The following is a 57,671-nucleotide window of genomic DNA, read 5'->3' on the forward strand; positions in this document are numbered from 1 at the left end:
CTTCCGGGTCAAAGCCCTCGCCCGCCAGGTCGGCGCCGCCCACATAGAGCTTGCCCACGACCGTCTTCACGTTTCCGTCGACCGTCAGGGTGTGGCCGCCGAAATCCATCCTTCCATTATTGCTGTAGACGGATATGCCGCCGCCCTCTTCCGCGGGTGTGTGGATCTGTACATCGCTCCCCAGCTTCTGGACGTTGAAATATCCCTCCCAGTCGATGGAAGCTCCGTCTCCGGCTTCCAGGATGCCCATCCAGGAATCCGGACTGTCGAAGGAGACAGAGGCCTGCTGACCGGCCCCGGCCCCGGTGATCAGGGTCCGGTGGGCGCCCTGGGCGCGGAAGGCTTCTCTCCGGCCGTTCTGGTGGAGGCCAGCCCCGATCTCCAGTGTGCCCGCTGTCAGGGTATTTTCCACATAGACATTATTTCTGTCGCGGAAGTCGTAGAAGCCGCTGACATAGAGCTCCCCTCCCACCTTCACATAGTCATTCTCGTTAGTCATGACAAGGACGCCGCCTCCATAGCTGTAGTCCCCGGCGTCATTGCGGTTCTGGATCCGGTAGTCGCCCGTCACTTCCAGATAGCCGCCGTTGATCTGCATTGCGCCGCCCGGCTGTACCAGACTGCCGTTGATCGTCAATGTATGACCGTTCAGATCAACAATACCGCTGCTGAGATAAGCATCGCCGTCGATGGTCATGTCATCCTGCAGAATCTGGTCTGCGAGGGCGGTCTCACCCTCCAGAATTCCTGCCATGGCTTCCTCTTCGGCGATCTCAGCCTGATCCTGGTCCTCGATCAGCCCGTCCTCAGGAAGGACCTCTGTCCCATCCTCCGCAGGCAGATCCTGGCCGGCATCTTCCCCTGCCTGCTGCGTGGAATCCCCTGGATCCTCCGCCGGTTCCGTCTCTTCTGAAGGAACATCGGCTGCGTCGTCTTCCGGCTGCCGCGCAGGTTCCTCTACAGCATCAGTCTCCTCTGAAGGAGCTTCGGCAGCATCCTCTGCCGTCTGCGCAGGATCCTCTGTATCCTCCGCCAGATCCGTTTCTTCCGAGGGCTCTTCCACGGCAAAGTCCTCCGGCTGCTGTGCGGGATCCTCAGAATCCTCCGGCAGGTCCGCCTCCTCCGAGGGCTCTTCCACGATACCATCCTCCGGCTGCTGTGCGGGATCCTCGGAATCCTCTGTCAGGTCCGTTTCCTCCGAGGGCTCTTCCACGACAACGTCCTCAGCCTGCTGCGCAGGATCCCCGGAATCCTCTGCCGGGTCCGTCTCCTCTGAAGGAGCTTCCAGGGCATTGTCCTCAGCCTGCTGCGCGGGATCTCCCGGTTCCTCCAGGAGGTCCGCCCCGTCCGAAAAAGCCTCTAAGCCATTTTCTTCTATCTGCTCCGAAGATTGGTCCATAGATTGATCCACAGATTGATCCATAGAAGCATCAGGAGCTTCCGGATCCGCTGTCCCGGCAGGCTCTTCTGAGGCCGTCTCCAGAGCAGTCGAATACTCTCCGGCAGCCTCTCCTTCTGCTGACGCGTCGGTCTTCTCCGTAAAGATCGTTTCGGGCGGAATCTCTTCCAGGGACTCCGCTCCTGCGGTCTGCCCGGCCCGGGCAGCAAAAACAGGCCCGCAAAGCGAGCCTGTCAGTAGTGTGGCCGCAAGCAATAATGCCAGCAACTTTTTACTATTCATCGCACCTGCCTCCCTTGTCCTGTTGTTTTTTGCTGCTCAACTTTGCTGCTCAATATTAAGGACCTGTAGATAATTAACCTGTAGATAATCAATAAATAATCAATCAGTACCGTTAATTGATCTGCATTTCCTGAGGCGCCGCCCTCAAAACACACGGACAGCTCCCGGTCAAATATTAAACTGCTTCATGTGACCTGGAATCTAATCATCCTGCTTCACCGACGCCCGGATCATAAAGCCGTATGCGGTGAAAACCTGATTATTTACCCTATTATTATATTAAATAAAGAATAGCCTCTTCATTCAAGTAGGGTTTAGGTCAGTTGGACAAAGAATGCAGGGTAGGGTTTAGGTAGGGTTGGTCCTAAATTTCTTCTTCCTTGCGACCAAGGGCGAGTGCCCGCAAACATGTAGGAATAAACTACGCGCTGCTCCGCGATCTGGTCCTCTCACAAGGCTCCCGTCATTCGGGATCACTGTTTTTTCACTGTTTTTTCTCTGCTATTCCGGCGGCGGCATGCTCATTGACATGGTCGCGGCCGACAAAAAAAACAGACAGCAGAACGCCCCTGTTGCGGCATTCTGTCTTTTGCAGGAGGTTATGGATGTGGTATTTGACGGTGCCCTCGGAGATAGAAAGGATCTCCGCGATCTCCTTGTTTGTCTTTTCCTCCAGCAGCTGCCGAAGGACTTCCCGTTCTCTGGCCGACAGAGCATACCGGGCGCAGAAACGATAGAACCTCTCCCGTTCCCCCTCCGGGCCCGGTCCCCCCGCTCCTGCAGACCTCTGATCATATACTTGATCAAACGGTGCTCCCGGCCCGGGATCATTTGGCATCTGCCTGCCTGTATCATCCGCAGTCTCCGGCACCTGGCAGCCTGCATTGCTTACAGTCTCCGGCGTCTGACTGTCAGTGTTGTCAGAAGTTCTTAAAGCATGGCTGCCTGCGGCATCAACAATCTCCGGCATCTGGATGCCTGCGGCATCAGAAACCCCTGAAGTCCGGCTTCCTGTTTCGTCAGCAGGTCGCGGCGCCTGACTGCCTGTTTCGTCAGCAATTCGCGTCGCCTGGCTGCCCGCATCGTCAGCAGTTCTCGGTGCCTGACCTCCCGGATACTCCGAACCGGGTCCATCCGGACTTTTCCCGCTTCCTTCGACTCCTGCTCCCGAAGTCTGTAAAAACGCCTGTGGAGCATCCTGAAAAAGGACCTTCGAAGGAGCCTGTCCCAGATACAGGACAGGATAGATCCGGAAAAACAAAAATACACAGACCACGAACAGGATTGCTGTGATGCCGATCAGAACAGGGATCCGTTCAGACAGAGCCAGGCAGAGAGCCTCCCCGGCAGCGTCCCCGATCCGTCCTGTCAAAAGACCAAAGCCGCACAGAAACATCAGATTTCTTCTGCGGGCAATATCTGAAAACAGGATCATACGGTAAATAGAATAGAAGCCGAATGTAAAATAGCTTAGTGCCCAGAAAATCCTGAGGGGGACAGATTCCCCCTTGAGAGCAAGCATGATAAAGGGAATAACAAGGGCAGCCAAGGCGCAGACAGCTCCATGTTTTCTGCTCTGGTCATTGACAAGACCGGCGATCAGAAGGCCCGCTGCGTAAAACAGGCGGGAGGACTCCAGGCTGACTCCCTGTCCCAGATCTGCGGAGGGAAAGCCGAACCCGCAGCTGTTGACAATACTGAAAAGCAGGATCAGCAGTCCGGACTGAAAAATGCAGTTTTTTTCTTCCTCTGTCATCCCTGCTTTCCCGGAGAGCCGGTCCGGACCAGCCTCAGCCCCGGCCTCAGCCTCTGACGCCTGCTCAGGCAGAAGGGTCGCCGCACAAAAAGCCAGGACTGTGAGGATCAGACATACTACAAGAATACCATGGGTATAATAGGCGGATCCCCCCACGGCAACAGACAGCAGCCATGTCAGGAAGATCGATATCCCGTACCCTGTCCCGAGGGTGATCGCGCTGTTCTCCTCTCCTGTCCAGGAAGTGAGTGTGTACAGATAGCAGCCCGCGATCATCCCGCACTGGATATTCAGCAGACCGCCGAAGACCATGGTCCAGAGCAGGGAAGCGGACAGGACCGCGGGAATCAGGCAGAGCATGTGCAGAATGAGAGAGAGATTAAACAGCCGTCCCCTTAAGTCACCCCACCTGCGCAAAAAGGCCATAAAAAGGCCCAGTCCTGCCGCCTGCAGGGCATAGCCTGCCACCATGGAAACGGCATCCGCTGTCCTGAACGGAACCATCTCCATGATATGATAGACCCAGGCCAGATAGCCGGTCGATGTAAGCAAAAAGCAGGCACAGATAAACAATGCGCTCCGCAAGTCCGGTTTCCCGGCAGTCTTTTCCATCCGTGTTCCTCCTGTGCCGGATCGTGGGATTCTCTCCGGCCGCTTCAAACAAGCGTTTGTTTGACGAAAACAGAATACCATATCTCGCCGGACAGGACAATGGCAAGGCTTTACACAGTCTTTCACGAGCTTTTGTTTTCAGTACGATAATTGAGTAAACATATTGTATTTACATGTACATTAAGCCCCGGGGCAATGATGTGCCGCGGCATAACTTCAGGCTTTTCTTTACCCCTGTTTTGGGGTATGATAAAGATTAAGCAGCGATATTAAACGCCATGGCAGGATACCTTCCGCCGCCAGGCACAAAAGCTCCGCGGAAACGCCCGATGCTGCCTGTGCCGCAGCCAGGAACAATAAAACAATACCTGAGGCCGGGCAATGCAGCGCCGGTACCGCGGCTGACCGCGGTCTCCGCCGCAAACGAACTCCTGGATCTGCAGAGCTTTTACCGTATTCCAAAGGAATGGAGATGACCAAATATGAAGATCACAGATTCTATCAAGTACGTCGGTGTCAACGATCATATCGTCGATCTGTTTGAGGGCCAGTATGTAGTCCCCAACGGCATGGCCTACAATTCCTACGTCATCATGGACGAGAAGATCGCCGTCATGGATACCGTGGATGTAAAATTTACAGATGAGTGGCTCGGAAAGCTCAGCGAAGTCCTGGGCGGCCGTAAGCCCGATTACCTGATCGTGCAGCATATGGAGCCTGACCACTCCGCAAATATCCTCAATTTCCTCAATGTCTATCCCGACACGACTGTAGTCGGAAACACCAAGACCTTTACCTTCATGGGACAGTTCTTTGACCTTGATCCCGCCATGAAGAAGCTGGTCGTCAAGAACGGCGACAAGCTCGAGCTGGGCTCTCATGTGCTGAATTTCGTCTTTGCTCCCATGGTCCACTGGCCGGAAGTCATGGTCACCTATGACAGCACGGACAAAGTCCTCTTCTCCGCGGACGGCTTCGGCAAATTCGGAGCCCTCGATGTCGAGGAGGAAGACTGGGCATGCGAAGCGCGCCGCTATTATTTCGGCATTGTCGGCAAATACGGCCTGCAGACCCAGAACCTGCTCAAGAAAGCCGCGACACTGGATATCCAGATCATCTGCCCTCTGCACGGCCCGATCCTCACCGAGAATCTGGGTTATTATATCGATCTCTATGACAAGTGGTCCTCCTACACCCCTGAGGATAAGGGCGTCCTGATCGCCTACACCTCCGTCTACGGCCACACAAAACAGGCTGTGGAAGAGCTCGCCGCCCTTCTGGAAAAGGAAGGCTGCCCCAAGGTAGTCGTCACTGACCTGGCCCGCGATGACATGGCTGAGGCTGTGGAAGACGCCTTCCGCTATGACCGCCTGGTGCTGGCGACCACGACCTACAACAACAATATCTACCCCTTCATGCGCACCTTCATCGACCACCTGACAGAGCGCGCCTATCAGAACCGCACTATCGGCTTCATCGAGAACGGCTCCTGGGCGCCCGTTGCCAAGAAGACCATGCAGGGCATGTTCGAGGGCTGCAAGAACCTGAAGTTCCTCGAGACCTCCGTCACCATCAAGTCCGCGCTCAAGGACGACAGCCGCGCCGCCCTGGCCCAGATGGCCAAGGAACTTTGCTCATAAAATTGAGCCGAAGTTTGCAGAAGCCGATCGATCTGCTTTGCAGTAAAATCATTCTGTGCTTTTACTGTAATCATTCTGCACTTTTGCTGTAAAACATTCTGTGCTTTGCTGTAATCATTTTGTATCAACACCGGGAGCAGCCGCTCGTCGTCTGCTCCCGTTTATCGTCCGCAAAAGGAGGATTTTCATGATTTATCACACCAAAGGGACCTGCTCCACCCAGATTGATCTGGATGTTGATGGTGACCATATCATCCGCTCCGTCGCCTTCAAGGGCGGCTGCAACGGCAATCTGAAAGGAATCAGTCAGCTGGTCACAGGCCGGAAAGCCGAGGAAGTGATCGGCCTCCTGGAGGGTACCACCTGCGGTTTCAAAAAGACCTCATGTCCCGACCAGCTGGCCAAAGCACTGAAACTGGCCATTACGAACGGGTGACAGGGTGATTCACCCGCAGACAAGGCATCCGCAGATAAGGCAGCTGAAGACAAGGCATCCACAGATAAAGAATCTGCAGACAAGGCATCCGCAGATAAGGTATCCGCAGATAAGATATCTGACGATAGGACACCCGTAGATATGGTATTAGAAGACAAAGTCTGGTGTGCCGCTTACACTGACACCAGCCGGATCTTCCCGCCGTTTCAGTAAACAGCTTGTGAGAGAGGGATCAAACCATGCCTTTTTTCCATAAAAAAAATTCCGCCCCGGAAGCGGATTCTTCCACGCCTGTTTCCCGCAAAAAGAAGTCCACTCCAAAAACGGATCCTTCCAGGCCATTATTCTACAAGAAAAGAGCCGCATCGAAGACAAATCCTTCCGCACCTGTCGTCCCTTTTTTCCGAAAGAAAAAATCCGGTTCGAAGGTCGCCCCTGCCAAATCCGTTGAACAGAATAATGCCTTACAGCAAAATGAGGCTTCACAGCAGTATGAAACCTTACCGAAGAGAAAGATCGTCCTGACCGGCGGCGGGACCGCCGGGCACGTGACACCGAACATCGCTCTGCTGCCCTCGCTTCGGGAAGCGGGCTATGAGATCGCCTATGTCGGTTCGGAGGACGGGATCGAGAAGGAATTGATGCTCGACTGCGGCGTTTCCTACATTGGAGTGCCGACAGGGAAGCTGCGGCGCTATTTTGATCTCAAAAACTTCACAGACCCCTTCAGGGTCATCAAGGGCTTCTCGGAAGCCCGCAAATTTCTGAAAAGCTACAGGCCGGACGTGGTTTTCTCCAAGGGCGGCTTCGTAAGCGTCCCCGTTGTACGGGCTGCCGCCAGCCTCAGGATCCCCTGCGTTATCCATGAATCAGACATGACGCCCGGGCTGGCCAACAAACTGTGCTATAGTGCTGCCGCGAAGATCTGCTGCAATTTCCCGGAGACAATGGAAAAGCTTCCCGGGAAAAAGGCTGTGCTCACCGGGACGCCCATCCGCGCCGAGCTTTTTTCCGGAGACCGGGAGGAGGGGCTCAGGATCTGCGGTTTTGCGAAAGACACAGGAATTTCCACTTCAGAGGCCTCCACTGCAAGCACCGACTCCGCTGAAAATGTTCCCGGGATTGTTCCTGAGATCATTCCTGACATTGTTCCTGAGATTGCTCCTGAGATTGCTCCCGACATTGTTCCTGATACCGGAAAGCCGGTCCTCATGATCATGGGAGGCAGCCAGGGGGCCCAGTCCGTCAATGAAGCTGTCCGGAAGCACCTGGATGAGCTGCTCAGGGATTTCAGAGTGATCCACCTGTGCGGAGCCGGAAAGTACGACGCCTCTCTGGACAATGTCGAGGGCTACAGGCAGTTTGAATATGTAAAGGATGATCTGAAGCATCTGTTTGCGGCGGCGGACGTGATCGTCTCCCGCGCAGGGGCCAATGCCATCTTTGAGATCCTGGCCCTGCAGAAGCCCAATCTCCTCATCCCCCTGTCTGTCGGGACCCGAGGCGATCAGATCCTCAATGCCCGGTCATTCGAAGCCCAGGGCTTCTCAAAAGTTCTTGTCGAAAGCGAAGAAGAGGGCGTTCTTGATAAAAAACTGGTCTCTACGGTCAGGGCTCTCTATTCAGAGCGGGAAAAATATATCGCAGTCATGGCCGGCGCCGGACAGCAGAATGCGATTCCAACGATCCTGGATCTGTTGAATGGGCTCGCCGGGCAATAACAGGCAGTTCATTCATAGAAGCACCACTGAAGACCACTGATGTATCCCTCGGGTTTTCCCGCAAAACAGTGCCTGAAGACACCATCTCCAGGCTGATCAGCTGTTGACCGGTAACCTGCTGACATTCTTTTAGGACATTTGCTTTCATGGAAAGGAGGAGCAGATCATGGATAACTGGTATTACCTGATGAACGGCGATGAAATTGTGATGCTGCTCCGCCAGGTACAGAATCTCGATGAGATGTCCTATGTCGAGGCAGAACGGCGCTCCTCCTATGTCCCTTATGGCTTCACCACACCAGACGCCTGGATCGAGAGCCGGCAGATTGCGAAGCACCGTAAGCAGATCTATGCCATGATGCAGGACTGGGGCCTCCACCGCCGCAAGGGCTTTATCGCCTTCACCCACTGCGCCTCTCTGACCGATTCGTTCTGGATCAAGGCCGCGGACAGTGATCTGACATGGAAAGATGTGAACCTGTTTGAAAATCCTTTCAATGAAGTAGTCGCGCACCTCGCGTTTGACGGGGCCGGTCTGTATGGAAAAAACCTGTATGCCACTTCTCCCGAGTTTGCCACGTCGGGTTCCTACGAAAAATGCTGGCGGCGGACAGAACAGGGCATTTTTCTGTATAAGCGGGGAAGCAGCGGTGCAGTGAATGCCGATGCCGGTATGGAGCCCTTTTCCGAAAAGCTGACGAGCGATCTTCTGGACGCAGCGGGCTTTGCGCATGTCCCCTATACACTGGAAAAATACCACCAGAAACTTGCTTCCGTATGTCCTCTTTTCACCAGTGAGCAGTCCGGTTTTGTGTCTTTCGCGGCTTTTTCTCAAATAGATGTCGTCAATCCCCGGGAGATTATGGAGACTATTGAGCGGGTCGCGGATGAAGACCGGTTCCGGGAAATGGTCATTGCAGATGCCATCTCATTGAATGTCGACAGACATCAGGAAAATTACGGGTTCCTGATCAACAACAGGACCGGTGCTGTAGAAGGTTTTGCTCCCCTGTTTGACCACAATCTGGCCCAGCTCCCTTTCCTGATGCAGACGGACGATGTGCACGAGTATTCGAAAGGACAGGGGCCCCGCATCGGTGCGGAATTCGTCTCTATCGCCAGGGCTGTCCTGACACCCAAATATCGGTCACTTCTAATCAACCTTAAGGATTTTGAATATGCGGATCCCGGCTTCGGATTTCCTTCCTGGAAGCTGGATCTTCTTAACCGGATCAAAAATGAGCAGATCGACAAGATCCTGGGTAAATAAAGAAACCGGAAAGCGGGTATTTCCTGAGAAAAAGATTCAAAAACCCCCTTCCGGGCTGTCTGACAGCAGACTGCCCGGAAGGGGGTTCTTTTTCAGTTTTCTATTTCAGGTTTTTATTCCAGCTTTTAAAATCCGGTCCTTTTCAGCTTTTACAAAGGTCCTTTTTAATTCAGTTCCTTTTTAATCCAGATCTCTTTTTCTCTGAAAACTATCCCTGTTCCCGCATCAGACTTCACTGGGGCTCCACTCGGGGACACCGGTGAGGTCGGTGCTGCGGATGATCTCACGCAGCGGGAGGACGCTCTTGGCATTGACGGACAGTTCGTCCACGCCCATGCGCAGGAAGGTCTTTGTGAGGGTCGGGTCCGCGCCGAGCTCGCCGCAGATGCCTACCCATGCGCCGTGTCTGTGGCCGGCATCGACAGTCATCTTGATCGCACGGAGGACTGCAGGATGGTGTGTATCGGCAAAGCGCTCCAGATGAGCGTTCTGGCGGTCGATTGCGCAGGTGTACTGGGTGAGGTCGTTGGTGCCCAGGGAGAAGAAGTCGACTTCTTCCGCGAGCTCATCCGCGACAAAGACGGAGGCGGGTGTCTCGACCATGATTCCGATCTGATAATCAGCGACCTTGACGCCTTCGTTGATCAGCTCCTGCTTGCACTCCTCGAGGATAGCCTTGGCTTCGACCAACTCCCACTTGCTGATGATCATGGGGAACATGATGCCCAGGTTGCCGTAAGCGGAGGCGCGGAGCAGAGCGCGCAGCTGGGTCTTGAAGAAGTCCTTTCTGGTCAGGCAGATACGGATCGCGCGGAAACCGAGGGCGGGGTTCTCTTCCTTGTCCAGGTTCATGTAGTCGATCGTCTTGTCCGCACCGATGTCGCAGGTACGGATGACGACGAGCCTGGGGGCGAGAGCTTCGAGGACGCGCTTATAGGCCATGAACTGCTGCTCCTCAGTGGGCTCTTCCTTACTGTTGAGATAGACAAATTCGGAGCGGAACAGGCCGACACCTTCCGCATCGTTCTCATTGACACTGGCAATGTCTTCAGGGCCGCCGATGTTGGCATAAATGTGGACATTGCGGCCGTCGATGGTGGTGCTGGGCTTGCCCTTGAGCTCCTGAAGCAGAGCGTCCTTCTTGAGGTCCGCTTCGTATTTGACCTTGAGCTCATCCAGCAGCTCAGGAGTAGGATCAATGTAGACGCTGTCGGTATAGCCGTCAAGGATGGCCATCTTGCCGTCCCAGCTGTCATCGATATCCTTGCACTGGATCAGGGAAGGCAGGTTCATGGAGCGGGCCAGGATCGCGGTGTGGCTGTTGGAGGAGCCCTCGCGGGTGATCATACCCAGAAGGAGGGACTTGTCGAGCTTGACGGTCTCCGAGGGAGCCAGATCTTCCGCGACAAGGATGGCAGGCTCTGTGCCCTGCAGGCTGCTGGTGTCATTGCCCAGAAGGAAATCAAGGACAGCGGTCTCTACGTCAATGATATCCGCGCTTCTGGCCTTCATGTAAGCGTCATCCATCTCCGCGAACATCTTTGCATACATATCAAAAGCGGTCTTGGTCGCGTACTCGGCAGTGCGGTTCTGCTCTGTGATGATCTCGCGGGTGGAATCCTGCAGGTCCTCATCCTCAAGCATGAGCTGATGAGCCTCGAAAATCGCCGCGGTCTCTTCGCCCGCGTCTGCGACAGCCTTCTCATACAGTTCACCCTGCTGGTCGATGGCCTTCTGGAGGGCATCTTCAAAGCGGGCCAGCTCAGCAGCGGAATCTTCCACGATCGCGTCGCTGATCTCATAGCTGGGGGTCTTGTAGATCTTGATCTTGCCGATACCGATACGTTTTAAGATACCTTTTCCTTTTGCAGTTATCATTGCTATCCTCCTCCTGCATATCTATGTGTACATCTGATATCTATTTGTATATCCGATATATATGTGTATATCTGATATGATCCAAGCCGTATAAAACGGAACAGCGCTCATCGAAATACAGCCGTTTTGCGCATGGAACGATCAATAAGCGCTTATCAAAAAGTGCCGGTCCTCAAAACATTAATGAAAAATATCAGGTAAAAACCATCAGGTAAAATCATCATTATGAAAGATTATAAAAGCCGGCAAAAAACCGGGTAAAGAATCCGTGAGAAAAGAAAAGGGTGCGCACTGTCCGGAACCCCGAACAGTCGCACCCTGGTCAATCTGATTAGAAGTTCTCTTTCAGGAATTTCTCAATTGCCTCTGCGCAGGCACCTTCATCATCGCCTTCGACCTGGACGGTGATTTCATCATTCTGCTTGACAGCCATGCCCATCAGAGCAAGGAGCTTTCTCATGTCGCAGCTCTTGTCGCCCTTCCAGACCGTGATCTTGGAATTGAACTTCTTCGCTTCTTTGACAAGAATTCCAGCGGGACGAGCGTGGATGCCCAACGGATCAGTAACTTTGAATTTGATTTCTTTCATGAATGTTGTTCTCCTTTTTCCTTCTCAGATAAGGGGTCATGAGGTACATTTTTCTGAGGTTGTCCATACGCCCTCAGACACTGGAAATATTATACTACGAAATAATTGAAGAAAAAACAGCAAATTCAACTTTTTTTACAAAGTATAGAAAATGATTCCTTCTCTTTTCAGCATATTCACCAGTATTATGTACTGTTTTGTGGAAATTTACGTTTCCAGTCACACGCCGGCCGGCGTGTGACCGGGAAACGCGAAAAACCCTGGAATAGTCAAAGAGCAGCCGGTACCGGATTTACTGGACACCGCACTTGACATCATCATAATCGTCAGCATTGGTGAGAAGGACGACTACGGTGTCGGGGTGGCCTGCAGCTTTGATCTTGTCAATGTCGAAGTTGAGGATGAGCTGGCCGGCCTTGACCTGGTCGCCTTCAGCAACCTGAGGATCGAAGCCGTCGCCGTTCATGGCAACTGTGTCGACGCCGACGTGGATCAGAAGTTCCATGCCGGAAGGAGTTGAAAGGCCGATCGCGTGCTTGGAATCCGCTACGGAAGTGATCTCGCCGTCAAACGGAGCTACGACATAGCCCGCGGAAGGACGAATGCCTACGCCGTCGCCGAGGACACCACTTGCAAAGGTCTCGTCTTCGATATCATCACGGGCAATGACTTCACCGTTCGAAGGAGCCTTGACCACGCCTGCGGAGCAGCTGATGACGGTCTGCTCGGGAACCTTGATCTGCTCTACAGGAGCTGCGGGAGCTTTCTTCTTCTCTTCCTCTTTCCAGAACATCCATGTGCCCGCGAAGGCGATGCCGCCTGCGATGGCAAGGACGATCGTGTACATCACGGGATTAGAAACGGTCAGGTAGCCGGGAATACCGGTAACGCCGTAAGCGGTTGCGCCGAAGCCCATGAATGCAGCGAGCAGCGCGCCGACGGCACCGCCGATCATACCGCAGATGAAGGGCTTGAAGAAGCGCATGTTGACACCGAAGATGGCGGGCTCGGTGATACCGAGAGCCGCGGACATGGAGGACGGGATCGCGACGGATTTGGTCTTCTGGTTCTTGACCTTGAGACCGACCGCAAGGCAGGCGCCGAACTGTGCGAAGTTGGCGGCGGAAGCGATGGGCATCCATGTGTTCAGACCGGTCTCAGCAAGCATGCCAGCCTCGATGACGTTGTACATATGGTGCAGGCCCATGACGACGGTCCAGGGATAGATCGCGCCCATGATACCGGAACCAATGGGGTTGCGGACAAGGATCTTGGCGCCGGCCAGAACGTAGGTCTCCAGAGTGGAGAAGATCGGTCCGACGATCCAGAGGGTCAGGAATGCGGTGGCCAGAACGGTGCAGAGAGGGGTGACAAACAGGTCGATCATCTCCGGCACATGCTTATGCAGCCATTTCTCGATAATACTCATGAGCCAGACTGCTATAATGACCGGGATGACATGGCCCTGATAGCCGGATCTCTGGATCGTGACGATGTTGCCGATCAGGTGCCATCTGGGGATGACGCCGTCCGTGACGCCGAAGAAGCTGTTGATGGCGTCTGTGTTCGCGACATTCCAGCCGTTCAGGAAAGCGGAGTGGATCATCAGAAGACCGATGACTGCGCCGAGGAACAGGTTGCCGCCAAAGACACGGGCCGCTGATACGGCGACGATGACAGGCAGGTAAGCGAAAGCGGTATTCGCGACTGTATCAAGGAATGCAAACCAGTCGCTGTTGCCGAAGCCCAGGCCGGGGATCTTCGCGAGAGCCTCGACGAGACCCATCATAAGACCGGAAGCGACGATGGCGGGAAGGATCGGGACGAAAACATCGCCGACGGTCTTCAGGGCCTGTCTCCAGACAGGTGCCTTTGCCGCTGCCGCCGCCTTGACGTCATCCTTCGTGCCGGCCGCAACACCGGTGATCGCGATGAATTCGTCAAAGACCTTGTTGACGGTGCCGGTGCCGATGATCAGCTGGAGCTGTCCGTTGGACTCGAACATGCCCTTGACGCCATCGACTTCCTCTAGAGCCGCCTTGTTGACTTTCCCGTTATCCGCGATAACGAGACGCAGCCTTGTCGCGCAGTGCGCGGCGGAGACCACGTTTGCGCCGCCTCCGATATTATCGGAGATCTCTTGCGCACATTTACGGTAATCCAATGCCATAACGGTTTCCTCCCTTTATGGAGACGGATCCGCTTATCCGCAGAACCGTCTGTGAAAAAGTTAAATGAATTGATACTATGGTTTCCTTTTGTAAACGTTTTCAGTCCGACTTTATTTTATTTTAATTTATGTTGTTTGTAAACTGCTATTTTTCCAAATAAACCGGAGAGGTTTTTGTGCATATTTACGGAATGTATGGAGTATTTCCGACAGATAGTACAAAAGCAGGTTGAAAACGATTGCAAACACGCTAAAAAAAATTCAGAAAAATTTCAGAACAGACCGGGCAGCCTCAGGCTGTATAACACAGCCATGTTCAGTATAAGGCAACAGTATAAGGGAGACTGTCGCGCGGAGGTCCGGCCGCTGACTCCCATTTCAGTCACTCAGACCCAGATCCTTAAAGGCTTTGGCAAGCCCGTCCTCTGGACTTTTGGGGACTTTTTTATTCACTCAGGCCCAGATCCTTAAAGGCTTTGGCAAGCCCGTCTTCTGTGACGGCAGGGCAGATGATGTCGCTCTCCTTCTGGAGAGCTTTGCTGCCGTTGGCCATACAGACACTGGTCCCGACAGTTCGGATCATTTCGATATCGTTCATACTGTCTCCAAAGCCGATAGTATCCTCAACCGGGACGCCCAGATATTCACACACGCGGAGGACGCCGCGTCCCTTGTCGAAGGCGCGGTTGATCAGTTCGCCGTTCAGGCAGGGGTGGGCCGGATCGCTGATCTCCTGGATCACAAAATCAAAGTCTTTTTCCAGAAGGTTCCTGGCCGGTGCCAGCTGTTCATCCCTCAGGCACATGATGACAACTTTATAGACAGGATCTGTGCCGTCAAATTCCGACATAGGCCGGATATTGAGGCTCTCCGCCAGGGCTTTTCTCCAGCGCTCGATCTCGCTGTTGCCCTTGGCTCCGGCGTTGTCGGCCAGAAAGCTTCCCAGGTCTTCATCGCCGTAGGTCGCCCCCTTTGTCTCGACGGTGCAGAAAACTCCTTCAGCGTGGAGAGAGTCCAGCGCGGTCTTTGCCTGGTCTGCAGTCATCGGATGATCATAGATCACTTCACTGCCGACTGTGACATACCCGCCTGCGCTCGCCACGACGCCGTCAAAGCCATACTTTAAAAGAGGAGAGAGCATGGCGTAATTCCTGCCCGAACACAGAAATACCTTGTGTCCCTTTGCCTGCGCGCTCCGGATCGCCCTGAGAGCGCTGTCCGGAGGTGTATTGGAACCCGCTTCTGTCAGAGTCCCGTCTATATCAAGAAAAATCAGTTTAGTGCTCATAGATATTTTGAATTCCTTTATTCTGTATCTCTCTATTTTGTATCTCTTTATTTCGTATCTCTTTATTTTATGTCAGGAGTGCGTCGAAATGTAGTTCCGGTGCCGTTTTAAGAAAGGGCAGGTCTTCTGTCAGCTCAGACGGAACCGCGCTCCACGATCATATACTGCAGCCTTGTCTGGCGCACGCGGCCGGCGTCTTTTCCCTCATCGATCAGCTCCAGGAGGAGCCTCGCGGCTTCTTCACCGCACTGGCGGAAAAAGAAGTGGGCTGTGGTCAGGCCGGGTATGGAGACATTGTCGACCCAGCTGTCACCTACACCGACGATACTCACGTCCCCGGGGACGTTCCTGCCGGCTTCGCGCAGGGCGCAGAGGGCGCCCATGGCCATGGTATCGGTGGCGCAGACCACGGCATCCAGGTCAGGATGCCTGGCAAGGAGGTTCTGCATGGCTGTCTTTCCCCCCTTCGCTTCAAAAGTACTGGTCTCTATGGGAAGGGGGATGTCCAGGCCTGCTTCCCGCAGAGCCGCCTCCGCGCCGCAGCGTCTGTTGCGGCCGGCGGCGATATCCTCCTCGGGGGCGCTGATCATCACGATCTTCTGCCTTCCCCGGGCTATGAGCAGTGTCGTCAGGTCCTTGACGGCATGAAAATCGTCATGGCAGATGCAGGGGAAGCCCTCAATATCCTGTCCGGTGATGACCACCGGTACGCGGCAGCGGCGGATCGCATCCTCGATCCTTCCGTCAAATACAGTGCCCATCAGGATGATCCCTGACACCTGGTTTTCCTGCATGCTCTCCAGATAGCGCAGTTCTGTTTCCGTATTGTGGTCAGTACATCCCAGGACAGTCATGAAATTGCGTTCAAACAGCTTCCGGGACGCGCCGGCAGTGATCTGACTGACGGAATCCGAGTAGATCCGGGGCACGATGATCCCCACCTGATTGATCCTGCCTGTGCGCATCGTCTGGGCCAGCGGATTGGGCCGGTAACCGGTCTCCTCGATCGCCTTTCTGACACGCTCTCTCTTTTCTTCGCTGATGGAGCCGCCGTTAATATACCGGCTTACAGCCGCGGGGGATACCCCCGCGAGCTGCGCAACTTCTTTAATTGTCATTTCCTGCTGTCGTCCCTTGCTCTTTTTTCCTGCCTGTCGTGGTCTTTCTTACAGATGTCTTTTTTTCCGCAGGAGCGCTTGTCTTTGCGGCACGTTTCTTTGCCGTCTCTGCAGGAGGGGTTTCTCCGGCGGCCAGCGCCGCCTCCGCTTCCTTCTGGGCTTTGGTCTTCCTGGTCCGCTTTTTAGGGGCTTCAGCGGGAGCTTCCTGACCGGCAGCCTGAGCCGCTTCTGCTTCCTTCTGAGCCTTGGTCTTCCTGGTGGTCCGCTTCTTCGGCGCTTTCGCAGGGGCGTCTTCCGCCGGCAGCTCCGCGGGAGCCTCCGCCGGGGTCTCTCCTGCCTTCTCAGCCGGAACCTCTGCGGGAGCCTCCGCAGGAATCTCTGCTGATTTCTCCGCCGGGTTCTCTGCCGCAGGGGCGTCAGCAGTCACCTTTTCCTCCTCAGATTCTGAGGATCCGGGCTTCTGCGGGGGTACATCTTTTTTCGTAAAAGGCTCGTTAAAGTTTGTCATCAGCCAGGCAAAATCATAGGCGGGAAGGCTGACAGCCTTTGCGGCGCGGGGCTCGCCTGTGATCAGGTCGTAATAGTCCTCTGCCTCGTCGATCCAGGCTGTCTCGTCGCTGTCACTGAAATTGAAGAGAGCGATGAGCTTCTGGCCTTTGAAATAGCGGCCGATTCCGAGGATGTGGTCGTTGTAGGGCTCGACGATCCATGTGTCGGCTTCGTTCTCAAAGACGTCATAGGCGGCGCGGATCTTTTCCATGACGCGGAGGGCGTTGAAGATCCTGCCGGGGCGGGTCGCCGGATCGTGGCGCTGGGCGACTTCGTCCCAGTCCAGATTTCCGCGGTGCAGGTAGCGGCTGTCCTCCCATTTGAGGGGATCCTCGTGGTAGGTGTAGTCGTTTTTCTGGCCGATCTCATCGCCGCTGTAGAGAACGGGGATGCCGCTCTGGGTGAGCAGGAAGGCGTGGAGCATGATATCCAGGCGGATCGAGCGGTCCAGCTTGGCTTCATCGCCCTCATATTCCGCCGCCTCAATGCCGCACAGGGATGCGGTGGTCCCGCACAAGCGGGCATCGCCGAGGCGGGGGTCATTATTGTAGAGCTCACCGCGGGCATCACTGTCATAGCCCTGACCGGTCAGGTAGTCATTGAGGAATTTCTTGTGGGGGACCTCTTCCATCCCGAACTGCTTGAGGAATTTATAATCCAGGCCCCAGCCGATATCATCGTGGCAGCGCAGGTAATTCAGGAAGGTATATTCGTGAGGCAGGGCAAAAACAGTCTCCATCTGGTGGCGGAGAAGCCTCACGTCATGGGTCGCAACGGTGTGCCATGTGCTGGCCATCGTAGTCACGTTGTAGATCATATGGCACTCGGGCTTCTCCAGGGTCCCGAAATAGGGAACGACCTTGGAGGGCTCCATGACGATCTCGCCCAGGAGCAGTGTTCCGGGGCAGACGACCTCTGTAGCCATGCGCATCAGACGGACCAGGGTATGGACCTGGGGGAGGTTGCGGCAGTCGGTGCCCAGTTCCTTCCAGATGTAAGGTGTCGCGTCCAGGCGGATGATGTCCACACCGTGGTTGCAGAGGTTGAGCATATCGGCAGTCATATCATTGAAGACCACTGGATTCGCATAATTCAGATCCCACTGATAGGGATAGAAAGTGGTCATGACCACCTTGCCGGCTTCCTCACACCAGGTAAAATTGCCCGGAGCAGTCGTCGGGAAGACCTGGGGGACAGTTTTTTCAAATTCATTCGGAATATCCCAGTCGTCATAGAAGAAATATCTGTCCTGATATTCCTTTTCGCCGGCGCGGGCGCGCTTCGCCCACTCATGGTCCTCGCTCGTGTGGTTCATGACGAAGTCAAGGCAGACGCACATGCCGTGGGAATGGCAGGCATCGCCCAGATCGGCGAGGTCTTCCATGGTCCCCAGCTCAGGCTGCACCTTGCGGAAATCAGCGACTGCATAACCGCCGTCGCTCCTGCCTGCAGGACTCTCCAGCAGGGGCATCAGGTGAATGTAGTTAAGGCCGCATTCCTCCAGATAGTCCAGGTGCTCGCGGACACCCTTGAGCGTGCCGGCAAAGCAGTTGGTGTACATAAGCATGCCGAGCATGTCATTTCCCTTGTACCAGCCTGTCTCTTCCTCCCTCATCTGATCCCACTGTTTGAGGGCATCCGATCTCTGCACATAGTAGTCGTGGAGCATGCCGCAGAAATACTCAAAGGCCTGCTGGTCGTTATGGTAGAGCTCCGCATAAAGCCATTTCAGCTCATCGTAGTGCCTGGCCAGCCGTTCCGAAAACTCCGGCTCCCAATTTTTTTCTTCAAACATTTCCGTATCCCTCCTGACTGTGATCACCCCTGCAGCTCCGCCGGAACTGTAACCGGCTGCCGAAACTGTCCACACTCTTTCGCGGCCGCAGACAGCAGCCGGCTGCAGGTATTTGCTTGTGCCCTCACATGGCCGCAGTACTCAAACAGAAGCAGACAGGCTGTCAGCCTTTGTAAGAAGCGCGGCATGTAATCGTTTTCATAACTTTTTATATTATAAAAAATATATAAACTCTCCGCAATTCGCAAACCTATGAAGATAAAGTATAAAATTTGTGTAAATTGCACAAAAGACATCCTGCAGAAGGTATTGTTTTCTTCATCTGTGACGAATAATCACTCGCAAATACTTGCTGGAAATATGTTTTCGGATAATTGTCCGCAGGTCATACAACGGGAAGTTTCTTACGGATAATTGTCCGCAGGTCTTTACCGCAGGTAGTTTCTTTCTGATAATTGTCTGCAGGCAATTATCCGGGTAATTATCTTGCGGATAATTGCCTGCAGGACTCCCTCGCAAGTCTTGTGCAGTGAAAAAGAAAACAGGCACTTTGCCGCTCTGCCGCGGCTCTGTGCCTGCTCTCATTTTTATTTATCTTTTTTCTGTCTGCCTCCAGCGGAGCAGTATCCCTGACTCCGGCGGAAGACAGAGACGGATCCAGCCCCCGTGGACGGAAACCTTCCCCGGGAGTTTCTCCTTCGGTTTTTCTGAAACAGATTCTTCCGGGGCGGTTTTCTCTTCCCCTATTCCGCCTGCCGCGGATTCACCCAGGGCGGTTTTTTCTTTTCCTGATACGCCTGCCGCGGATTCACCCGGGGCGGTTTTTCCTTCCCCTGTTCCGCCTGCCGCGGATTCACCCGGGGCGGTTTTTCCTTCCCCTGTTCCGCCTGCCGCGGATTCATCCGGGGCGGTTTTTTCTTTTCCTGTTCCGCCTGCCGCGGATTTTTCTGACATGGTTTTCCCTGAAGCCTTTTTTTCTGAGGCGGGTTCTTCCGATATAAATCCCCCGCGTCTGGTCAGAAAAGCATATTCCAGTTCCGCTTGCGGAGGAATCCCCGCGCAGAGAACGTCCGCTTCATAATCGATCTCAATATAGTTGATATTGATAAGGACGATCCAGGATTCCGCAGGGACGGGACGGATTCCTGCAGGGCTGTTCCTGTTCCCGCCGGAAGGCCTTCCGGCACAGCCGCGGAAAAACCGGGCATAGGCCAGGACGCCGTCTTCGTCCGCGAGCCGCACCAGAGACCCCCTGCGCAGGGCTTTACTGGCACGCCGGAGGGCGATCAGATCTTTGTGGCACCGGATAAGCTCTTTGTCCTCGTGTCCCCATGGATAAGTCCTGCGGTTGTCGGGATCCGTAAATCCTGTCAGCCCCGCTTCATCCCCGTAATAGATGGTCGGAGCCCCGGGCCATGTCATCTGAATGAGCACTGCCTGGCGCATGACCTCCATGTGAGTGCCCTGAAGGGCTGCCGCACAGCCCAGGCTCTGGACTCTCCCCACGACGCGGTTGGTGCGCGTCAGGAACCGGGAATGGTCATGGTTGGAGAGCTGGTTCATGCTGACCCTCAGCGCCGCTTCCGGCAGGGCATTCCGGTTCATTCCTCCCGCTTCTCTCCAGAACGCTGTGGGATCACCGTAGAGGTCCTCTCTCCTGGCATCGCTGTGTTTTTCCATCCCGGTGAGAAAACCTGTCAGTGGTTCCATGAAAAACTCGTAGTTCATGATGGTGTCCCACTCTTCTCCCTGCAGCCATTTCTGGGAATCCGTATAGTTTTCCGCCAGAATGACAGCCTCCGGATTGGCCTTCTTCACAGCTTTCCGGAAGCGTTTCCAGAACTGATGGTTAAAGGAGGGGGAATAGCCGAGGTCCGCGGCGACATCCAGCCGCCAGCCGTCCGCGCAATAGGGCGGAGAGACCCATTTTTTCCCGATCCTTATGATCTCCCGGCAGAGTTCCTCGGAACCATCATAGTTCAGTTTCGGAAGCGTCTCGAATTTCCACCATGCGTCATAGGTATCGTTGGAAGGCCATTCACTGTTGGCAAAGCGGAAATACTCCGCATAGGGCGACCTTCGCGACGCCTTGGCTCCCCTGATCCCGTCCGGGAGTTTCTCATAGATCTTCTCCGCGTCCATCCAGCGGTGGAAAGAGCCGCAGTGATTGAACACTCCGTCCAGGATGACGCGGATCCCTCTCGAGTGGGCTTCCCGGACCAGCTTTGCAAAGAGCCTGTCGCTCGCTTCGAGATTGGCCGGATCCGTTACCCGGACCAGGTAGCGCTCCGCATTCTGATTGGTCAGTTTTTTTCTTGAGGAGGATTTCCTGCTCCGCAGTTCTGTTCCATGCGCTGTCCCGGAAGCCAGACTCCGGCTCCGCACTCTGCCGCCAGGCCGGTCCCCCTTCGGCTTCTGTCCCTGCAGGGATGGATCCGGGAACAGCAGATTCCCCTTGTCCCGGACGATCCTGCCGATATGAGGGTCGATATGTTCATAATCCTGGGTATCGTATTTGTGGCTGGACGGCGACAGAAAGATCGGGTTCAGGTAGATCCCTTCGACACCGAGGTCCTGCAGGTAATCCAGCTTATCGATCACCCCCTGCAGGTCTCCGCCGTAAAACTCCATGTATCCACAGGAGGATGGCGGCCGGTCCCAGTCGCGGATCTGCCTGACGGGTTTCCCCAGATAGGAATACTCCCCGTCCAGTACATCGTTGGAGGGATCCCCGTTGCAGAAGCGGTCGACAAAGATCTGATACAGCACTGCGCCCTCCGCCCAGTGCGGCGGGTCAAATCCCGGGATGACATGCCAGTAGTCCTCGGGGCGGATCGTATTGCGTATTCCGCGCCGGGAATAGCGGAACCTCCGCCCCCGGGAGATGATTTCAAAATAATATCTGAGAGGAGTTTTTGTGACTTCAAACTGCACGGCGTAATAGTCGAAGCAGCCGTCGGATTCCTCGCGGTGCATGCGCAGCCAGCTGGTCCCTGTCACCAGGAAACAGGACTGGGCTTCTCCCGCGTCGATCCGCAGCCGGATGGTGACTTTCTCGAACATCTTCGGACAGGGAGGAGTTATGTAGTCCGCTGTTGTATCACTGAATACCGCTCTGAGAGCAGGCTCCCTGTTATCTCTGTCAGACATAAGCAATTCCTCTGAACTCTCTCGCTCTTTTCGTTCCCGTCCAGCCCCTGCCGGGGTACGGCCGGAAACGTGAAAAATCTCCAGGCCGGTCAACGAGTGACCGTCTGCCTCATTTCTATGTGTTCCCTGCAGTTCCAGACCGTCTCGAAACCCGGGCGGAACGGCGAAAATCTTTATATTCTCTGAAAAGGTTACGCCCCCGCAGCCTGAGGCCGCAGAGGCGTCTGGTACATGGTCCGGGTTCAGGCTGTCCTGAATGGCCGTAAAAAGCTGTCGGACAAAAGAGATCATACTTGTGGCCATGGGCGAGTGCCCGCAAACATGTATGAATAAACTACGCGCTGCTCCGCCAACCGGATCCCTTCGAGACCGGTCAGCGAATGAACCGTAAGGATCACACTCCGGCTTCCGCAGGAGTCACACGGTCCTGAAACAGCCTGTCAAATTCCTCTCCCGTAAGCTTTTCCTTCTCCATGAGGAGATCAGCCGCGCGGTACAGGATATCCTTGTTTTCGGAAATGATCTTTTTCGCCTTCGCGTAGCAGTCCTCGATGATCGTCCGGATCTCCTTGTCGATCTCTCCGGCCATATATTCACTGTTCCGCTTTTCATGCCCTATATCATAGCCCAGGAAAACATCCTCTCCGCCCTGCTCGTAGTTGATGGTACCGATCGACGGGGACATGCCGTAGCGGGTGACCATCTGGCGGGCGATGTTAGTCGCCTGTTTGATGTCCTGGGACGCGCCGGTGGTGATATCGTCAAGGACGAGCTCCTCCGCGATGCGCCCGCCCAGACTGACCATGATCTCCTGGAGCATGCGCCCCCTGGTGAAATACATTTCATCCCGGTCCGGAAGCGGCATGGTATAGCCGCCGGCCCCTATACCGGTAGGGATCACGGAGATCGTGTAGACATTGCCGACATCCGGAAGCTCATGGAAGAGGATGGCATGCCCGGTCTCGTGGAAGGCAGTGATCCTTTTTTCCTTTTCCGAGATCACATGGCTCTTTTTCTCCGTGCCGATCCCGATCTTGATAAAGGCATTCTTGATATCGGACTGGACGATATAAGGTCTGTCCGCTTTTGCGGCGGCGATGGCCGCCTCATTGAGGAGGTTTTCCAGATCCGCTCCGGCAAAACCGGCCGTCGTGCGGGCGATCTCTGCCAGGTCCACGTCATCGCCCAGAGGCTTGTTGGCGGCATGGACCTTGAGGATCTCCTCTCTGCCCTTTACATCGGGGCGGCCGACAGAGACCTTGCGGTCAAAACGGCCCGGGCGCAGGATGGCGGGGTCAAGGACATCCACACGGTTTGTGGCCGCCATGACAATGATGCCCTCATTGACGCCGAAACCGTCCATTTCAACAAGGAGCTGGTTCAGGGTCTGCTCCCTCTCATCGTGGGATCCGCCGAGGCCTGTCCCTCTGCGGCGGGCGACTGCATCGATCTCATCGATGAAGACGATGCAGGGGGAATTCTTTTTGGCTTCTTCAAACATGTCGCGGACGCGGGACGCGCCGACACCGACGAACATTTCCACAAAATCAGAGCCGGAAATGCTGAAAAACGGCACCTTCGCCTCGCCGGCAACTGCTCTGGCGAGGAGGGTCTTGCCCGTGCCGGGGGCTCCCTCAAGGAGCACGCCCTTGGGGATCCGGGCACCGACCTTCGTATACTTTGCGGGGCTGCGCAGGAAATCTATGATCTCCTCCAGGTCTGACTTTTCCTCCTCCAGGCCGGCGACCTGTTTGAAGGTCACATTTTCACCCGTCGACAGCCTGGCTTTGCTCTTGCCGAAATTCATCATCCGGGCATTGCTTCCGCCCATATTCTGGCCGGACATCATGTAAAAGAAAAAGAAGCAGATCCCCATGACCAGGATCATCGGCAGAATGCTGGTCATAAAAAGGTTTTCCGAGGGGATATCCCGGACTGTCGTATACACTCCGGCCTCCCGGGCCATCTCCTCAATGTCCGAGATCACCGTCGCGTACAGATATTCACTCTTTTTGTCCCCGAGCTTCACGACCGCGTAGCCGGTCGCATTGTCCTTGTTCGGGGCGATCTCCACAGCCTCGACACTGCCGGACTGGAGATCTTTCCTGAATTCTTCTTTTGTATATTCCCTCTCCCCTGTAGAAAAGTTATTTTTCAGGATCGGAGAAAAAAACAAAAAGAACAAGACTGCCATGATGACCAGTCCCATGTAGTTATTACTTCTTCTTGTCGGTGTCTTATCCAAAATGTACTCCTACTGACGCTTCTTTTTAAATCTTTATCTTAAATCTTCATCGCGCAATACCCGCGGGCTCAGTCATGGAACAGATACACGGGCGGGTCTTGCTCTCTTCTTATTTTTCTGTCTCTTTGATCACGCCGATATAAGGCAGGTTCCTGTATCTCTGATCAAAATCCATTCCCCATCCTACCACGAAGGCATCCGGCACCTGGAATCCGAGATAATCAACCGTAATGTCGATCTCCGGGGCGCGGCGGGAGGGTTTGTCCAGCAGGGTGCAGAGGTGGACAGAAGCGGCTTCGCGGGTGCGGAACAGCTCCTGCAGGAAATGCAGCGTCCTGCCCGAATCGATAATGTCCTCCACAACAATGATATCCTTGCCCTTGAGAGGCTCCTCCAGATCCTTGATGATGCGCACGATCCCGCTCGAGGTCGACGAGCTGCCATAGCTTGACACAGACATAAAGTCAAAGGTCACGGGCACCGTGATCCGTTTCGCCAGCTCGCACATGAAAAACACGGCGCCGCGGAGAATGCAGATGAGGTGGACTTCCCTTCCCTCATAGTCCCTGCTGATCTGTTCTCCCAGAGCCCGTATCCTTTCATTTACCTCTTCCTCGGTGAACATCACCTCTATTTTGTTTAAGTTCATCCTGTATTCTCCCTTGTATAAAAGATGGTCTTATATAAAAGATGGTCTGTAACAACTGTAAATAAGGGTGTATGACCGCATCACCCGGGCTGCCCGGTCTCCATGCCGGCCAATGCGCAGGTGATCTCCAGGATCCTCTTTGTGTCCGGGGTGATCCTGCAGCTGTCTCCCATTCGGATCCCCGGGATCCACAAGGCTTCTTTCCCGCGGCAGGGGAAAAGGATTCGGTCTCTGAACCTGGAAGGTACCCCGGCGTCGAGCATGACTCTGGCGACCTTCCTGGTCATAAGTTCCGGCTTCCCGGCTCCTGACGAGAGCTTCATATAATCTCCTGCCTGTCTGGTCCGGAAATCAGGAAACACTGCCATTTTATCATAATCAAACCATTTCGTATACTTGTTTCGGGGAATTGCGGCAAGGTCGCCGTCAAAGTCCAGGATCCGCCAGCTGTAGGCATCCCGAGAAACAGGATAAAAGTCCTCCTCCGGCAGCCTCCCCTCCGTCCGGAAAAGCTTTTCAGGGCAGATCAGGAGCCTGCCCGCCTCCCGGAAAACCGTGACTCCTCCCGGCATGGAGAGCCTGGCACTCTCCTGTCCCCTGCAGAGCTGGTCTGCGGCCTCCACATGGACTGCTCCGAGACTCCGGTCGGAGTCTGCGCAGGTACAGAGAGCGCGGTAGAGTACGCGTTTCCGGATGTAGGGGTCTTCGCGCTCCAGAGCCCTGATCCTCAGGACCAGTACCCCGGCTGCCGCGTCTGTCCCCGGCGCCGCAGACTCCTGACCTTCCGGGATCCCCGGAACCTCTGGAACACCCGGCCCCCGGACCGGCGCCAGACATCTGTACAGGGCTTCTTCCGCCGCTTTTTCAAGATACCGGTCTGCCTCTGCACAGTAATCCGCAAAACGGGCCAGGTGCCTGGCTGAGGCAGTATTTACGCCTGCCGACAGCCTGGGCATGATCTCCCTGCGCAGGTAATTCCGCGTATAGGAGGTATCCTCGTTGGTCTCATCCACTCTCCACGACAGGCCCTGCCCGGTCAGATACTCTTCGATCGAGGCTCTGTTCTCCATAAGGAGCGGCCGGATCAGGTTCCCGTTGACAGGAAGCATACCGCCGGCCCCCCGCAGGTCCGTCCCTCTGCACAGATGAAAAAGGACTGTCTCCGCCTGGTCTTCCATGTGGTGGGCGACCGCGATCCTGCAGGGCGTCCCCCGCTCTCTTTCAAGAGAAGCGCGCACCTGTTCAAAAGCCTCGTACCGGATCCTCCGCCCGGCTTCCTCGACTCCAGTTCTCCAGACCTTTGCCCGGGCGGCGGCATCCGCCCGAATACAGGTACAGGGGACATCATATCTCCGGCACAGGTCCTCCACAAATCTGAGGTCTCCCTCTGCCGACTCTCTCAGCCCGTGGTGCACATGCACAGCATGCAGATGGATCCCCAGCTCCGCAGAGATCCGCAGCAGGATCATAAACAGGCACAGAGAATCCGCCCCACCGGAAATACCGGCCGCGACCGACTCTCCGGGATCTGTCATTTTATTTTCCAGGATATATTTTTTCACACGGGAATAGAACTCTTCTCCCCGGGAACCAGCTGTTTTTTTCCTGCTTTTATCCATGATCGTATTCGTGCTCCGCCGGCGTGTGTATTGAAGATGGCAGCCCTGTACATTTCCGACATTCCCTGCCTATGGGATCCGTCGTTCCCTGCTCCTCCGACATTCCCTGTCTGTGGGGCCCGTCGTTCCCTGCTTCTCTGGCATTCCCTGCCTGTGGGACTCGTCATGACGTGCTTCTCCGGTATTTCCGGGTATAGAAACTGACGCGCCATACACTCTCTGCATGGCGCGTCCCTTTTATACAAAATATTTCCAGGCAACTACCGTTCTAACTACCGTTCTTCTTTAAAAACCGTTTCGCCCTCATAGATCAGCCCCAGCTTTTCCCGGGCGATCTCTTCAATATATGCGTCTGTACCGGTGTATTTTCGGTACTCTTCAATATCAGCAGCGCGCTCCCTTTCCGCCTGGATCTCGATCTCCAGAGCCCGTTCGCGTGCCAGATTCTCCTTGAGACGTTTTCTGAGGGAAATGCCGTTGACCATCACTGCTGCCAGGATCAGGACAACGACAGTCACAGCCAGGACCATACTGATCAGGTTCTGTCTGTCATTCTGTATCAGAAGGCTGCCGGAAAACCCTGTCCTGCCTGCCTTCTTCCGCCGCCCCGCCTTCCTGCGGTCCGCAGATGCACGGGTCCTGCTCCCCTTCCTGCGGGTGCTTCCCCTGCGGGTATGGGTCCCTTTTTTCACGACTGCCGGCCTTCTCTCAGAAGTGGTACCGGCCTCTTCAGTGGACTGAATGGTCTTGCTCATTTCCTCCGATCCTCACGCCGCGTTTCCGGCCGCCCCTGACCAGGGTGTGACCTGGAACCGCACTGCTTATGACGGCGCTGAAAATGCGTTCAGCGCGGTTCGTCAGCAATAGCGGAAGAGATCCTGAACTTCCTCTTTCCGGACGTTTTCACGAACTTCAAGGACTTCAGCCCTGGTCTCGCGGTCGCCGAAAGAAATACCAATGATATCTCCCGGCTTTACTTCGGCGCTCGCTCTTGCAACCTTGCCGTTAAGTGTTACTCTCCCGTTATCACAGGCCTCATTCGCGACCGTCCTGCGTTTGATCAGTCTGGTCACCTTGAGGTATTTGTCCAGGCGCATGGTTATATCCTTTCAGCAGATCAGCTGTTCACCGCATCCTTAAACGCCTTGCCGGCTTTGAATCTGGGGCTTCTGGAAGCCGCGATCTGAATGGACTCTCCTGTCTGAGGATTTCTGCCCTCTCTGGCAGCCCGCTCACCGATATCAAAAGTACCGAAACCGACGAGGGAAATCTTATCACCCTCCCTGAGAGCTTCGACTACGGTCTCAATAAAAGCCTTGTATGCATTTTCTGCATCTTTAGCGCTGAGTCCGGTTTTCTCACGAATTTTGTCTACGAATTGTCCCTTGTTCATATCTTCTCCTTAAATGATATCCTGCTAGCAGGTCCGGTGGGGAACTGCAGATCCATTTATTTTGTACAGATCAGTGATCTACAGGTCCTGAATGTAATTGATACAGTTGTAATTTATAAAGCCTCTGTTATGTGAACAGGGGGGTATTTTTTATTGTAATTGTTTTCGGTTATGTTTGTCAACCTGAGGTGACTGACCATTCAGCACCATTTTCAACCCATTTTCAGCGACCATTTCAACGCCATTTTATCCGGGTCTGCACGCTGAGTGTGCACGATAACCTTCGAGGCCGGTCAGGAACGGCCGGTAACAATCGACCATTTCTGAAGCAGGTATTCGCGGTCATTATGCGACGGCTCTGCCAGAACGTCCTCCAGCATCTCATGGAGGATCCTTCCCATTTCTTTTCCCGGCCTGACCCCGTACGAGATGAGATCATTTCCGTTCACTGCCAGATCCCGGAGTGTGAGGCAGTCTTTATGCTCGAGGATCTCCGCGTACAGTTCGCGGACCCTGGCAATGTGAGCCTTCTTTTCTTCTCTCCGGAAAGTGCTCTGGGCAAGCATGTCCGCTTCCTTTACCTCCAGAAGCAGGGGGAACAGGTCCTCCCCGATCCTGACGATGGCCCGGCGGACTCCTGCGGGGGTCAGCCGGATCTCCCGGTCATGACAGCGCACCAGCTGCACGGTTTTCCTGCGGGTCTCATTGTCGGACTTCAGCCTTCGGAGGATCTCCTCCGCGATCTTCGCGCCGGCCTCCGGATGTCCGTAAAAATGGTCGATCCCTTTTTCATCTGTGGACCTGCACAGGGGTTTGCCCACGTCATGCAAAAGGATCGCGGTGCGGAGGATCCGGTCAGGTCTCGCCTGCATGAGGGCACACATCGTGTGTTCTCCTACATTATAAATATGATGGGGATTGTTCTGGGGTGTCTCCATGCACCGGTCAAATTCAGGCAGGATCACTGCCGTGATCCCGCATTCATAGGCCATGCGCAGCCTGTCCGGATGAGGGGAGACCAGGATCTTTTCAAGCTCTGCCGCGATGCGCTCCGCGCTGATCCGGGCGAGGGTGGGCGCAAGCGTCCGCATGGCGCGGAGAGTCCCCTCCTCCACTGTGTATCCCAGCTGGGCGGAAAAACGCACTGCGCGCAGGATCCTCAGGGCATCTTCTTCAAATCTCTTCCTGGGATCGCCCACCGCGCGGATCCGTTGGGTCTCCAGATCTGAAATGCCGTCGAAAAAGTCCTGGAGGCCGTCCTTTTCATTATAGGCCATCGCGTTGATGGTAAAATCACGCCTTTTCAGATCCTCCCTGAGGCTGGCGGTAAAGGTGACCTCTGACGGATGCCTGCCGTCGAGATACTCCCCGTCTATGCGGTAGGTGGTCACTTCATAGGCTTCCCCCCGTCCCGACGGGATAGTAACAGTCCCGTGCTTAAGTCCCGTGTCGATCGTACGGGAAAACAAGGCCTTGACCTGAAGGGGCAGAGCAGAGGTCGTGATATCCCAGTCATGCGGCTGTTTCCCCAGAAGGCTGTCCCGGACACAGCCGCCCACTACGTAGGCTTCATATCCGTTTGCCTCGAGTACCTTCAGGATGCGGGCAGCGCCTGCCGGAATCTCGATCCTATAGTTTTTCATATCGGGGCTGCTCCTCCTTCCAGGCCTTTTTTTCTGCATCTGAAGCGGTCTCAGGCCCTGTTTCTCACTTCGTGAGACGGGCTGCCGGATCAGTGATCAGTAGGACTTGCCCCAGTAGACCATCTTTTTCGCAGGCTTTCCGCAGCACACACAGGTCCCTGAGATCGTTTCCTGTTCGAAAGGAATGCAGCGGCTGGTCACGCCGAATTTTTCCTTGATCTCTTCTTCACAGGCGAGCTCTCCGCACCACATAGCCTTGACGAAACCGGTCTTCTCGGCAAAGATCTTCTCAAATTCCGCGCGGTCGGCTGCCTTGTAGGTATGCTCCTCAAGGTGTTTTTTCGCGCGCTCATACATATCTTTCTGAATCTGGTCCAGAAGGGCGCCGACGCGGGCGGGCAGATCTTCCAGAGCACACTCTTCCTTCTCCCCTGTATCCCTGCGGGCGATGATGCACTTGCCGTTCTGGATATCGCGGGGGCCGATCTCGACGCGGAGCGGGAAGCCGCGCATCTCCTGATCAGCGAATTTGAAGCCGGGACTCTTGTCGCTGTCGTCGACCTTGACACGGAAATTGCTCAGGGCTTCTTTCAGCTCAAAAGCCTTGTCAAGAACGCCGGCCTTGCGCTGCTGGATGGGAACGATCACGACCTGGGTGGGCGCGATTCGGGGAGGAAGCACCAGGCCGGAATTATCGCCGTGTACCATGATCAGGGCGCCGATAATACGGGTGGACAGACCCCAGGAGGTCTGGAAGGCATGCTTCTGCTTGTTGTCCTTGTCCGTGAACAGGATGCCATAGGCCTTTGCGAAGTCATCGCCGAAATCATGACTGGTTCCGGACTGGAGCGCCCTGCCGTCGTGCATCAGGGCTTCGATGGTATAGGTCGCGACGGCGCCGGCAAATTTTTCCTTGTCGGTCTTTCTGCCCTTGATCGTGGGGATCGCGAGATCCTCGGCGCAGAAATCGGCATAAACGTTCAGCATCTGCTGGGTCCTCGCCTCTGCTTCTTCGGCGGTCGCATGGACGGTGTGTCCTTCCTGCCACATGAATTCACGCGAACGGAGGAAGGGACGTGTCTCCTTCTCCCAGCGGACAACGCTGCACCACTGGTTATAGATCTTGGGGAGATCACGGTAGGACTGGATCTCTCCCCTGTAAAAATCGCTGAACAGAGACTCGGATGTGGGACGCACACAGACACGTTCGTCCAGCTCCTCTGAGCCGCCGTGCGTGACCCAGGCGACTTCGGGCGCGAAGCCCTCGACCAGATCGCTCTCTTTGCTCAGGAGCCTCTCCGGGATCAGCATGGGAAGATAAACATTCTCCACACCCACTGCCTTGAACCTGGCGTCAAGATGCTTCTGCACCGCCTCCCAGATGGCATAGCCCGCAGGCTTGTAGACCATAAATCCCTTGATATTGGAATAAGCGATCAGTCCCGCCTTAATGCAGACGTCTGTATACCATTGTGTAAAGTCCTCATCCATCGCCGTGATCTCCGCGACGAGTTTTTTCTGTTCTGCCATTTTCTTTCCTTTCCTTCCGGAGCGTCTGCAGCAGCGGCCGTCCGTAGACCCCCGGTCCGCTGATGCGGACTGAGGTATCCGGATCAGTCATGTCCGGGACGCTCTGTGCCATCCGCCGGGAGACGGCACAGGGCAGATCGTCCACGATCTGCCGCTGTACCGGCCGGCGGTCATTGATCAATAATTATCTGAAATGCCCTGCTGCTTCTCGCCGAGGCCCAGGCGGTTGATGCCTGAGAACACGGCGCGGACAGAAGCGCGGGTGATATTGGAGCTCACGCCGACGCCATAGGTGACGGTGCCGGTATCCGCGTCGAGGAGGTGGATATAAGCTGCCGCCTGGGAGTCCGAACCGGACTGGAGAGCGTGCTCCTCGTAATCAAGGATGCGGACGTTGAAGCCGAATTTCTCCCTGAAGCCGCGCTGAAGAGCGTCCAGCGGTCCGTTTCCGGTCGCTTCAAAGGACTCCGCGACTCCGTGATTGGTGTAGTCGACACGGACGCTGGTATCGAACGGGGTCTTCACATCGTTGGAAAGATCCACGACCTGGAGCTTGCGGAAATGCAGAGGCTCGTTCTTGTACAGATACTCGCTGCGGAAAGCTTCCATGATCTGCTCCGGCGGGACCTCGCCGACCTTCTCGGAAATGCTCTGGACGACCTTTGCGAACTCGGCATGCATTCCCTTGGGAAGCTTGAAGCCGTAGTAGGTGCTCATGATAAAGGCTACGCCGCCCTTGCCCGACTGTGAATTCACGCGGATGATCGGCTCGTACACCCTGCCGATGTCGGAGGGATCGATGGGAAGATAAGGCACATCCCAGATCTCGGACTTGCGCTCCTTCATGGCTGCAATACCCTTGTTGATGGCATCCTGGTGGGAGCCTGAGAAGGCTGTGAAGACCAGCTTGCCGGCATAGGGATGGCGCTCGTCGACGCGCATCTTGTTGCAGCGCTCGTAGACATCGATGATCTCGTTGATATCTTCAATATCGAGGCCGGGATTGATCCCCTGTGTGAACATATTGTAGGCGATGGTCAGCACATCAACGTTGCCGGTCCGCTCGCCGTTGCCAAGGAGCGTTCCCTCGACGCGCTGGGCCCCTGCGAGAAGGGCGAGCTCGGCGGAGGCCACACCGCATCCGCGGTCATTGTGCGGATGGATGCTGAGGATGATGCTGTCCCTGTCCTTGAAGTGCCTGCTCATCCATTCGATCTGGTCGGCATAGACATTGGGCGTATTCATTTCAACAGTCGAAGGAAGGTTGAAGATCATCGGCTCTTCCTTCGTGGGCTGCCAGATGTCCTGGACGGCCGTGCAGATCTCAAGCGCGAAATCAAGCTCTGTGCCTGTAAAGCTCTCCGGAGAATACTCGAACACGAGGTTGCCGTCAAACTTATTCCTGCCTTCCTTCACCCAGCGGGTGCCGTTCTGGGCGATCTCGATGATACCCGGGCGGTCCATGTTAAAGACGACGTCCCTCTGGAGGGTCGATGTGGAATTATAAATATGGAAAATGACATTCTTGCATCCCTGGATCGCTTCATAGGTCCTGTCGATCTGGTCTTTCCTGCACTGGGAGAGAACCTGGATATAGACATCATCGGGGATCATGTTGTTGTCGACCAGAGCCCGGAGAAAATCATACTCGATCTGGCTCGCCGCGGGGAAGCCGACCTCGATCTCCTTGAAGCCGAGCTTGACGAGAAGGCGGAACATTTCCATCTTTTCACTGACGACCATAGGATCGATCAGGGCCTGATTGCCGTCGCGCAGGTCGACGCTGCACCAGACAGGCGCTTTCTCAATCTCCTTGTCCGGCCACTGTCTCTCCGGATAATGAACTACGGGATTTTTGGTGTACTTCTTATAGTTAAGCATTTTCAATCACTCCATTTCTATTTTTAATTCGTTACATTGCCAGGGCTTTTTGACAAAGTAATCGAAAAAAGACATGCAGATTTTTTAAGTTATTTTTTTAAGTTATTAAGAAACAGTTACTTGGTATCGGAATCGGCAGAAGTCTCCGTGGAGGCCTCCGTCGCGGCTTCTCCTGATTGTTCATCCAGCTGGTCTGTTTCTGGCTCCTCCGTTCCGGTATCCAGGGTGACCCGGACAAAAACGGTGACGTTTTCCTGACTGTCATCGGCCAGGACCACGCCTTCGGGGAGATATTTCCTGATCTTCAGGAGCTTGTGCATGTTGGTGTACAAGGTTTCCTGAGAGATATCCTCAGCCGGGATCTCAATAGTATCAATGTCCCGCAGGATGCCTGCCGCGCCGGCTATCAGAATCGAAGACGGCTCAGCGACCGGTTCAGACTCCAGTTTATAGCCATACGCGAGCGGCACCTCCGAGCCGCAGGTGATCCCGACTTCCTTGGTCTGGTATATGGTCGCGATCACCTTTACCGAGGAGATATTGACATGCAGCTTGTGCGTTTTGATCTCCTCAGCCGTGATTTCTATCCCTTCCTGATTATAGAGAGTTATATCCGGATAGGAATTAATACTCCTCTCCGCCCCTGTGATGTCGACACTGGCCGCGGCCCGGCCCACTTCATTCACATAGGACTGGGGCCCGGAAATGCTGACCTGATTCTGCTCCGCGGCAGTTTCGTAGAGGATAAATCCGTCAGCAGGCCTTCCCTCCGTATCCACATCCAGGTTGATCGACCTGGTCTCTTTCGGCTCGACCCGCAAAAGGACATTGCTGATGCTGCCCGAGATCCTCTCTATACTGCTGCTGTATTTATCCGTTGTCAGGACAATGCGGACAGAGCCGTCGTCCATCATATCGCGGGCATCCGCAGTAGCGATAATGTTTTTTGACTCCAGCTTGTCGATGACAGATCTCTTGGCCTGCAGGGTCACGACCGGGATGACATCCGTGTTGTCCAGCACCGTGTACACATCTCCCCGGTCCTCGATCACCTCTCCATGAAGAATATCTACTTTTACATTATTGACCGTCATACGGATGGCGGGATCGCTGAAATAGTTGATCATATACCAGATCACTACAGCCAGTAAAAAAGACACGACCTTGAGGCGGAAGTTCGGATCAAGATTTTTAATCTTGTCAATCATGCGCACCTCCTTCCTCTCCCGTGGAAACGGGCTCCTTTGAGGTTTCCGGCGGTCCCGGAGCATCCCCGGAAGGTTCGGAAGGTTTGCCGGCGCCGGACGTCCCGGATCCGGACCGCGAGCGCCGCAGCGCCTGCCATCCCAGACCGCTGATCGACTTGAAAGCCGACCGGGCGTTATTCCTGTTTTTCACTTCCTCTTCAGAAAGCTTGTTCTGCAGACGGATGAGCGCACCCCGCAGTTCTTCCGGCGTCACCTTGTTCCACAGCTGCCCCTTGTAGGTATAACTGATAAACCCTGTTTCCTCGGATACGATCAGGGTGAGGGCATCCGTTTCCTCGGAGATCCCCATGCCTGCCCGGTGTCTCGTTCCCAGATTCTTGTCGAGTCTGGAGGAAGAGAGCGGCAGATAGCTCGTTGCGGACACAATGCGGTTTCCCTTTATGATGACAGCTCCGTCATGCAGAGGGGTGTTTTTTTCAAAAATATTGATCAGGAGCTGACTGGATACGATGCCGTCGATATCAATACCTGAACGCGCATATTCAACCAGAGGCGTCGTCTGTTCGATCACGATGAGAGCTCCGGTCTTCACCCTTCCCATCTCGGTACAGGCACGCACAAGCTCATTGATCGTTCTGTCGGAAAAACGCCCTTCCTCTGTTTTGGAAGGTTCCATGCGGAAAATGGAGCTGAGAAAATTTCTTCGCCCCAGTTCTTCCATCGCGTTTCTTAATTCCGGCTGCAGGATAATGACCAGGGCTGTGACCGCGATCCCGGCGAAATGCTGAAAGATCCAGAGAATAGTAGTCATGTTGAAAAAGGCAGCCGCAAACGCGATTGCCAGAACAACACTGATTCCCTTCATCAGCTGCCATGCACGGGTATTCTTGATCCACAAAAGAATATGATAGGCCAGATACGCGATGATCAGGACTTCTACGACATCCGTCCATCTCACGGCGGGTATACGGAGCTGGGAAATGAATATATAAAAAGAATCAATCCCGGGAATGTTCAAGATCTGTCTTCCTCTCCATCCTGCGGTCTTCTGGCAGGATTGATGTCAGCGGTACCGGTCCCCGCTGTCCCTTACCGGTCTCCGGCTGACCCGGCACTGCCGGAGGGCATGCCGGACTGATCAGCAGGTATTCCATACAGGGGCGCGATCGTCTTGGGGACCGCTTTTACATAATAGTAATAATCCTCATCTTCAAACTGAACGTTTTCAACACGAAGATAATCAACATTGAAGGCAAAAAAGCTCACGATCTGCACCAGGATAAATGACAGGATGATCCCGATGAGCAGCCGCACGAAATCAACATGGATCCCGAACTTCATATCGCCTGCCATAAGGACTGCCGTTTCCAGGACAAAACCTGCAACGATCGCTGTTCCCCAGGCGTGTTCAATGATCAGATGACGGATAAAACACACGACCAGGGCTGTGAGCGCAAAGGATGCTGCCAGAATGATCAGCTGGCGGTTTCCCATCATGCCGTCTATGAGACCGCGGAAGTTGTTCAGGATATCGGCGCCCGTCAGTCCCCCGCCTGCCGAGGCGCGGCTGATCTCAGGGAGGCTCTCTTCCACCAGCAGCACGTACCTTGTAAAAATAAGGCCGAATACTACAGGGACGGCCGCGCCGGGTCCGAACAGCAGACCTGCGATGACCGGCACCGCGTAATGCAGATTCAGCGCATAGGCAGCCGGCATCAGCAGCAGGATCACGATATCCCGGGGCGCGAACCGGAAATACAAAAGAATGCACAACAAAAGAATCGCCGCACAGATACCTGCCGCCTCGAGCGACAGGCTGTACAGTTCCCAGACCATCACCAGAGCGATGATCCCGGCAGCTGCGCCGTAGGGAACCATAGAGCAGACGAGTGCAAGAATGATATTGACCAGCACACTGTTCAGGATTGCCCCGGCAGCTGCGTGGACGGCCAGATGGCCCCTCAGCAGAAGCAGGAGCCCCAGCGAAAGCGCAAACCGGAAAACCGGCTGCAGCAGGTATTCCTGTTTTTTATAAAAAGTCATCAGGTTTTCCCTGAGTTCGATAAATCCTCCGGAATCGTTCATGAGTCCTCCAAAATCAGCCGTTCTTTCTGATCCAGTTCCTCACCTGCTCCTGTTCCTTTTCGTACATCCCGAGCAGTGTATCGAGGTCCTGTTCATAATAATATCTTCTCTCCATATACCCCTGGTTCCGGAACCGGTAGACCAGCCAGGTCACCAGAAGGAAGAAAAGGATGAATACCGCATAGCTTGTCACAGCGAACCGGATCGTCGGCCCGAGCTTGTTTTCATAGACAGAGAAAAAGATCTGCTCAAAAAAATAGCCGCAGTACAGCGCTGCGCAGATTCCCCATGCAACGGTACCGGCGGCAAAGGAGCCGATCAGTGCACCAAATACATAGTCATTGCGAAAGTATTTTGCAATCTTCTCGTCCTCGATCCCCAGTCCTTTTTCATAAACTGTCAGGCGGGTCATCAGACGGATCTTTTCAAAATTCAGCATGATTGTCCTCTCCGACCGCCAGCGTCATAAAACAGACGCGCCGGGCTCCCTTCCTGTAAAGGGCAAGGGCACAGGCGTCAATGGTAGCGCCGGTTGTATAAATGTCATCTATGAGCATAATCGAATTTAATTCTACATCATTTCCAGAGGCATGAAAAGCTTTTTTCAAATTATTTTGGCGGGCGCTGACGTCCATATTTTTCATAGGCAGAGTGTCCTCGACACGTCTGAGAACGTCAGTCCGGACGGGGATTTTCGTATAGCGGGCCATTTCCCGGGCAAGGATCTCCGCCTGATTGTAGCCTCTCTTCCTCATCTTGCGGTCGGAGAGCGGAACAGGGACCAGAAAGTCAGGCAGCTCCCGGAAAAGCCAGGCAGTCTCCCGGAGCCTGAGTGCCATACACTTCCCGAAGTAGCTCCCGTATTCCTGTCTGCTTCCGTACTTAAAGCGGAATAAAGAACCGGCGGCACTGTGATAGGTAAAGACCGCACTGCCCCGGTCATATACATGCTGCCTCACCCTGCAGTCCCCGCACAGGTCCTGCCGGGCGGACCGCAGGGGTTTCCCGCAACGTCTGCAGACGGGTGCGGCGACACGGTGCAGCAGAGGCTCGCACTCCGGGCAGATCAGGGCTCCGGAGAGTCCTTCCGTGTTTCTCACCGGTCTGTCGCACACGGGGCACCTGCGGGGAAAGACCAGGTCTGTCAAAACGCTCAGAGCCGGTCTTCCCGGTCCGGATATTTCCTTGCTCCTGTCACGAAAATCCTCCATCCTTTCCGTCCCCCATCTCCAGGATCCTCTCCCGGAGTCCTGTATAGCGGTGTGTCCTTTGTGTATTCGCGATCATCCTGTCCACCGCGCCGCGGCTGCCCAGCATGACGACGCATTTTCTTGCGCGGGTGACCGCCGTATAAAGAAGGTTCCTGTTGAACAGGCCCGACGGTCCCGACAGAAGAGGGAGGATGACCGCGGGGTACTCCGACCCCTGGGATTTGTGGACCGTGATCGCATAGGCCAGGTCCAGATCCTCCAGGTCGGAAAACTGATATTCCACCATTCTCGCGTCGTCAAAACAGACCGTCATCACTTTTCTGCCGGGGTCGATCTCCATGATCCTTCCGAAATCCCCGTTAAAGATCCCCGTCCCCTGTTCGACCGGCATCCCGAAGTTGCCGCGGATCTCCCACTCGATACTGTAATTGTTGCGGGTCTGCATGACCTTGTCCCCCTCCCGGAAGACCGTATCGTGGTCTTCATGTTCCCGCTTCCCCGCGGCCGGAGGGTTCAGCACACTCTGCAGGACCTCGTTGAGCCTGGCGACTCCCAGGTTCCCTCTCCGCATAGGAGTCAACACCTGAATATCCTCAGGCCTGCAGCCCACATATCCCGGCAGCATCTGCCGGATCAGCTGCACAGTGTGTTTATAGATCACAGGGACCTGGTCTCTCTCGAGAAAAAAGAAATCCCTGCTCTTGTTGTCCATGGGGAGGGAGGTCCCCTCCAGGATCCGGTGGGCATTCATGACGATATCACTTTCGCTCGCCTGCCGGAAGATATGCCGGAGCATGATCGTGTGGAAGGAGCCGGACTCTATGAGATCCTGCAGGACACAGCCCGGCCCGACGCTCGGGAGCTGATTGACATCCCCGACCATCACCAGGCGGGCCCCTGCGGGCACTGCCATGAGCAGGGCGTGGAAAAGATTCATATCCACCATGGACATCTCATCTATGATGACGACATCCGCCTTGATCGGGTTATCCTTCCCCCTCTCAAAATAGGAAAAACCGCCTTGTTTTTCACCGGCAGAGCCGCCGGCGGAATATTCCCTGCCCGCATCCGGGAAACCGCCCTCCCCGGGATCACTGTCTTCAGGGCTCCGCACACCCAGAAGCCTGTGGATCGTCATGGCCGGATATCCCGTCGCCTCCGACATTCTCCGGGCAGCGCGCCCCGTGGGCGCCGCCAGGACGACCTCCAGTTTTTCCCCCTTGAAAAAGCGGATGATCGTGTTGATCGTAGTGGTCTTGCCTGTACCCGGCCCGCCTGAGATCAGGAGAACGGCATTGGAGGCCGCCTCCAGGACTGCTTTCCTCTGCAGGGGATCGAGGGTGATCTTTTCCTCCTTCTCCAGGGCGGAGATCCTGTCCTCCATTTTCCGGAGAGCGGCCTTGTCTTTTGAGGATCCCCGCAGACGGGCGTCCAGGTCCAGCAGCATACGGGCGATCTCCTGTTCTCTCCGGTATACACCGGTGAGATAGACCTCTGCCTCTGACCGGTCCTCCCCTCTCCAGCGGATCTTCAATCTCCCTTCGATCGCCAGATTCTCCATCTGCAGGAGGACCTCGTCGGGAGGAAGCCTGAGCAGTTCGCCCGTCCTCTTCAGGAGGATATCCCGGGGAAGAAAGCTGTGGCCTTCTCCCGAAGCCATGAACAGATTGTAGAGCAGGCCGCTCCGGATCCTGTATTCCGAATCTGCCCGGATCCCGATCCTGCGGGCGATCTCGTCCGCTGTCGCAAATCCGATCCCCCGGATATCCTCGGCGAGCCTGTAGGGGTTTGTCTTCATGATCTCATACAGGCACATACCATAAGTCTGCCAGATCCTCGAAGCATGCGCGCTGCCGATCCCGTATTTCTGCAAAAAGATCATAGCATCCCGCAGGTCCTTTTTATCCTCCATCTGGGCGCCGATCTCCCTGGCGATGTTCAGGCTGATGCCTTTTACCCTTGCCAGCTTTTCCGGTTCCTCTTCCATGACCCGAAGAGTGTCGTCGCCGAACATTTTTATGATCCGGGCGGCCATGGCGGGCCCGATCCGCTTGATGCTCCCCGCGGCCAGATAGCGGTACATTGCCTGCGCGTTCTCAGGGGCGATCATCCGATAGGACCGGACACGCAGCTGTTCTCCGTACACAGGATGGGTGGTATATTCGCCCTCCACGACGCAGCTTTCGCCTTCACTGATGGAGACCGGATAGCCGACGCAGGTCATGACATCACCCAGCTCAGAGGTGTCCGGCTGCTCTGCTGAGCCCGCCTGGCCGGTGCCGGTCCTGGTCCCACTGTCGGAGCCGGCCCTGTTTCCGTTGTCGGAGCCGGTCAGTGTCAGTTCAAAAACGGTATAGCTGTTCTCTTCATTGCGGTAGACAATGTGCGATACGAAGCCTTTGTATGCGGTCATGGGGGTCTCCTGGTCGTGGATGGCGGGGTGGGTATATCAGGCTTTTTACCCGGGGCTTGCAATTTTAGGGGCGAACCATAGTCGGCAAGTGTCTCTTCGACTTCAATATGTCTCGTGAAGATGTACTAAGACAGTCAATGTGCGTCGGGAGGGCCGGCTTTAACTCGAATTCCGAGTTGAAGACTCGGAATTCTCAGACACGGACGCCTAAAATGCCCGTCTGTGAGAGACGGGCATTTTACCCTCCCTCCCGCACATTTCCCGTCAAGTACATCTAACACTCGCCATAATTCAGTCTCACAGACACATTGCCTCCTATGGTTCTACAACTCGCTATACTGAAAATTCAAGACTCGCTCGTAAGTCTTGCGCGCTGGATGGGTGTTGACATGTCTTGCTTTTCAAAGACATGTCAACACCTTCCGCACATGCGAAGCATGTGCGGCCGCTTTCGTGCTGCATATTTCCCTTTTTGCGCGATGAAGAATAAATCTGTAAAAGCGCTCTGCTGTAGTCAAATTTGAAAATAAACATTCATATATTTCAGAAAAAGCTATGCTTTTCCTGCGGCGGCGGACACAGTCCTCCGCATATTCTCTTCTCATTTTCCGGTGAGTGGCAGTCAGAACCGGAGCAGGAATATGTCCTGGCGGAATCTCTATTTCTGAGTGTTAGATGTACTTGACGGATGGAGGGCGGATGAAGGGCAAATCGCACGGCCCTCACGGCCGGGCGATTTAGGCGTCCGTGTCTGAGCAGACCGTGCCTTCAGCACGGGATGCGAGTTAAAGCCGGCCCGAAATCCGCACGGAAACCGTCCTTAGTACATCTTCACGAAGAAAGCGAGATTCCAAGGGACATATCCTGCGAGGATTCATCCCCGCCCCGGCTCCCGCTCCCTTACTTGTGCAGCATCTTATTCACATAATACCCCGTATAGGAATCATGCCTCCCGGCAATTTCCTCAGGGGTCCCGCAGGCCACGACGGTGCCTCCGCCTTCCCCGCCCTCGGGTCCCATGTCGATGATGTAATCGGCAGTCTTGATGACGTCGAGGTTGTGCTCGATCACGACGGCGGTATTGCCGCCCTCGACAAGTTCGCGCAGGATACTGGTCAGCTTGGCGACGTCGTCAAAATGGAGGCCGGTGGTGGGCTCGTCCAGGATGTAGATGGTCCTGCCGGTGCTCTTGCGGGAGAGCTCGGTGGCCAGCTTGATGCGCTGGGCTTCGCCGCCGGAAAGCTCGGTGGAGGGCTGGCCGAGTTTGACATAGCCCAGTCCGACGTCGTAAAGGGTCTGGATCTTGCGGCGGATGGTCGGTATGTTCTCAAAGAAGGGCAGGGCTTCCTCGACGGTCATCTCAAGTACGTCGGAGATGTTTTTGCCCTTGTAGCGGACCTCCAGGGTCTCGCGGTTGTAGCGCTTGCCGTGGCAGACCTCGCAGGGGACGTAGACGTCCGGCAGGAAATGCATCTCGATCTTGATGATGCCGTCGCCGGAGCAGGCTTCGCAGCGGCCGCCCTTGACGTTAAAGGAAAAGCGGCCTTTGGCGTAGCCCCGGGCGCGGGCGTCCTGGGTGCCGGCAAAGAGGGACCGGATCAGGTCAAAGACGCCGGTATAGGTCGCGGGATTGGACCGGGGAGTGCGGCCGATGGGGGACTGGTCGATGTTGATGACCTTGTCCAGCTGCTCGATTCCCTCGATATCGTCATGCTGTCCGGGGATGGTCCGGGCACGGTTGAGGTCACGGGCCAGGCGTTTGTAGAGGATCTCGTTGACCAGGGAGCTCTTGCCGGATCCGGATACGCCGGTCACGACCGTGAGCACACCAGTGGGGATGTCTACGTCGATGTGCTTGAGGTTGTTGACAGCCGCGCCGCGCACATGGAGCCAGCCGGTGGGCTCGCGCCGCTTCGCAGGGACCGGAATTTTCTTTTTGCCGGAAAGGTACTGGCCGGTTATGGATTCCGGGACGGCCATGATCTCCTCTGCTGTGCCGCAGGCGACGATCTCGCCGCCCCGGGAGCCGGCGCCGGGTCCGATGTCCACGATGTAGTCGGCAGCCCGCATGGTGTCCTCGTCGTGTTCGACGACGATGACCGTGTTCCACATGTCGCGGAGGTTTTTCAGGGTGTGCAGGAGCTTGTCGTTGTCGCGCTGATGAAGGCCGATGCTGGGCTCGTCCAGGATGTAGCAGACGCCGACCAGGCCGGACCCGATCTGGGTCGCCAGGCGGATGCGCTGGGCCTCGCCGCCGGACAGGGTCGCCGTGGCGCGGGCCAGAGTCAGGTAGTCGAGGCCGACGTCATTGAGGAAGCGGACCCGGGCCCGGATCTCCTTGAGAACCTGCTTCCCGATCATCTCCTGGGTCTTTGTGAGCTCGAGTTCCTCCAGGTATTCCTGCAGTTTTTTGACGGACATGCAGGTCAGGTCATAGATGTTGATCCCGCCGACCGTGACGGCCAGGGACTCCTTTTTCAGGCGGCGGCCGCCGCAGGTCTCGCAGGGTGTGATCTGCATGAAGGTCTCATATTCCGCCCGCATGGTCTCGGAAGCGGTCTCGCGGTAGCGGCGGCGGGTGTTTTCCAGGATGCCCTCGAAGACGACGGGATAAATCCCCTTGCCCCGCTGGCCTTCATAGTAAACGTCCACACTGTGGTCGGCACCGTACATGAGCATATGGCGGACCCCGTCCGGAAGGTCCTTCCAGGGGGTCTTGAAATCAAAGCCATATTCCTTGGCCAGAGCGACCAGGATGGCGTTGGCAAAGCTTCCTTTATTCATGCAGGACTGCCAGCCCAGGACAGCAATGGCTCCGTCATTGATCGACAACCGCTCGTCCGGAATGATCAGGCGGGGATCGAACTCCATGCGGTAGCCCAGGCCGGCGCAGTCGGGGCAGGCGCCGAAAGGATTGTTAAAGGAAAAGCTGCGGGGTTCGATCTCGGAAATGCTGACCCCGCAGTCCGGGCAGGCGAAGCTCTGGGAGAACTGCAGGAGCTCTCCTCCGACGACATCGGCCTGGACCAGACCGTCGGAGAGTCCCAGGGCATTCTCCACGGAGTCGGTCATGCGGCGCTCCGTGCCGGGGCGGATGACCAGACGGTCTATGACGATCTCGATATTATGCTTGATGTTTTTGTCGAGGGTGATGTCCTCGGAGACATCGTACAGGTTACCGTCGACCCGGATGCGGACATAGCCGGCGCGGCGGGCGCGGTCGATGACCTTTTCATGGCGGCCCTTGCGGCCGCGGACGACCGGAGCCAGGATCTGGACGCGGGTGCCCTCCGGCAGCGCCATCAGCTGGTCCACCATCTGGTCGACGGTCTGTTTCGCGATCTCGCGCCCGCAGTTGGGGCAGTGGGGCGTGCCGATCCGGGCGTAGAGCAGGCGGAAATAGTCATAGATCTCCGTCACCGTTCCCACGGTCGACCGGGGGTTGCGGTTGGTCGACTTCTGGTCGATGGAGATGGCGGGCGAGAGGCCCTCGATATTCTCCACGTCCGGCTTCTCCATCTGCCCCAGGAACTGGCGGGCGTAAGAGGACAGCGACTCCATATAGCGCCGCTGTCCTTCTGCGTAGATCGTATCAAAAGCAAGGGAGGATTTACCCGATCCTGACAGGCCGGTCAGAACGACCAGCTGGTTGCGGGGGATGGAGACATCGATTCCCTTGAGGTTGTGCTCGTTGGCTCCCCGGATCTTGATGCAGTCCTCCGCATAAATCTGTTTCCTGCGTTCCGCGTCGATCTCCCGCTGGGCCAGGGCCTTCTTTTCATTCTCTGCCAAGGCCGGCCAATAGTCCGGTCTGCGCATTTTGACTGCACTGCCCTTACCGGCATCAGTTTTCTGATTTACCATGTAATGCCTTTCTTCATATATATTGATTTATGCCGTGATCAGGACCTCTTTTCCACGAAAACCAAATCCGTATTTTGCGACAGCATCCGGCGGAAATCCCCGGGACAGGAGGTCTGTATCGTATTTTTTTTCATCGATCTGTTTTCTGGCCCGTTTTGCGGTATCAGCCAATATTACATCCCCTTCTTTTTCACTGAACACTTTGAATTCCAGTATAAACGCTCTGGAATCCTCTTTTCTGTCACGCGGTTCTATGGAGACGTCATACCGGCCGAATCCACTTTCCCTGTTGGATGTAAGTTGATAATCTTCGGACAGACAGGTCAGCATCCCCAATGTCAGACCATGGAAAAAATTCTCCGGCTGCGCATTCCCTTCGGACGGTTTTCTGGCGCTGTCAAAAGTCGAGGCACAAATCAGCACTGCCTGACTGAACTCCTCATTCATCTCATAAAGATCACCCCTGAGCAGGGCGTCTGCAAATTTTTCCATGTAGTTGCCGGATGATCCCTCAAACCAGCCCTTTACCAGTTCTGAAAGGCAGATCATAGACTCATGGTTGGTCACAGACAATCCGGTCACCGGGCTGTTCCCGGATTCTTTTACAGGCTTGAGATAACCGGCCGCGACAAGAAGTGACCAGACCGCATTTTCATCTGTATCCAGCCTGGGAAAAATCAGGTCTTCCCGGATCCTCCTCCAGATGGTGCCGCCTCCAAGAAGGGTTTCAAATCCTTTTTTTACTGCGATCCCGCTCTTTTTCAGGAGATAGTCCACCAGGGCCAGACCTCCTGATTGAGCCCAGTAATCCTCAGGGGGATATTCTCTTTTGGAGAGATAGCTGATTACAGACCATGGATTATAGATCTTCGTCATGTTTCCAATTGAAAACCCGTCATACCAGTTTCGGATCAGTTCCTCCTGTTCGATCAGATCAAATTCCTCCATAACCGTATGCATTTCATCTGCTGTAAAACCAAATACGTCATCATACCCCCCCGACATAACCGAGTAGACTGCCAGGTTGTTCATCTCAGAGAAAAGCGATTCCTTTGCGATCCGCGTAATACCTGTGATCACAGCTCTTTCCATCTGATCGTTGTCTTTAAACGATTCTGCAAACATATCCCGGAGGAACTCAATCGCTTCTTCATAATAATGGTTTAAATATGCCGCCTGAATCGGTGTATCATATTCATCCAGAAAAATATAAACCTTTTTCCCGTGGCATCTAAACAGCCAGATGGAAAGCAGATGAAGAATATGACTCAGCTTATACAGGAATTCCTGATAGGTCTCTTCGTCTGCCTGCGGATCGGGGATCCTCGGAATCGTCCTGCTCATCTCTTCAAACAGCTTCTTTTCGTCTTCATTCAGAACCCCATCCGTGACCAGATACCGGAAACCATCCAACAGGATAGAGATTCTGCCCGCAATCGTCCGCAGAAGTTCCCGAAACGTCTTTCCTTTTACCCCCGCAAAGGAAAGTTTTATTGTGGGGGCAGTTCCCTGCAGATGCATCATCTCCTCATCCGAAAAAATCCTGAGGCCCTCAAACAGCCCGCTTCTACCTTCATAGGTGCGGGAAAAGAAGCAGTTCAGCATATCCACCGTCAGCGTTTTTCCAAATCGTCTCGGCCGGGTGATTAAAGTAATATCATCATTTTTACGATACCACTCTCCGATAAAAGGGGTCTTATCCACATAAAACTGGTTATTGCTCCTGATTTTTTCGAAGCTCTGAATTCCCAATCCAACTGCTCTCATCCTTGCGTTCCCTGCCTCCGTTCACAAGCGCATTTAAACCCAAAACACGCTCAGGATGTCTGCATAAGATGCTGACAAATATGCGTCTGCATGTTTATTTACGTACTGTACGTGCAGGTATAGTTTAGTGGAAAAATGCGGTGAGTTCAACGGGCAAAACAAAGGACAGCAGATTGCTCTCTGTTGTCCCGCTTCCTGCTGTCCTGATCTTCAAGACTTGCTCAGGATCCTGTATCAGGTCCTGACTGTTCCTGTACTTTTCGCTTCTCCGGAAGCCTTGTCTTCTTTTATTTTGTCTTATGCTCTGTTCTCCCAGATGCCTTCCTCCGGCCGCTCCTCTTTGCGGCGCGCTCGGCGCTGCGGACAGCGTCATGCATGTTGACGGCAGTCCCCTGGCCTGCTCCTCCGGCGGCAGATGCCTGCGCTCCGCCCGGGAAGGCAGAGGGCTGTGCCCCTTCCCCGGAGCCGGATCCGGCGTTTTCCCCGGAACTGTTCTCCACCTCCAGCAGGTGCTTTTTGAGGTCGACCATGCGGTCGCGGAGCTCGGCGGCAACCTCGAAGTTGAGGTCGGCGGCGGCTTTGCGCATCTGTTTCTCGACGTCGGCGATGAGCTTCGTGAGTTCCTTTGCGTCCATGGATTCGGGATCCTTCTCGAAGCGGGCCTCCTCCCTGGTGATCTCGCGCGAGATGGAGATGAGGTCACGGACAGCCTTGCGGATGGTCTGGGGAGTGATCCCGTGTTCCTCATTGTATTTCTGCTGAAGGGCCCTGCGGCGTTCAGTCTCATCGATGGCGCGGCGCATGGAATCTGTCATGTTGTCGGCGTACATGATGACATGGCCGTCGGAGTTTCTGGCGGCGCGCCCGATGGTCTGGATGAGGGAGGTCTCTGACCTCAGGAAGCCCTCCTTGTCGGCGTCCAGGATGGCGACGAGGGAGATCTCGGGGATGTCCAGGCCTTCTCGCAGGAGGTTGATGCCGACCAGCACATCGAAAACATCCAGACGCATGTCGCGGATGATCTGGGACCGCTCGAGGGTGTCGATGTCCGAGTGGAGGTATTTGACGCGGATGCCCGCCTCCGCCAGGTAATCGGTAAGATCCTCGGCCATTTTTTTCGTCAGGGTCGTGATCAGGACCTTGTTTTTGTTTTCGGTCTCCCTGCGGATCTCACTGATGAGGTCGTCGATCTGTCCCTCGACGGGGCGGACGTCGATCTTGGGATCCAGGAGGCCGGTCGGGCGGATGACCTGCTCGGTGCGGAGCAGTTCGTGCTCCTCCTCATAGGTGCCCGGAGTCGCGGAGACAAAGAGCATCTGATCAATGTGGTTCTCGAATTCCCCGAAATTGAGGGGGCGGTTGTCCAGGGCGGAAGGGAGCCGGAAGCCGTAGCGGACCAGGGTCTCCTTGCGCGAGCGGTCGCCGCGGTACATGGCTCCGATCTGGGGGATCGTCATGTGCGATTCGTCTATAATAATAAGAAAATCATTGTCAAAAAAGTCCATGAGGGTCATGGGCGGCTCGCCCTCCTTCATGAAATTCAGGTGGCGGGAATAGTTTTCTATGCCGGAACAGAAGCCGGTCTCCCTCATCATCTCCACGTCGAAATTGGTGCGCTCGGCAATGCGCTGAGCCTCCAGGAGCATGTCCTCTCCCTTAAAATACTTCACGCGGTCCCGCAGCTCCACCTCAATGTTGTCACAGGCGGCGTTGATCTTCTCCTGGGGGACGACATAGTGGGAGGCGGGATAGACCATCACGTGCTCGAGCTGGCGGTGGACGCGGCCGGTCAGGGGGTCGGTCTCACAGATCCGGTCGATCTCGTCTCCGAACCACTCGACGCGCAGAATGAACTCACTGCCCTGGGCGGGAAAGATCTCGACCGTGTCGCCGCGGACGCGGAAGTTGCAGCGGTCGAGCGCCATATCATTGCGGGTGTACTGGATCGCCACCAGGTCGCGGATCACCTCATCGCGGTCCTTCTCCATACCGGGCCTGAGGGAGATCGACATCCCCTTGAACTCGTCGGGGCTGCCCAGGCCGTAGATGCAGGATACGCTGGCCACCACGATCACATCCCGGCGCTCCGCCAGGGAGGCGGTCGCGGACAGACGGAGCTTGTCGATCTCGTCGTTGATCATGGAATCCTTGGCGATATAGGTATCGCTCTGGGGAATGTAAGCCTCCGGCTGGTAGTAATCATAATAGCTCACAAAATACTCCACGGCGTTCTCCGGAAAAAACTCCTTCATCTCGCCGTAGAGCTGTCCCGCCAGGGTCTTGTTGTGGGAAATGATCAGGGTCGGCTTGTTCAGAGCCTGGATGACGTTCGCCATGGTGAAGGTCTTGCCGGATCCCGTCACGCCCAGCAGGGTCTCAAACTGGTTGCCCTCTTTAAATCCTTTTACGAGTTCTTCGATCGCCTGCGGCTGGTCGCCGGTCGGGGCATATTCAGAATGAAGTACAAAGTGATCCATCTGTTTCCTCTTGTGGATAAAAGAGCGGGATGTCCCTTTTCAGAACATCCCGCCTGTTGTTTTTTCAGATACTGATAAGACTCCGGGCTTTAGTCAAACTTGAAGCCCTTGAGCAGATCGCCGAGGCTGGTGGTGGCATTTTCCCTGGTCGTGTACTTGGAAAGATCCGGAATCTCCTCCTTCTCCTGTACAGGAGCATCCTCGAGCACCTTCATGCTCAGGCTGATCTTGCCGTCTGCGACTCTGGTGATCCTGACCTTGACCTTGTCGCCTTCTTTGACAACTTCAGAAGGATCCTTGACGCGCTTCTGGCTCATCTGTGAAACATGAACGAGGCCGCTGATTCCGTCCCCCAGGTCAATGAATGCGCCGTAGGGTTTGATGGTCTCCACCGTTCCCTCAAGGACAGTGCCGGGCTGCATGGCATCAATGCGTTTTCTGCGCTCCTGTCTGCGGCGGTCGCGGGCAACCTCTTTGCCGGACAGAACGAGACGCTTTTTCTCGGGATCACAGGTGATGATGCGGACATCGACATCCTTGTCGATCCATGCCGCGGTATCTTCGACATAGCTGTCGGCCAGCTGGGAGGCGGGAATAAAGGCCCGGATCCCTTCTACATAAGTCACGACGCCTGCCTTGACTGTCTCGAGGATCTGAACAGTGATGACTTCCTTGTTCTCCATCATCTCTTTCAGCTTGTCCCATGCCAGGACATCCACAGCCGCCTTGCGGGACAGGGCGATGCTACCGCTGCCGTTGTCCATCTTCAGCACCTTTGCTTTGACCGCGTCACCCTCGTGCACATCCTGCGTGAGGCTGAAGGTGGGATCATTGCTCATATCCGCGGCGCGGATAAAGCCCTGTGCATAGTACTGCAGATCAACCGTGACGCCCTCTTCACTGACGCCGATGACCGTTCCTTCGACAATGTCGCCGACATTGATCTCACGGAACGAGGACTCCAGCTCTTCCTTGTAATCGTTCATGCTTTCCATATTTCTTTCCTCCCCTTCTGTTCTATTTTCCGAACAGTCTGTTGGGTGTTATCGTAACATAGTTTTTTATTAAAGTAAACCATCCCGATCGTGTCAGGAGGTTACCGGTTTTCCGGGCTTATGGCTGTTACAATGCACACCCTGCCGAGGGTGTGGATAGTAAATCGTCAGCCGGCCTCCGGAATTTTCGCGGACTTTCCACGCGAAAGCCTGATGAGATATCAAAAACCTCCGCTCACCAGGATCCTTATGCCGATCGCGATCAGGATAAGGCCTCCGAAGACAGAGGCCCTGCCTGCCAGCCGCATTCCGACATAGCTGCCGATCCGGATCCCCGCCAGGCAGATGACCAGGGTCACAGCCGCGATGATCAGGGAAGCCGCCAGCGCCTGAAGTCCGGTATAGGTGGCGATCGTAAATCCCACCGACAGGGCATCGATCGAGGTGGCGATCCCCTGGACAAAAAGCTCACCTTTGGAGACCCGCACGGGTTCAACTTCTTCCCCGTCTCCCAGGACTGTCTCCACGATCATCTTTCCCCCGATGAACAGGAGCAGGACAAAGGCAATGATCGGAATGGCATTTCGGAACATTAAAAAATGCTCGGCAGCCGTGTGGACAATGACCCAGCCCGCAAGGGGCATGAGACATTGAAAAAAGGCGAAAGTCCCGGCGATCAGAAAGGCTCTGCGGCGGCGCATGTCCGGGTCCTGAAGGGCATTGGCGATGGAGACAGAAAAGGCATCCATGGCAAGTCCGACTCCGAGCAGGGCGCTCTTTATCACAAACAACAGCAGATTCATAGTCCTCCTGTAATGATAAGGTGCAGGTCCATACCGGATTTATGTAAGAAGAACTGCAAACTCGACCCGCATTTCTGGTTTCGTTCATATAGCCTGACACACAGGAAATCCGGCACAGACAGGGCAACTGTGCCGGATCTCCAGTGCAGATATTGGCAGATATTCCGTTACAGGTATTCCGGTCACACCCTGACCGGGGCGTGACCGGGTAGCATCTGTCACGGGTGAAAACGCACTCCGATATACTGTAAACAATATTGAAACAGTATACTCTTTGAAAGCTCCTGCGGAAGTTCAGCGGATCAGCATTGCGGTCCTCCGAACCTTTATCCTGCTTCTTTATGTCGTTCCCGGCGGTAAAGACGACCGGCAGGAACGCCTGCATGGCGGGAAACAGCCTGAATGGGGATACAGAACCGGACCGGCAGCCGCGTACACGAAAATGTCAGTCCGCGATCTTAGCCATCAGGGAATCTGGATGTATCCGTCTGTCGTTCCGCCGCCGAGCCATACTCTGACATTGTGCCATCCATTGCCGGCCTCAGCGGGCTCAAGGACTGCTACCTGATATCCGGCAAGCAGAGTGAGCAGCTGCTCGGAACCTGTGGAAGCTTCCGCATAGAGAGGCATATCATTTTCTACTGTGTAGATAGCACCTGCCTCAAGTACTGTTGTGGAGGTCACTTCACCTTCTGCAGGAGCGGCTTCGTCGCCGGCAGCCTCTGCCCCAGCGGGCTCTGTCTCAGCGGGTTCTCCTTCTGCTCCAGTCTCCTCGGTGGTCTCCTCGACGATGGCTTCCTCACCCTCGGTTTCCTCAGTGGGCTCGTCGATAATAGCGAGCTCTTCTCCTTCGCCCTCTGTGGTCTCCTCAACGATGGCTTCTTCCTCGCCGGTCACCTCTTCGGGCTCTTCGACGACAGCTTCCTCGATCTCTTCATCGGGAGCTCCGACCAGGATATCATCCTCAACAGCCTCGGCCTCTGCCTCGGCCTCAATGCCGGTTGCCGCCACAGCAGCTGTATCAGCAGCTTTCTTCTCATCATCCGAACCGGAGGATGTCAGAAAGATCACGATACCGACCACTGCGAGAACTGCGATGACGCCGATGAGAAGGAGCAGGTTCTGCACATCCTCTCTGCGCTGCTTTTCCTGAGCGGCGCGGCGCTCTGCGCGGTCTCTTTCTGCAGCCGTCATGGCCGCATCACCATTGTTACCTCTTCTTTTCTTGTTATTTGCCATATCTTCCTCCTGTACACTGCTGTTCTGACGTCCCCGGGCCACATGCATACATGCCCTGTCTCTGCTGTGCCCGATCTTCACAGAACAAACTCTGTGCTCTCCCCGTTCCTGCTGCTTTAAACGGTTACGGGAATGGTGCATTCTGCACCATCACAGATAATTGTAACATAAAACACTGCCTGCGGAACTTTACATTTTAATTTGCAGTGCATTTTTTTCGTTTTTTATTCACTTTTTGTTCACATTTCACCTGTCCGGCCGCCCGGGCAGGACTTCAGGACGCATACAGACCGGCAAATGACCGTATCAGATGTAAAAACACGAAACTTGCCGGCTGAAAACTCCTCAAGGCCGACAGGCAGGCAGTAAGTGAACCAGCTGCAGCTCCCTATCTCCGGATGACCGCGAAGAACAGGATCACGACGATTCCAAGCACGATCCTGTACCATCCAAAGATCTTAAACCCATGGGGGCGGATATACTGCATGATGGACCGGATCACGAGCACGGAAACGATAAATGAGGTGATCATTCCAATCGCCAGGATCCCCAGCTCCATACCTGAAAAGGCGATCCCGTATTTGACGATCTTGAGCAGGCTGGCGCCGAACATGACCGGGATCGCCAGGATGAAGGTAAACTGCATCGCGACAGGGCGGGATATTCCGATCAGCATTCCTCCGAGGACCGTCGCGCCCGACCGGGAGGTGCCGGGAAAAATCGCCGCGATCAGCTGAAAGAGGCCTATGATCAGAGCCTCTCTGAGAGTGATGTCGCGGAGCCTGCGGATGACAGGCTTCTTTCCCGCGTTTTTATTTTCAACCACGATGAAGGCAATACCCACCAGGATGAGCATGACCGAGACGACCTGCCAGTTGTAAAAATGAACGTCCAGCCAGTCGTCCGCCAGGATCCCGACGACAGCCGCCGGGAGACAGGCCACGATGATCTTGACCCAGAGGCTGATCGTCTCTTTGTCGATCGCGACCTTTCCTGTCTCCGCATCCCTGCGGAAGGGCCAGATCGTGTTCCAGTACAGGATCACGACAGCCATGATGGCTCCGAGCTGGATAACGACCAGGAACATCTGCATAAACATGGCGGATACCCGGAGGGATACCAGCTCATTCAGCAGGATCATGTGACCGGTGCTGCTGACGGGAAGCCATTCCGTGACGCCTTCCACGATACCGAACAGCAGCGCTTTTAATAGTTCTGTCATATAAAAAACCTACCTCCTCTTCAGGCGCGCTCCGGCGCCTTTACCGGTCTTCCGCCGGTTGTCTGCCGTTTTGTCCAGCATCCCCGGAAACTGTCCGCAGCCGGAGATCCCTATAGTCAGCGGTCCGGATACTCTGCCTTTACAAACCGCCTGATGGCGTCGAGAGACCGTCTGACCTTCTCAGTGTCCACACAGTAGGCGACGCGGAAAAAACCGGGTGCGCAGAAGCCGTCTCCCGGCACAAAGACCAGGTCGTATTTCAGGGCCTTTTTACAGAAAGCGACCGCGTCCTCCTCCAGAGCCCTGGGCATGATGTAGAAGGTTCCGCCGGGGCGGGGGACCGTGAAGCCCAGCTCGACAAAGGTGTCGTAGAGGAGGTTCATATTTGTCTCATAGACGGAGAGGTCCGAGGTGACCTCGAGGCACTCCGCCGATGCCAGCATGGGCAGAGAGGAAGGGCAGTTGTGGCCCAGACCTCTGGAGATCTGGCCCATCATGGCGACCATCTTGTCTGCCTGTTCACAGTCAGGAGTGACCGCGACATAGCCGACACGCTCTCCGGGGACGGAGAGAGACTTGGAGAAGGAATAGCAGGACAGGGTGTGCGGATAGAATGACGCCGGATAGGCCTGCTTTTTGCCGTCAAACACGATCTCACGATACGGCTCATCCGAGACCAGAAAGATCGTGTGCCCGTACTGCCTGGACTTTTCGGTCAGGACCTGCGCGAGCCTGCGGAGTGTTTCCTCTGTATAGACCGCGCCCGAGGGATTATTCGGTGTATTGATCAGGACTGCTGCCGTCTTTTCGTTAAAAACAGCCTCTGCTGCCTCAAAGTTGATCTGGAAATCATCAGCCTTGACCGGGACGACGCGGATCAAACCCCCGGTCCCCCCGATGTACTGGTCATATTCAGAGAAATACGGGGCAAAGACCATGACCTCTTCTCCGGGCTCCACGACACAGCGGAGAGCATGGGCGATCGCGCCCGCCGCTCCGGAAGTCGGGAAAATATGACCCGGGGCATAAGACATTCCAAAGCGCCTGTTCAGAGAAGCGGCGACCTTTTCCTTTACCCTGGGATCTCCCATCGTGGGATTATATCCGTGAAGCTTCAGGGGTTCCTCCTCCTCCAGGAGCCGGATCGCGGCGTCCCTGTAGCTCTCCGGCGCAGGCACGGACGGATTGCCCAGACTGAAATCAAAAACATTCTCATATCCGATCTCTTTTCCCCTCGCAGTCGCATATTCCGACAGCTCGCGGATCACGGACTTGTTTCCAAGCATGGCGAGAAAATGCCGATTAACCATTGAATTCTCCTCCTCTAAAACAATCTGAATCATCCTGATCGCATCGATACAGCTATAACATCGATACAGCATGTGTTTGAATTTACAGGTTTATCACATGATCCCATTATAGGCTCATTTAAGTTTTCAATTATACAATCATGTGCATTTTTCACATAATTTCTCACAGAAAAAGATCCGTCTGCCGGATGCCCTGCCTGCTTCAGTGAATCCCAGCCTGCCGAGCAGACGCAGGGAAGCCTCATTCTCCTCCCGGGCATCCGCCCTCACACGGACAAACCCGAGTTCCTCAAAACCATACCGCAGGAGGGCACTGCATGCCTCAAAGGCGATCCCCCTGCCCCTGCACGGGCGGGCCAGCAGGAAGCCAAAGTCAGCATCCAGACCGGTTACGCCCAGCCCGGCCGCCTCCCGCTCCTGATCGGCGGTAATGGCTGAGAAGCCGATGCGGCCGATCACGGATCCGGAGGACACAGGTCCGCAGTCCCCGGCGGCAATGACCGCCCAGTGGCCGAATCCGTAAAGCCTGTAAATACGCTCGATATAAGCCTTCAGGACAGCCCGCTCATGATCCCGGTCCTCTCCCGGCGGCTCCAGAAATCTCCCTGCCAGCTCGTCGTAAAGGGAATAAATGCTGTCCAGGTCATCCTCCGTAAATTCCCTCACCAGAAGACGGGGCGTCCGCAGGATCGTCCAGGGCAGGCCGGCCTCCCGCTCATAGATCTTGACATAACTGTCCGGATCGACGAGGTCCGGTTCCTGAATGATATAATCCGCGCCCGGGAATTTCTCTCCGGCATTTCCGGAATGCAGATAGCCGGCGGCATACAGACCGCCTTCGCGCAATCGCCTGAGCAGAGATCCGTCATCACACAGAAAAAGGACATCCTCCGGCTCCACTCCCTCCGGGAGCCGCGGCGAAGCCTCTCCTTCCTCCATCTCCAGAATCCCGCTCCCGAGTCCCTCCGAGCGGAAGATCTGCACAGCGCGCTCAGACTCAGCAGTCAGAAAAGGAATCTGAGAAGGTATACGGAAAGAAACCTGAAAAGGATCTTGAAAAGGTTTTTGAAAAGATTTTTCAGCTGGTTCCCTGTTTCCGGATCCGGCGGCCTCCCGGCCCTCCGCTTTACTTTTAATAAAATAAATTGCCTTCAGCATATTTTGCCATAGTCTCGTGTTCACAGTCAGGTATGAATGAACTACGCGTGCTGCCGCGCTTACACACATTCAGCCAGTGCCGCCCACAGATACGCATGATCCCAAAACCTGCCCGGCCGGCGGCTGAAGCCACTGTATCATTATAACGATTGGAAATGAAAAATAAAAGAAGAAATATAGGTTATACGGAATGTACGGAATGCAGGCCGGACTTGCAGGAACGGGATGCTTTTCAGCTTCCCTCGCACGTTCCCTCTCACGTTAAAAAAATGTTCATATTTTATTTAATGTTTCTTAAACTTGACCTCATCGTCCGTCCATTTTTCCTTCCTATACTCATACCATAAGCTGAACGGCAGAAAAACAGCCGGCAGCTGATAAACAGTCGCCAATGCAGCAGGCTTACGAATAACTTTTTCATAACTTTGCCAGGTACCTCCAGGTACCTGGCATCCTCCCTTTTCAGGGGAAAAATTGCGTCCCGGCTTTGTTTCAGCAACCGCCGTGACTTATAAAAAACAACGCGTCGCAGGGAACCAGTCCCCCGACGCGTTTTATTTTTTCCTTATATTTTCGCCGGTATTCTGCAGTTTCCGGCGGAGCGGATGATATTCGGATCAGACAGCCGATTATATTCGGATCAGACAGCCTCAGATACTTTCATGCGGCCTGTGAGCAGGTAAGCTGTGATCTCCTGCATCGCGTTTTCTTCATCGATTCCGTCAATCATCACTTCAATGCTGTCCCCGACAGATGCTTCGAGAGACATCATCCCCATAATACTCTTGGCATTAACCTTTCTCCTGCCATGTTCCAGATACACGCGGCTCTCATACTTGCTTGCTACTTGTACCAGTTCCGCAATCGGACGGGCGCCAAGCCCCTGCGGACGATTGATCACAACCGATTTTCTCAGCATACCATTACTCCTATCCTGCGGCAGAGCCGCTCAAACAGAAAATCACTTACCAATCTGGTCATCCAGTGTGCCGTCTCAATCATTTTTGAAGTTAAAATTGCCAGATCGTCGTCGTTCCCGCGAGGCGGAGGAAGGAGTCGATGTGAACCCATCGGCGACTGACGACAACGACGCGGGCGGCGACGAGATGGTGATTTTAATTCTAATTATGATTGAGACGTCACACTAATATCTTCGCGCGCCTTCCGGGCAAGCACTGCGATTTTTCTCAGCCGGTGGTTCATCCCGGACCGGCTGACCGGCGGCACTGCAAGAGCCCCAAGCTCCGTAAGAGAAGCCCCCGGATTGTTTTCCCTCAGATTCGCCGCCTCGCGCAGCTGCGGCGGGAGCGTCTGCAGGATACCTGACTCGCGCAGCAGACGGATCTCCTCCATCTGACGCGCGGCAGATTCAATTGTCTTCCCGATATTGGCCGTCTCACAGTTGACCCTCCGGTTCACGGTGTTGCGCACTTCCTTGTAGATCCGGGCGTTCTCCGTGGCCATCAGACTGACAGAAGCCTCCATCAGATGCAGGAGGAGGACGATGTCCTCCGAGTCCTTTACATAGACGACATAATACTTTTTTCTCCGGGTGATCCCCGCCCGGATCCCGTTCTCAGCGAGCACATCCCTGAGCTGTCCGGCCTGGGGCTCCGAAAAGCATCTGAACTCCACGTGATATCTCTGTTTCGGGTCATTCATAAATCCGGTGCAGAGAAACATCTCCCGCAGATACCACCTGCTCCGTCTGCCGTCCAGCAGCGCCCTGTAAAGGGTACCGTCATTCTCGCCGACTGTTCCATCCTCCCGGATGATCCGGAGATCTCTCAGCAGGTCAGTGAACCGGGGCGGCATGACAAAGCCGTCCGCGTCCTCTTCCTCTGTTTTCCCGTTTTCCCGGGCAAGACAACAATCAGTGCTTATATTAACGGTTTTCAATATCAATGTAAAGCGTTTTTTCAGGGCTGCGCGGATCCCGGGCAAAAAACAGACCCGCACAGAGCCGCTGCCCGCATCTGAAAGGCCGGCCGTATTTGTCAGCAGAACAGCCAGCGCTGTCTCCGCCGCTGTCCTCCCGGAAGGAAGTATCCTCTCGAGCTCAGCCTTCAAGTCTCCGGAAAATGACATTATTTACTATTTACTCCATGTATGGGATCATCCGTTACTGTTATTATCCTGTCAGGATAATCCGTTCAAAATAAACTGATCAGGATGTAGCCGGAACTTTTACCGGGCTCCCGTTTTTTTTATTCAGTGCCGGGTTTTTATTCAGTGTCAGATTTTTTTCTCTCCACATCCCGGTGATAGATCTTCAGTCCGTAACTGCCCTCTCCCTTCAGGTCTTCATAGAGGCAGTTGGCGATGGTGACGCTCCTGTGCTGGCCGCCGGTACATCCGATCGCGATCACAAGCTGGTTTTTTCCTTCCTGGACATAATAGGGGATCAGGAAGCGGATCATATCCGCGAGCTTTTCCCTGAACTGCGTAGTCTGAGGGAAGGAGAGGACATACTCAGATACCGGGCTGTCGTTTCCTGTCAGAGGTTTAAGCCTGTCAATGTAAAAAGGATTGGGCAGGAAGCGGACATCAAAGACCAGGTCCGCATCCCTGGGGATCCCGTTTTTGAACCCGAAGGACATGACAGAGACAATGAGGGAATTGTAGTTTTCACCTCCGACAAAGATGCGGTACAGTTCCTCTCTGAGTTCTCTCACCAGAAGGTGAGAAGTATCAAAGACATAATCCGCCTTGGACTTGATATGCCGCAGGATCTCCCTTTCCTTCCGGATCCCGTCTTCCACGCGGCCCTGCGGCTCACAGGGATGAGCCCGGCGCGTCTCCTTGTACCGCTTGATCAGCGTCTCGTCGTCCGCGTCCATAAAGAGGATCTCGTAGGAATACCCCTTCTCTCTCAGTGTGGACAACACCTCTTCCACATAAACGAACGGCCGGTCCGCCCGGACATCCAGACCGAGGACAACCTTGTCCACGTTGCTGCCGGGCATAAAGACCAGCTCCATGAACTTGTCGATCAGCCTCACGGGGAGATTATCGACACAATAAAACCCTTCATCCTCCAGAATATTGATGGCAGTTGCCTTTCCGCCTCCGCTCATTCCGGTCACAACAACAAAACGCATTTCCCCCTCCTGACTGAAAAAGCTGTTTCCGGTCACACTTTGATCAGGGTGTGACCGTGAAATGCGAAAACGACCCGAGGCTGGTCAACGAGTGATCTGCAGCAAAATGTCCCCGCCGGCCTGCTCTCTCAGAACTCTCCCAGATAGATCACTTCGCGCTCGAGCATCACTCCGGAGTTCCGGAACACCCTCTCCTGCACATCCT

Annotated in this window: 40 protein-coding genes and 1 pseudogene (1 of these 41 only partly in view); 4 read left to right on the forward strand and 37 right to left on the reverse strand. The window is 55.0% G+C overall.

Annotated elements, in window-relative coordinates; translation table 11 throughout:
* Positions 1-1,681, reverse strand: a pseudogene (locus BLT02_RS17100) (hypothetical protein); the annotation flags it as partial.
* Positions 1,682-2,165: 484 nt separating this feature from the next.
* On the reverse strand, positions 2,166-4,049 hold the full coding sequence (locus BLT02_RS17505) for a LuxR C-terminal-related transcriptional regulator (RefSeq protein WP_207649387.1): 1,884 nt from the start codon (positions 4,047-4,049) through the stop codon (positions 2,166-2,168).
* Between the two features lie 482 nt (positions 4,050-4,531).
* On the opposite strand from BLT02_RS17505, the gene BLT02_RS05500 reads away from it, so the two are divergent.
* The 4 genes from BLT02_RS05500 to BLT02_RS05515 all read left to right on the forward strand — a co-directional run bounded on the left by BLT02_RS05500 (position 4,532) and on the right by BLT02_RS05515 (position 9,116).
* A complete protein-coding gene (locus BLT02_RS05500; protein WP_092992384.1) occupies positions 4,532-5,689 on the forward strand; it encodes an FprA family A-type flavoprotein in 1,158 nt (385 codons plus the stop codon).
* A 187-nt stretch (positions 5,690-5,876) separates the two neighbouring features.
* Positions 5,877-6,125, forward strand: a complete 249-nt coding sequence (locus tag BLT02_RS05505) for a TIGR03905 family TSCPD domain-containing protein (RefSeq protein WP_092992386.1) — start codon at positions 5,877-5,879, stop codon at positions 6,123-6,125.
* Positions 6,126-6,364: 239 nt separating this feature from the next.
* Positions 6,365-7,846 carry a glycosyltransferase gene (locus BLT02_RS17735; RefSeq protein WP_242869706.1) on the forward strand — a complete coding sequence of 494 codons (1,482 nt, stop codon included), beginning with the start codon at positions 6,365-6,367 and terminating at the stop codon, positions 7,844-7,846.
* A 166-nt stretch (positions 7,847-8,012) separates the two neighbouring features.
* The gene (locus tag BLT02_RS05515; protein WP_092992388.1) at positions 8,013-9,116 is read left to right on the forward strand and encodes a HipA domain-containing protein; all 1,104 of its coding nucleotides are present in this window, start codon (positions 8,013-8,015) and stop codon (positions 9,114-9,116) included.
* A gap of 225 nt (positions 9,117-9,341) precedes the next feature.
* Here BLT02_RS05515 and ptsP read toward each other — a convergent pair whose 3' ends face one another.
* The 35 genes from ptsP to murB all read right to left on the reverse strand — a co-directional run.
* Positions 9,342-10,994, reverse strand: a complete 1,653-nt coding sequence (gene ptsP, locus BLT02_RS05525; RefSeq protein WP_092992392.1) for a phosphoenolpyruvate--protein phosphotransferase — start codon at positions 10,992-10,994, stop codon at positions 9,342-9,344.
* Between the two features lie 331 nt (positions 10,995-11,325).
* Positions 11,326-11,583, reverse strand: coding sequence for an HPr family phosphocarrier protein (locus tag BLT02_RS05530; protein WP_092992394.1), 258 nt, complete (start codon positions 11,581-11,583; stop codon positions 11,326-11,328).
* Positions 11,584-11,875: 292 nt separating this feature from the next.
* On the reverse strand, positions 11,876-13,753 hold the full coding sequence (locus BLT02_RS05535; protein WP_092992396.1) for a PTS sucrose transporter subunit IIABC: 1,878 nt from the start codon (positions 13,751-13,753) through the stop codon (positions 11,876-11,878).
* A 445-nt stretch (positions 13,754-14,198) separates the two neighbouring features.
* Positions 14,199-15,041: an HAD family hydrolase gene (locus BLT02_RS05545; protein ID WP_092992400.1), complete on the reverse strand. Its 843-nt coding sequence runs from the start codon at positions 15,039-15,041 to the stop codon at positions 14,199-14,201.
* Positions 15,042-15,175: 134 nt separating this feature from the next.
* A complete protein-coding gene (locus BLT02_RS05550) occupies positions 15,176-16,159 on the reverse strand; it encodes a LacI family DNA-binding transcriptional regulator (protein ID WP_092992402.1) in 984 nt (327 codons plus the stop codon).
* Positions 16,149-18,503 carry an alpha-amylase family glycosyl hydrolase gene (locus BLT02_RS05555; protein ID WP_092992404.1) on the reverse strand — a complete coding sequence of 785 codons (2,355 nt, stop codon included), beginning with the start codon at positions 18,501-18,503 and terminating at the stop codon, positions 16,149-16,151. Before BLT02_RS05555 ends, BLT02_RS05550 begins: the two co-directional genes overlap by 11 nt.
* A gap of 591 nt (positions 18,504-19,094) precedes the next feature.
* Positions 19,095-21,653: a glycoside hydrolase family 13 protein gene (locus tag BLT02_RS05565; RefSeq protein ID WP_175453706.1), complete on the reverse strand. Its 2,559-nt coding sequence runs from the start codon at positions 21,651-21,653 to the stop codon at positions 19,095-19,097.
* Between the two features lie 394 nt (positions 21,654-22,047).
* A complete protein-coding gene (gene ftsH, locus BLT02_RS05570; RefSeq protein ID WP_092992411.1) occupies positions 22,048-23,862 on the reverse strand; it encodes an ATP-dependent zinc metalloprotease FtsH in 1,815 nt (604 codons plus the stop codon).
* A 145-nt stretch (positions 23,863-24,007) separates the two neighbouring features.
* Positions 24,008-24,547 carry a hypoxanthine phosphoribosyltransferase gene (gene hpt / locus BLT02_RS05575; RefSeq protein ID WP_092992413.1) on the reverse strand — a complete coding sequence of 180 codons (540 nt, stop codon included), beginning with the start codon at positions 24,545-24,547 and terminating at the stop codon, positions 24,008-24,010.
* An 80-nt stretch (positions 24,548-24,627) separates the two neighbouring features.
* Complete coding sequence (gene tilS / locus BLT02_RS05580; RefSeq protein ID WP_092992415.1) at positions 24,628-26,166, reverse strand: tRNA lysidine(34) synthetase TilS; 1,539 nt, start codon at positions 26,164-26,166, stop codon at positions 24,628-24,630.
* A gap of 272 nt (positions 26,167-26,438) precedes the next feature.
* Complete coding sequence (locus BLT02_RS05585; protein ID WP_092992417.1) at positions 26,439-26,921, reverse strand: septum formation initiator family protein; 483 nt, start codon at positions 26,919-26,921, stop codon at positions 26,439-26,441.
* Between the two features lie 102 nt (positions 26,922-27,023).
* On the reverse strand, positions 27,024-27,263 hold the full coding sequence (locus tag BLT02_RS05590; RefSeq protein WP_092992419.1) for an RNA-binding S4 domain-containing protein: 240 nt from the start codon (positions 27,261-27,263) through the stop codon (positions 27,024-27,026).
* Between the two features lie 20 nt (positions 27,264-27,283).
* Positions 27,284-27,559 (reverse strand): HU family DNA-binding protein, encoded by a 276-nt coding sequence (locus tag BLT02_RS05595; RefSeq protein WP_092992421.1) that lies wholly within the window; start codon positions 27,557-27,559, stop codon positions 27,284-27,286.
* Between the two features lie 293 nt (positions 27,560-27,852).
* Positions 27,853-29,202, reverse strand: a complete 1,350-nt coding sequence (locus BLT02_RS05600; RefSeq protein WP_092992423.1) for a CCA tRNA nucleotidyltransferase — start codon at positions 29,200-29,202, stop codon at positions 27,853-27,855.
* A gap of 96 nt (positions 29,203-29,298) precedes the next feature.
* The gene (proS, locus tag BLT02_RS05605; RefSeq protein WP_092992425.1) at positions 29,299-30,732 is read right to left on the reverse strand and encodes a proline--tRNA ligase; all 1,434 of its coding nucleotides are present in this window, start codon (positions 30,730-30,732) and stop codon (positions 29,299-29,301) included.
* 177 nt (positions 30,733-30,909) lie between these two features.
* Positions 30,910-32,613, reverse strand: a complete 1,704-nt coding sequence (gene leuA / locus BLT02_RS05615; protein ID WP_092992429.1) for a 2-isopropylmalate synthase — start codon at positions 32,611-32,613, stop codon at positions 30,910-30,912.
* 116 nt (positions 32,614-32,729) lie between these two features.
* On the reverse strand, positions 32,730-33,821 hold the full coding sequence (locus BLT02_RS05620) for a CdaR family protein (protein ID WP_175453707.1): 1,092 nt from the start codon (positions 33,819-33,821) through the stop codon (positions 32,730-32,732).
* The gene (gene cdaA / locus BLT02_RS05625; RefSeq protein ID WP_092992433.1) at positions 33,814-34,839 is read right to left on the reverse strand and encodes a diadenylate cyclase CdaA; all 1,026 of its coding nucleotides are present in this window, start codon (positions 34,837-34,839) and stop codon (positions 33,814-33,816) included. Before cdaA ends, BLT02_RS05620 begins: the two co-directional genes overlap by 8 nt.
* 71 nt (positions 34,840-34,910) lie before the next feature.
* A complete protein-coding gene (locus tag BLT02_RS05630; RefSeq protein WP_092992435.1) occupies positions 34,911-35,906 on the reverse strand; it encodes a hypothetical protein in 996 nt (331 codons plus the stop codon).
* Between the two features lie 13 nt (positions 35,907-35,919).
* A complete protein-coding gene (locus tag BLT02_RS05635) occupies positions 35,920-36,345 on the reverse strand; it encodes a hypothetical protein (protein ID WP_092992437.1) in 426 nt (141 codons plus the stop codon).
* On the reverse strand, positions 36,332-37,117 hold the full coding sequence (locus tag BLT02_RS05640; RefSeq protein ID WP_092992439.1) for a ComF family protein: 786 nt from the start codon (positions 37,115-37,117) through the stop codon (positions 36,332-36,334). The genes BLT02_RS05635 and BLT02_RS05640 overlap by 14 nt, the downstream gene beginning before the upstream one ends.
* Entirely contained in the window at positions 37,101-39,530 is a 2,430-nt protein-coding gene (locus BLT02_RS05645) for an SF1B family DNA helicase RecD2 (protein ID WP_092992441.1), read from the reverse strand. Before BLT02_RS05645 ends, BLT02_RS05640 begins: the two co-directional genes overlap by 17 nt.
* Positions 39,531-40,430: 900 nt before the next feature.
* A complete protein-coding gene (gene uvrA / locus BLT02_RS05650; RefSeq protein WP_175453708.1) occupies positions 40,431-43,394 on the reverse strand; it encodes an excinuclease ABC subunit UvrA in 2,964 nt (987 codons plus the stop codon).
* A 27-nt stretch (positions 43,395-43,421) separates the two neighbouring features.
* The gene (locus tag BLT02_RS05655; protein ID WP_092992443.1) at positions 43,422-45,161 is read right to left on the reverse strand and encodes an AAA family ATPase; all 1,740 of its coding nucleotides are present in this window, start codon (positions 45,159-45,161) and stop codon (positions 43,422-43,424) included.
* 287 nt (positions 45,162-45,448) lie between these two features.
* A complete protein-coding gene (gene uvrB, locus BLT02_RS05660) occupies positions 45,449-47,638 on the reverse strand; it encodes an excinuclease ABC subunit UvrB (RefSeq protein WP_175453709.1) in 2,190 nt (729 codons plus the stop codon).
* A gap of 89 nt (positions 47,639-47,727) precedes the next feature.
* A complete protein-coding gene (locus tag BLT02_RS05665) occupies positions 47,728-48,633 on the reverse strand; it encodes a S1 RNA-binding domain-containing protein (protein WP_092992445.1) in 906 nt (301 codons plus the stop codon).
* A 221-nt stretch (positions 48,634-48,854) separates the two neighbouring features.
* Positions 48,855-49,436, reverse strand: coding sequence for a manganese efflux pump MntP (locus tag BLT02_RS05670; protein ID WP_092992447.1), 582 nt, complete (start codon positions 49,434-49,436; stop codon positions 48,855-48,857).
* Between the two features lie 465 nt (positions 49,437-49,901).
* Positions 49,902-50,675 (reverse strand): SH3 domain-containing protein, encoded by a 774-nt coding sequence (locus BLT02_RS05675; protein ID WP_139187437.1) that lies wholly within the window; start codon positions 50,673-50,675, stop codon positions 49,902-49,904.
* Positions 50,676-51,063: 388 nt separating this feature from the next.
* Entirely contained in the window at positions 51,064-51,897 is an 834-nt protein-coding gene (locus BLT02_RS05680; protein WP_092992451.1) for an undecaprenyl-diphosphate phosphatase, read from the reverse strand.
* 116 nt (positions 51,898-52,013) lie between these two features.
* Positions 52,014-53,207, reverse strand: a complete 1,194-nt coding sequence (locus tag BLT02_RS05685) for a pyridoxal phosphate-dependent aminotransferase (protein ID WP_092992453.1) — start codon at positions 53,205-53,207, stop codon at positions 52,014-52,016.
* Between the two features lie 138 nt (positions 53,208-53,345).
* A complete protein-coding gene (locus tag BLT02_RS05690) occupies positions 53,346-54,191 on the reverse strand; it encodes a GNAT family N-acetyltransferase (RefSeq protein ID WP_175453710.1) in 846 nt (281 codons plus the stop codon).
* 814 nt (positions 54,192-55,005) lie between these two features.
* Positions 55,006-55,284: an HPr family phosphocarrier protein gene (locus BLT02_RS05695; protein ID WP_092992457.1), complete on the reverse strand. Its 279-nt coding sequence runs from the start codon at positions 55,282-55,284 to the stop codon at positions 55,006-55,008.
* Positions 55,285-55,490: 206 nt separating this feature from the next.
* Complete coding sequence (gene whiA / locus BLT02_RS05700; protein WP_092992459.1) at positions 55,491-56,453, reverse strand: DNA-binding protein WhiA; 963 nt, start codon at positions 56,451-56,453, stop codon at positions 55,491-55,493.
* Between the two features lie 137 nt (positions 56,454-56,590).
* On the reverse strand, positions 56,591-57,466 hold the full coding sequence (gene rapZ, locus BLT02_RS05705) for an RNase adapter RapZ (RefSeq protein ID WP_092992461.1): 876 nt from the start codon (positions 57,464-57,466) through the stop codon (positions 56,591-56,593).
* A gap of 128 nt (positions 57,467-57,594) precedes the next feature.
* Positions 57,595-57,671, reverse strand: partial view of a UDP-N-acetylmuramate dehydrogenase gene (murB, locus tag BLT02_RS05710; RefSeq protein ID WP_347474907.1) — the 3' portion only. It continues 907 nt past the right edge of the window; the window shows 77 of its 984 coding nt (coding positions 908-984); its start codon lies beyond the right edge, outside the window — the gene reads right to left on this strand; it ends in the stop codon at positions 57,595-57,597.

Origin of the sequence: Sarcina sp. DSM 11001 (genome assembly GCF_900101015.1) — a bacterium.
Classification (GTDB): domain Bacteria; phylum Bacillota; class Clostridia; order Lachnospirales; family Lachnospiraceae; genus CAG-791.

Excerpts from the sequence above, each read along its gene's own strand:
- BLT02_RS05635 (WP_092992437.1), bottom strand. The coding sequence starts at position 36,345 with ATGCTGAATTTTGAAAAGATCCGTCTGATGACCCGCCTGACAGTTTAT.
- BLT02_RS05555 (WP_092992404.1), bottom strand. The coding sequence starts at position 18,503 with ATGTTTGAAGAAAAAAATTGGGAGCCGGAGTTTTCGGAACGGCTGGCC.
- tilS (WP_092992415.1), bottom strand. The coding sequence starts at position 26,166 with ATGGATAAAAGCAGGAAAAAAACAGCTGGTTCCCGGGGAGAAGAGTTC.
- ftsH (WP_092992411.1), bottom strand. The coding sequence starts at position 23,862 with ATGGGACTGGTCATCATGGCAGTCTTGTTCTTTTTGTTTTTTTCTCCG.
- uvrB (WP_175453709.1), bottom strand. The coding sequence starts at position 47,638 with ATGGATCACTTTGTACTTCATTCTGAATATGCCCCGACCGGCGACCAG.
- BLT02_RS17735 (WP_242869706.1), top strand. The coding sequence starts at position 6,365 with ATGCCTTTTTTCCATAAAAAAAATTCCGCCCCGGAAGCGGATTCTTCC.
- BLT02_RS05595 (WP_092992421.1), bottom strand. The coding sequence starts at position 27,559 with ATGAACAAGGGACAATTCGTAGACAAAATTCGTGAGAAAACCGGACTC.
- BLT02_RS05545 (WP_092992400.1), bottom strand. The coding sequence starts at position 15,041 with ATGAGCACTAAACTGATTTTTCTTGATATAGACGGGACTCTGACAGAA.
- BLT02_RS05535 (WP_092992396.1), bottom strand. The coding sequence starts at position 13,753 with ATGGCATTGGATTACCGTAAATGTGCGCAAGAGATCTCCGATAATATC.
- BLT02_RS05655 (WP_092992443.1), bottom strand. The coding sequence starts at position 45,161 with ATGAGAGCAGTTGGATTGGGAATTCAGAGCTTCGAAAAAATCAGGAGC.
- uvrA (WP_175453708.1), bottom strand. The coding sequence starts at position 43,394 with ATGGTAAATCAGAAAACTGATGCCGGTAAGGGCAGTGCAGTCAAAATG.
- BLT02_RS05685 (WP_092992453.1), bottom strand. The coding sequence starts at position 53,207 with ATGGTTAATCGGCATTTTCTCGCCATGCTTGGAAACAAGTCCGTGATC.
- BLT02_RS05670 (WP_092992447.1), bottom strand. The coding sequence starts at position 49,436 with ATGAATCTGCTGTTGTTTGTGATAAAGAGCGCCCTGCTCGGAGTCGGA.
- BLT02_RS05680 (WP_092992451.1), bottom strand. The coding sequence starts at position 51,897 with ATGACAGAACTATTAAAAGCGCTGCTGTTCGGTATCGTGGAAGGCGTC.
- BLT02_RS05500 (WP_092992384.1), top strand. The coding sequence starts at position 4,532 with ATGAAGATCACAGATTCTATCAAGTACGTCGGTGTCAACGATCATATC.
- BLT02_RS05630 (WP_092992435.1), bottom strand. The coding sequence starts at position 35,906 with ATGAACGATTCCGGAGGATTTATCGAACTCAGGGAAAACCTGATGACT.
- BLT02_RS05675 (WP_139187437.1), bottom strand. The coding sequence starts at position 50,675 with ATGGCAAATAACAAGAAAAGAAGAGGTAACAATGGTGATGCGGCCATG.
- BLT02_RS05640 (WP_092992439.1), bottom strand. The coding sequence starts at position 37,117 with ATGGAGGATTTTCGTGACAGGAGCAAGGAAATATCCGGACCGGGAAGA.
- BLT02_RS05695 (WP_092992457.1), bottom strand. The coding sequence starts at position 55,284 with ATGCTGAGAAAATCGGTTGTGATCAATCGTCCGCAGGGGCTTGGCGCC.
- leuA (WP_092992429.1), bottom strand. The coding sequence starts at position 32,613 with ATGCTTAACTATAAGAAGTACACCAAAAATCCCGTAGTTCATTATCCG.
- ptsP (WP_092992392.1), bottom strand. The coding sequence starts at position 10,994 with ATGATAACTGCAAAAGGAAAAGGTATCTTAAAACGTATCGGTATCGGC.
- BLT02_RS05585 (WP_092992417.1), bottom strand. The coding sequence starts at position 26,921 with ATGAGCAAGACCATTCAGTCCACTGAAGAGGCCGGTACCACTTCTGAG.
- BLT02_RS05550 (WP_092992402.1), bottom strand. The coding sequence starts at position 16,159 with ATGACAATTAAAGAAGTTGCGCAGCTCGCGGGGGTATCCCCCGCGGCT.
- BLT02_RS05620 (WP_175453707.1), bottom strand. The coding sequence starts at position 33,821 with ATGATTGACAAGATTAAAAATCTTGATCCGAACTTCCGCCTCAAGGTC.
- BLT02_RS05505 (WP_092992386.1), top strand. The coding sequence starts at position 5,877 with ATGATTTATCACACCAAAGGGACCTGCTCCACCCAGATTGATCTGGAT.
- BLT02_RS05590 (WP_092992419.1), bottom strand. The coding sequence starts at position 27,263 with ATGCGCCTGGACAAATACCTCAAGGTGACCAGACTGATCAAACGCAGG.
- BLT02_RS17505 (WP_207649387.1), bottom strand. The coding sequence starts at position 4,049 with ATGGAAAAGACTGCCGGGAAACCGGACTTGCGGAGCGCATTGTTTATC.
- rapZ (WP_092992461.1), bottom strand. The coding sequence starts at position 57,466 with ATGCGTTTTGTTGTTGTGACCGGAATGAGCGGAGGCGGAAAGGCAACT.
- BLT02_RS05600 (WP_092992423.1), bottom strand. The coding sequence starts at position 29,202 with ATGAAAAACTATAGGATCGAGATTCCGGCAGGCGCTGCCCGCATCCTG.
- BLT02_RS05565 (WP_175453706.1), bottom strand. The coding sequence starts at position 21,653 with ATGTCTGACAGAGATAACAGGGAGCCTGCTCTCAGAGCGGTATTCAGT.
- BLT02_RS05530 (WP_092992394.1), bottom strand. The coding sequence starts at position 11,583 with ATGAAAGAAATCAAATTCAAAGTTACTGATCCGTTGGGCATCCACGCT.
- BLT02_RS05515 (WP_092992388.1), top strand. The coding sequence starts at position 8,013 with ATGGATAACTGGTATTACCTGATGAACGGCGATGAAATTGTGATGCTG.
- BLT02_RS05645 (WP_092992441.1), bottom strand. The coding sequence starts at position 39,530 with ATGACCGCATACAAAGGCTTCGTATCGCACATTGTCTACCGCAATGAA.
- whiA (WP_092992459.1), bottom strand. The coding sequence starts at position 56,453 with ATGTCATTTTCCGGAGACTTGAAGGCTGAGCTCGAGAGGATACTTCCT.
- BLT02_RS05665 (WP_092992445.1), bottom strand. The coding sequence starts at position 48,633 with ATGGAAAGCATGAACGATTACAAGGAAGAGCTGGAGTCCTCGTTCCGT.
- hpt (WP_092992413.1), bottom strand. The coding sequence starts at position 24,547 with ATGAACTTAAACAAAATAGAGGTGATGTTCACCGAGGAAGAGGTAAAT.
- proS (WP_092992425.1), bottom strand. The coding sequence starts at position 30,732 with ATGGCAGAACAGAAAAAACTCGTCGCGGAGATCACGGCGATGGATGAG.